The organism is Oerskovia sp. PE-21s (assembly GCF_056158145.1).
Window position 1 is genome coordinate 507,008 of record NZ_JBUXJM010000002.1, and the last position, 56,147, is coordinate 563,154.

Consider the following 56,147-nt stretch of genomic DNA (forward strand, 5'->3'; position numbering starts at 1 on the left):
CGGCGTCGTCATCGCGGGCAGGCGCTCGGTGAGGTAGCGCATCATCTCGAACGACGCCGAGCCCGAGCCGAGGATCACCGCGGCCTGGAGCACCGTCGTCGGGACGCCCGAGGCCAGCAGGATCTCGCCGACCTCCTTGCGCGAGGCCAGGTGCGGGGACAGGTCGGCGTCGTCGACGTCGGGGAACAGGCCGCCCAGGTAGACGATCCGCCCGACGCCCGCCTCGCGTGCCGCCCGGGCGAACGTCAGGGCCGTGCGGCGGTCGCGGGCCGCGAACGAGCGCCCCGTACCGAGCGAGTGGATCAGGTAGTACGCGACGTCCGCGCCCTGCAGCGCCTCGCGGATCTGGTCGAGGTCGGACGCGTCGGCCTGCACGAGGTCCACGTGCTGGGCCCAGTCGCGTCCGGCCAGGCGTTCAGGGCGGCGGGCGACCGCGCGGACGCGGTGCCCGGCGTCCAGGAGCTCGGGGACCAGGCGGCCGCCGACATAGCCCGTCACCCCCGTGACGGCGACGGTCAGCGGGGTGGGCCCGGAAGGGTCGGTGGGTCCGTCGGCAGGGGCGGTCGCGGTGGGCGGGGGAGCGGCGGCGTCGGCTGGAGTCATGATGCTCCCATGGTGACCCGGGGGGCGGCCGCTCGCGACCGGCCGTCCCCCGGACCTGCTCCGGAGGTCTCGCGTCAGGCCGGGAGAGCGAGGGCCAGGACGAAGAGCGCGAAGAGGGGGACGCCGATGATCGCCAGGCCCCACTTCCACCACCAGTGGATCGAGAGCTCGCCACGAGCGTCCGTCGCCTCGTCCGCGGTCAGCGGCCGCTGGGCCCAGCCCGACGGCGTGAGCGTCGCGAGGCTGTACTCCCGCGGCACCGTGATGCGGAAGAGCCAGAAGATGTGGACGTAGGTGTAGGCGAGGACCAGGGCCTGCTCTGGGGAGATGTGCTGTGACTTGGCCTTGCGGCCCCAGCCGAAGAAGATCATCGTCGATGCTCCTGCGTGAACGTGATGAGATGGCGGCAGAAGGTAGCACGTTCAGGAGACTCCCAGGAAGGGGCGTTCGTCCCGTGGGGCCGGGTGACCTCCGGGACGGCTCGTGCCGTGCCGACGTCTAGGCCAGCAGGTCCAGCACGGCGCGCTCGGACGCGGCCTGGCCGCGCCGCCTGCCCCGGAGCGGCGCGATGGTCTGCCCACGCTCCCAGAGGTCGATCAGTCGCGGGTCGATGTACGAGGACCGCGCGACGGCCGGGGTGTTGCCCAGCTCCTCGGCGACGTCCCGGACCACGCCCGCGACCACGGCCCGCCGGGCGCGGGCCGAGGCGGGCGGCGTGCCCGCGTCCGCGAGGGCACGGGCCGCGAGGACCGTGGCGTGCCAGGTGCGGAAGTCCTTCGCGGTCGCGTCCTCGCCCAGGCGCTCCTTGAGGTAGGCGGTCACGTCCGCGCTCGTCACGTCGTGCCAGACGACGCCGCCCGGCGTCTCCTCGCGCCACGCGAGCAGGTCGCCCGCGTCCCGACGCCGCACGAGCGTCGTGACGATCTCGCGGACCCTCTCGTCCTCGACGACGACGTCGCGCACCTGCCCCGACTTCGCGGGGTAGTGGAAGTGGACCGAGCCGTCGCGCCGCACGCGCACGTGCTCGGTGCGCAGCGTCGCGAGCCCGTAGCTGCCGTTCTGCCGCGCGTACGCCTCGCTGCCCGCCCGGAAGTACGCGAGGTCCAGGAGCCGGAACGCGAGCGCGAGGACCTTGTCCCGTGGCATGCCGTCCAGCGCGAGGTCCTTGGCGACCCGGCGGCGTGCGGCAGGGAGCCGGGCACCGACCTCGAGGACGTGGTCGAACTTGCGACGGTTCCGGCGCTCGCGCCACTGCTCGTGGTAGACGTACTGGCCGCGCCCCGCCGCGTCGTAGCCGAACGCCTGGATGTGACCGTCCGGGTACCGGCAGATCCACACCTGGGACCAGGCGGGCGGGACGACCAGGCGCGTGCACCGCGCGAGCTCGTCCGGGTCGGTCAGGCGGGAGCCGTCCACGTCGAGGTACGAGAACCCCTTGCCGTGGCGGCGTCGGCCGTACCCGGGAGAGGAGACCGAGACGCGGCGCAGGCGGACCATCCGGTCATCCTGCCCCGCGCCCCGGCGACTCGCTCGTCAGCGGTCCGATCAGACCGGCAGCCGCAGCATGCCCTCCTGCGCGATGCTCGCCACGAGGCGACCGTCGCGCGTGAAGACGCGTGCGGCGCCCAGGCCCCGCCCGCCCTGCGCGCTCGGGGAGGACTGGACGTAGAGGAGCCACTCGTCGACGCGAGCGTCGCGGTGCCACCACATGGCGTGGTCGAGGCTCGCGATCGAGGCACCGGGAGTGACCCAGCTGGACCCGGTCTTGCGCAGCACGGGCTCGAGCATGATCTGGTCGCACGCGTACGCCATGAGGGCGCGGTGCAGGAGCTGGTCGCCCTCGACGGGCCCGCGGGCCTTCATCCACACCATCTGCTGGTCGGTGCGCTCGGCACCCGGGCCCAGGTAGAGCGAGCCGCCCACGTGGCGCAGGTCGAACGCGGCCTCGTGCGAGCGCGAGCGCGCGGCGGGGTGCGGGATCTTGCCGAGCTCGTCGAACGCCGACGGCAGGGTCTCGGGGTCCGGGGCCTCGGGCATCGGTGAGGTGTGCTCGACGCCGTCCTGCTCCTCCTGGAACGACGCGATCATCGACAGGATCGGCTTGCCGTGCTGGACGGCGTGCGTGCGGCGCGCGCTGAACGAGCGGCCGTCGCGCAGCTTCTCGACCGCGAACTCGATGGGGGCGTCGAGGTCGCCCGCGCGCAGGAAGTACCCGTGCATCGAGTGGGGCCGGCGGTCGCCCTCGACCGTCAGGCCCGCGGCGATGAGCGCCTGGGCGAGCACCTGACCGCCGTAGATCCGGGCGTTGGGCTGGTCGACGCTCAGGCCGCCGAAGCGCACGTCGGCGCCGTCGGAACGCGAGTCGTCGGCGGGCTTCTCCTCGAGCCGGAGCGCGCGCAGCAGGTTGCCGAGCGGGTCGCGCGCGAGCTCGTCCGCCGTCACCTTGGTACGCAAGGGCTCGGGCTGGTCGCGGTGCTCGGACTGGTGGGCGCGGGGGGCCGTCACGTCGGTCACGTCACTCCTCGAAGGTGTTGATCAGCGAGTGGGCGGCACGTTCCAGGTAGTCCCAGAGCGTGGCCTCGTGCAGCGGGGCGAGGTCGAGCGAGTCGACGCCGGCACGCATGTGCGCGAGCCAGCGGTCCCTCGCGTCGGGGTTGACCTTGAAGGGGGCGTGGCGCATGCGCAGGCGGGGGTGGCCGCGCTGCTCCGAGTAGGTCGTGGGGCCGCCCCAGTACTGCTCGAGGAACATGGTGAGCCGGACCTTGGCGGGGCCGAGGTCCTCCTCGGGATACATGGGCTTGAGCACCGGGTCCGCGGCCACGCCCTCGTAGAACGCGTCGACGAGCCGCACCAAGGTCTCGTGCCCCCCGATCGCGTCGTAGAAGCTGTCCGAGGACGCGACGGACTCGCGCAGGCGCGGGGTCGCGGCGCTCACCGGGAGGGCAGCGGGAGAGCCGCCTGGCAGCGGTGCGGGCGTGCCGCCGGGGGCGGGGACGGGATCGCTGGTCACGCGGCCATCATCCCACCCGGTCGCGCACGCCCGGGCGTCCGGGCGACGTGACGCTCGCCGCTGTCGGGCTCCTCACAGCCCCAGCTCGTCGAGCTGCGGGAGGGCTGCCCGGACCGAGGCGCGTGCGTCGGCCGCGCTCTCGGCCGCCAGGGCGAGCTGAGCGACCTCGCGGCACTCGGCGATCGTCACCGCGCCCAGCAGCGCGGCGACGTCGGGGATCGCGCGCGCCGTCATCGACAACGAGGACACGCCCAGCCCGACGAGCACGGCCGCGAGCACGGGGTTCGACGCCGCCTCGCCGCACACGCCCACGGGCCGCCCCTGAGGGTCCCCGCCGCGGCAGGTCGCGGCGACGAGCTGGAGGACCGCGGGCTGCCACGGGTCGCTCAGCTCGGCGAGCGAGCCGAGGAGGCGGTCGGCCGCCATGGTGTACTGCGTGAGGTCGTTGGTGCCGATCGAGGCGAAGTGCGCGCGGGCGAGCACGGGACCGGCGAGCAGGGCTGCGCTGGGCACCTCGATCATGACGCCCGCGGTGTCGAGCCCGTGGGCCGCGCACCGGGACACGAACCACTCGGCCTCGGCGACGGTCGAGACCATGGGGGCCATGACCCACACCACGGCCTCCTCGGCCGCGGCCGCGAGCGAGACGGCCTCGAGCTGCTGCTCCAGGAGGTCGGGCCACTTCTCGGCCGTGCGCAGCCCGCGCACCCCCAGGGCCGGGTTCTCCTCGTCGTCGACCGACAGGAAGTGCAGGGGCTTGTCCGCGCCCGAGTCGAGGGTACGGATCACGACCTTGCGGCCGGGGAAGGCGTGGAAGACCGTCCGGTAGGCCGCGACCTGCTCGTCGACCGTCGGCGGTTCCTCGCGGTCGAGGAAGGCGAACTCGGAGCGGAAGAGCCCCACGCCCTCGGCCCCGGCGGCCGCGGCGGGCTCGGCCCCCGCGGGGTCGCCGATGTTGGCGAGGAGCTGGACCCGGTGGCCGTCCGCGGTGAGTCCTTCTCCCGAGAAGGTCCGCACGGTCGCGGCGAGCGCCCGTGCGGTCGCGACCTGCTCGTCGGTGGGGTGCACGAGCACGGTCCCGGCCGACCCGTCCACGAGGACCGTGTCTCCCGCGCTGAGCGCCTCGCTCGCGCCGACCGCGGCGACCACCGCGGGGATGCCCATGGCGTTCGCGACGATGGCGGTGTGCGACGTGGGGCCGGCGCCGTCGGTCACGATCGCGAGCACCCGTGCCGGGTCGAGGCCCGCGGTCACCGACGGGGCCAGGTCGAGCGCGACGAGCACGAACGGTTCGGGATGGTCCGGGACTCCCGGCGCGGGGCGGCCCGAGAGCGCGGCGACGATCCGGTCGCGCACGTCCGCGATGTCACGCGCACGCTCGGCGAAGTACCCGCCGAGGGCCTCGAACTGCTGCGCGACGGACTCGGCGGCCTCCCACACGGCGCGCTCGGCGATCAGGTGCTCGTCGACCACGCGCCGTGCGGCGTCGCCCGCGAGCGTCGGGTCGGCGGCCATCGCGGCCGTGGCCTCCAGCACGTCGCGCGTGTCCCCGGAGGCGGCAGCCGCGGCCCGTTCGAGGTCGGCCTGCACCTGGGCAGCCGCTACCGGGATGCGGTCGGCCTCGGCGCGCAGGTCGGCCGTGGGGCGCAGGCGGAGCCCGGGGGAGGGCTCGGCGAGCGGTTCGGGCAGGAAGACGACCGGTCCGACGACCTTCCCGGGGCACACCCCGATGCCGGTGATCGTCCGCTGTTCCTCGCTGGCCACGACGTCCTCCTGAGCTCGCCCGGTCCCGGCGGTCGGCCGGGTTCCCCTACCTGGCAGTGTTCCCCAGCCGTGAGCGGAGCGCCAAGCGGGCACCCGGTCGCCGCGGGCGTGCGCGCAGGTGGCGCGCGGCGTCGTCGGGCAGGGGAAATCGCCCGCCCTTGTCCCTCACCGCGCCGGGTCGTGAGACTAGGGTGGGAGGAAGAGGCCTGCTCGCAGGCCGTCGCCCCGGCAATGGCGCCCCGCAGCACAGGAGTCAGGAGTTCGTAGATGAGCAAGGCACAGCAGATCCTCGAGGCGCTCGGCGGACAGTCGAACGTGGTCGACCTCGAACCCTGCATCACCCGGCTGCGCGTCGAGGTGACCAACCCCGCGCTCGTCGACGAGGTCGGGCTCAAGGCCACGGGTGCGTTCGGCGTGGTCCGCTCGGGCAAGGTCATCCAGGTGATCGTGGGACCCGAGGCAGACAACCTCGCCGCCGAGCTCGACACCCTGCGCTGACCCGAGCAGATGCCACCGACCGTTCCTCCCGCGAGGGCCGGCTCGTCGACCGACGAGCCGGTCCTGCGCGTCGGAGCACCGCTGAGCGGCACGGTCGTGGCTCTGGCCGACGTCCCTGACCCCGTGTTCGCGCAGTCCTTCGCGGGGCCCGGCCTCGCGATCGAACCCGCGGTGGACCCAGACGGCATCGCGACCGTCGTGGCCCCCGCCGCGGGCACGGTCGGTTCCCTCTTCCCGCACGCCTTCGCGCTCGAGGCCTCGGGCGGACGCACGATCCTCGTCCACCTGGGCATCGAGACCGTGAGGCTCGGGGGAGAGGGCTTCCAGCTCCACGTCGAACCCGGAGACCGGGTGGAGGCCGGTACGACCCTGCTCTCCTGGGAGCCCCCGCGCGTGGCCGCGCTGGGGCTCTCGACCCTCTGCTCGGTCATCGCCCTCCAGGGCGACCCGTCGCTCCTGACGCTGCTGGTCGAACCCGGCCGGACGGTCGGCGCCGGAGAACCCGTCCTGTCCTGGACCTGACGACCGAGCAGGCTACCGGTCGGACTGCGAGGGGTCGTCCCGCAGCGTGTCGCGGGTCTGGACCGAGTCCTTGACCTGCACCTCGTCCTTCGGCTGCACCGCGTCACGAGCCTGCAGGGAGTCCTGGTTCTGTGCGGTGTCGCGGTTGTTCACCGCGTCCCGGGCGACGGACCCGGCGGGCACCGGGGGAGTGCCGTGGGCAGGCACCTGGGCCGGTCCGGGCGCCGCGGCCGCCACCGGGGCCGCCACCGGGGCCGCCACCGGGGCCGCCGCCGGGTCCGCCACCGGGGGAGCCTCGTCGGCGACAGCCGGACGCTCGGCCCCGGCCAGCGGCACGTCGGCTGCGGCGAGGCGCTCGCGGACGGTCGTGCGCAGCGCGCGGGAGATCTCGCCCTGCATCGACGCCTGGGTCTTGACCGAGACCTTGAGGACCATCTCCTCGGGCGTCATGGACTCGATGCCGGACACGGCCGGCTGCTCCAGGAGGTAGGTGCCCAGCACGGGGTCCGCGGCGACCACCTCGCCGGACTCGCGCAGCACCCGCTCGACCTGGGCGAGGTCCGCGAAGTACGCGACGTGCACCTCGGCCGAGGCGCGGCCCCACTCCTGCGACTTGTTGCCGGTGCGCAGGATCTCGCCGTTGCGGATGTACCAGAGGGTGCCGTCGCCGTCGCGGACCTTGGTGACGCGCAGCGCGACCTCCTCGACCGTCCCGGACACGACCCCGAAGTCGACCGAGTCGCCCACGCCGTACTGGTCCTCCAGCAGCATGAACGTGCCCGACAGGAAGTCCTTGACGAGGCTCTGCGCACCGAAGCCCAGGGCCACGCCCACGATCCCGGCCGACGCGAGGAACGGGGCGATGTTCATGCCCAGCTCGGTCAGGACCATGAGGACGATCGTGGTCCCCACGAGGATGTTCGCGGTCGAGCGCAGCACCGAGCCGATCGTGCGGGCCCGCTGGGCGCGACGGGCGTTCGCGAGCGGGTTGGCGCGCAGCAGGACGTTGCCCACCGCGGACTGGCTGAGGCCCTTGAGACCCTTCATGCCGCGCCGCTCGGTCAGGGGCGTGCCGTCGGCGATGTGCTCGGCGACGCGGTTGATCAGTCGGCGAAGGATCGCGAGCAGGATCGAACCGATCACGACGATGAGGATGATCCTCAGAGGGGTTCCGAGGAACCACTCGAGCCAGACGTTGGCCTGTCCGGCGATCTGGTCGCCGAGGTCTGTGGGGGACGGGGTCGGAGAAGCCATCTGGGCAGGCTACCCGGCCCGACGCGCCCCCCGACGGCGTCTCTCGCCGCACGTGACGAGCCTCACCGGGAGCCGGCGGGCGGGTCCTGCGGAGGGCCTGTGCGGAGGGTGGGCGGGCGGTGTGCGCACGTGCTCGAGGGGCTGAACCTGGCGACCACGCGCGCCACACCGCGCCCAAGGTCTGCCGTCGCCCCCGCGCTCTGGCAGGATCACCCTCGTGAGCGTTCCACAACATGTCACGGCCGACGTGCCCGAACCGCTGGTCCAGCTGGCCGCGGCCCATGGCGTCGCGCCCGACTTCTGGGGCTTCGACGGCACGCAGCGCCAGGTGAGCGCGCAGACGCTCGTCGCGGTGCTCGAGGCGCTGGGCGTGCCGGCGTCGTCCCCCGAGAAGGTCGCCGTGAGCCTCGAGCACTCGGTCGACGACGAGTGGCGGCAGATGCTGCCCCCGACGGTCGTGGTGCGACAGGGCGACGAGGTGCGGTTCCCCGTGCACGTCGCGGACGGCGCGTCGGTCGAGGTGTGGGCAGAGCTCGAGCCCGTCGAGGGTCCGGGCTACCGGTCGACGGCCCCCGCGGTGCGGGAGCGCCGCGCGCTGGCGCAGGTCGACGCGTACGTCGAGCCCCGCACGGTCGACGGGCGGGCGATCGGGCGGGCGACGTTCGCGGTCCCGGCAGACCTCCCGCTGGGCTGGCACGAGATCCACGCGGCGAGCGAGGGCACGCAGGCGCGGGCCACCCTCGTCGTGACACCGCAGCGGCTCGAACTGCCCGAGGTCGTGCGCGAGCGGCGGGCGTGGGGGCTCATGGCCCAGCTCTACTCGGTGCGGTCCAAGGCGTCGTGGGGCGTCGGGGACCTCGCGGACCTCGCGGACCTCGCCTGGCTCGGCGCGCACCGGGCGGGGGCCGACTTCGTCCTCGTCAACCCGTTGGCCGCGGCCGAACCCCGCACTCCCATGACCCCGTCCCCGTACCTGCCGACGAGCAGGCGCTTCGTGAACCCGCTGTACATCCGGGTCGAGGACGTGCGCGAGACGGGCTACCTGTCCGCGGCGGACCGTTCGCTCGTCGAGTGGGCGTTCGACCCGGTCCGTGACCTGAGCGCCGACGCCGGCCCGATCGACCGCGACGCCGCGTGGGAGGCCAAGAAGGCCGCCCTCGAGGTCGTGTTCGCGGCGCCCCGGTCGACCGCTCGCCAGGCGGCGTTCGACGCGTTCCGCGCCGAGCAGGGCAAGGGGCTCGAGGACTTCGCGACCTGGTGCACGCTCGCCGACCACTTCGGCGACCGCGACTGGCCCCCGCAGGCGCTCGACCCGTCGTCGCCCGCGGTCGCCGCGCTGCGCCAGCAGCTCGACGACCAGGTCGAGTTCTACTGCTGGCTCCAGTGGGTCGCCGACGAGCAGCTCGAGGTCGCGCAGCGCACGGCCCTCGACGCCGGCATGTCGATCGGGATCATGCACGACCTCGCGGTCGGCGTGCACCCGCACGGGGCCGACGCCTGGGCGCACCACGACGTCCTCGCGGGCGGCGTGACGGTCGGCGCACCGCCCGACATGTACAACCAGCAGGGCCAGAACTGGTCGCAGCCGCCGTGGGACCCCCGTGCTCTGGCTCGTGCCGGGTACGCCCCCTTCCGCGACCTGCTCCGTACCGTGCTGCGGCACGCGGGCGCGGTCCGGGTCGACCACGTCATCGGCCTGTTCCGGCTCTGGTGGATCCCGGGCGCGGCGCGCGCCGACGCCGGAGCCTACGTCCGCTACGACCACGAGGCGCTCGTGGGCATCCTGTGCCTCGAGGCCCAGCGCGCCGGTGCGCTGGTGATCGGCGAGGACCTCGGGGTGTACGAGCCCTGGGTCCGCGACTACCTGGCCGAGCGTGGCATCCTCGGCACCTCGGTGCTGTGGTTCGAGAAGGGCGAGGGCGGCCGCCCGCTCGCCCCTGAGGCGTACCGCCGACTCGCGCTGGCCACGGTCACGACGCACGACCTGCCGCCGACCGCGGGCTACCTCGCGGGCGAGCACGTCGACCTGCGCGAACGGCTGGGCCTGCTCACCGAGTCGGCGATGCAGGTCCGCCAGGCGGCGCGTGCGGAACGCGACGGCATGGTCGCGCTCCTCGCCGAGCGCGGGCTGATCGGTGAGGACCCGTCCGAGCGCGAGCTCGTCGAGGCGTTGCACGTCCTGATCGCCCAGACGCCCGCCGTGCTGGTCGGCGTATCGCTCGCCGACGCGGTGGGGGAGCGTCGCACGCAGAACCAGCCGGGGACGGACCAGGAGTACCCCAACTGGAAGGTGCCGCTGGGGGACTCGTCGGGAAACGTGGTGCTGCTCGAGGACCTCTTCGACAACGCCCGGCTGCTCTCGCTCGCGAAGGTCATGCGGGAGTCGATGTCTTCTCCGCCGAGGTAGACAGCGGAGACGGCGGACGCCGGGGTGGAGGGAACCGTCCCTCCACCCCGGCGTCCGCCGTTCGTCAGTGCGTCAGTGCGTCAGGAGTCCGCGCCCTGCGCGGTGAGCGCCCGCTCCACGCCCGCGAGGTTCTCGACCACCAGGCGTCGCAGCGCCGGGGCCGCGTCGGTGTGGGCGTCGAGCCAGGCCTGCGTCGCGTCGCGCAGATCGGCGTTCGCGAGCGGCGCGGGGTAGAGGCCCACGACGAGCGTCTCGGCGATGTGGTAGCTCCGCTCGGCCCACAGCGTGGTCAGCGAGGAGAAGTACTTCTCGACCAGGGGCGCCAGGACCGCAGGGTCGTTGACGTGCTGGAAGCCCTGCGTCGTGGCGCGCACGATCGCGTTGGGCGCCTCGTCCGAGTCCACGAGGGACGCGAACGCGGCGAGCTTGGCCTCGGTCGTGGGCGCGGTCGCGGTCGCGCGGGCCGCGGACTGCTGACCCGTGGCCGTGTGGTCCTGCGCGAGCGCGGCGTCGACCTCGGCCTGGTCCGCACGACCCAGGAGGACGAGGCCCTCGAGTATCTCCCAGCGCAGGTCGGTGTCGATCTCGAGGCCGTCCAGGGCGAGCGAGCCGTCGAGCAGCCCGCGCAGCGCGTCGGCGTGGGCCGGCGTCGAGGCGAGGTGCGCGAAGAACTTCACGAACTGGAACTGGGAGTCCGTGCCGGCCTGGGCCGACTGCGCGAGACGCCACAGCTCGTCGCCGACGACCGCGAGCGTCGCGGCCTGCTTGCCGGGCGTCACGTAGGACTTCGCGGCCAGCGCGAGCTGGTTGAGCGTCGTGCGGATCGTCGTGGACTCGGTCTCGCTGGCGATGTTGCCCAGGACCAGGCGCACGTACTCGCTCGCGGGCGTCTCGCCGTCGCGCGTCGCGTCCCACACCGAGCCCCACACGAGCGAGCGTGCGAGCGGGTCCGTGATGTCGGCGAGGTGCTCGACCGCGACCGCGAGCGACGCCTCGTCGAGACGGATCTTGGCGTACGCGAGGTCGTCGTCGTTGAGCAGGACCAGCTGCGGGCGGTCGAGGCCCGCGAGCCCGGGGACCTCGGTGCGCTCGCCGTCGACGTCGATCTCGACGCGGTGCTCGCGCACCAGGTTCCCGTCGACCACGTTGTAGAAGCCGATCGCGAGGCGGTGGGGGCGGATCGTCGGGTAGTCGGCCGGCGCCTCCTGGAGCACCGCGAACGACACGATGCGTCCGTGCGCGTCGAGCTCGATCTCGGGGCGCAGCGTGTTGACGCCCGCGGTCTCGAGCCACAGCCGCGCCCACGAGCCGAGCTCGCGACCGCTCGTGGCCTCGAGCTCGGTGAGCAGGTCCGTGAGCTCGGTGTTCTTGTACTCGTGCTTCTTGAAGTACTGCGCCACACCGGCCATGAACGCGTCGATGCCGACCCAGGCCACGAGCTGCTTGAGGACCGAGCCGCCCTTGGCGTAGGTGATGCCGTCGAAGTTGACCTGCACGTCCTCGAGGTCGTTGATGGTCGCGACGATCGGATGCGTGGAGGGGAGCTGGTCCTGGCGGTAGGCCCAGGACTTCTCCATGGCCGCGAACGTCGTCCAGGCCTCGTGCCACTCGGTGGCCTCGGCGGTCGCGAGCGTCGACGCCCACTCCGCGAAGGACTCGTTGAGCCACAGGTCGTTCCACCACTTCATGGTGACCAGGTCGCCGAACCACATGTGCGCCAGCTCGTGCAGGACCGTCACGACCCGACGTTCCTTGATCGCGTCCGTCACCTTGGAGCGGAAGACGTAGGTCTCGGTGAACGTCACGGCGCCCGCGTTCTCCATGGCCCCGGCGTTGAACTCGGGGACGAAGAGCTGGTCGTACTTCGCGAACGGGTACGGGTAGTCGAACTTCTCCTCGAAGAACGCGAAGCCCTGGCGGGTCTTCTCGAAGATGTAGTCGGCGTCGAGGTGGGGCGCGAGGGACTTGCGCGCGAACACGCCGAGCGGGATCACGCGGCCGTCCGACGAGGTCAGCTCGGAGCGCTCGACCACGTACGGGCCCGCGACGATCGCGGTGATGTAGGTCGAGATGACCTGCGTGGGCTCGAACGTCCACGTCGAGGCGTCGACCGCGGGGTCCGTGGCGTGCGTCGCGGGGACGGGCTCGGGCGTCGGGGAGTTCGACACGACCTGCCAGGCCGAGGGGGCCGTGACGGTGAACTGGAACGTTGCCTTGAGGTCGGGCTGCTCGAACGCGGCGAACACGCGGCGCGAGTCGGGGACCTCGAACTGGCTGTACAGGTAGACCTCGCCGTCGACCGGGTCGACGAAGCGGTGCAGGCCCTCGCCCGAGTTGGTGTACGCGGCGTCCGCGACGACGCGGAGCTCGTTCTCCGCGGCGAGACCGTCGAGCTGGATGCGGGAGTCGGCGAAGACGCGGGCGACGTCGAGCTCCTCGCCGTTGAGCACGACCTCGCGCACCGTCGGCGCGATCAGGTCGATGAAGGTGCTCGCCCCGGCGGTCGCGGCGAACCGCACCACCGTGGTCGAGCCGAACGTCGTGGGTCCGGTCGTGAGGTCGAGGGCGACCTCGTAGGAACGGACGGTGACGACACCGGCGCGCTCGGCGGCTTCGGCGCGGGTGAGGTTCTCTCCGGGCACAAACATCTCCTCAGTACGGATCGGGCTGGCCGGGTGGGCCGCGTCGATTCTCCCACGGGGCGCCCCGCCGGTCGCCGTGATTGACGCACCGTCCTGCCGGTCGGAATGTCGGGGTCGTCGGGCGTGTTGAGGCTCCGGGGGAGCGGGCCCGCACCCCCTCCGGACCTTCCCACCCGCTGAGGAGACCTGCCCCGTGACTGCTGTGACGACGTCGGACACCGCGCGAGACCTGCACGAGAACGACGCGCCCGTGCGCACCGCCGACTTCTGGTTCGACCCGCTGTGTCCCTGGGCCTGGATGACGAGCCGGTGGATGGACGAGGTCTCCGCGGTCCGCGACGTGAGCGTGCGCTGGCACGTCATGAGCCTGTCGGTCCTCAACGAGGGCCGCGAGCTGCCCGAGAAGTACCAGGACCTCATGGAGCGCGGCTGGGGCCCCGTCCGTGTCGTGGTCGCGGCGCAGCAGGAGCACGGTGACGAGGTCGTCAAGCCCCTCTACGACGCGATCGGCACGCGCCTGCACCCGGGCGGGCGCAGCGACTTCGACGCCGTGATCGCCGAGGCGCTCGCCGAGGTCGGCCTGCCCGCGTCGCTCGCCGAGCACGCGACGAGCGACCGCTACGACGCCGAGCTGCGCGCCTCGCACGCCGAGGGCATCTCGCGCGTGGGCGAGGACGTCGGCACGCCCGTCGTGGCGTTCGGCGACGTCGCGTTCTTCGGCCCGGTCGTGACGCCCGCGCCCAAGGGCGAGGACGCCGGACGGTTGTGGGACGGGTGCGTCCTGGTCGCCTCGACGCCCGGCTTCTTCGAGCTCAAGCGCACGCGCACGCAGGGCCCGGTCTTCGACTGACGGGCGACACCCGGCCGTAGCGGCCGCGCTGGGCTTCCCGCCCGACGGCGCATCCTCGCGCGTGCGCGAGGGTGCGCCGTCCGTGCACCTGGGCGACCGCGTCGGGGGAGGCTGCCGGGGCGACCGGACGAGCCGGGGCACGTGCACCGGACCCGACGGGCCGTGGAAGGATCGACGCCATGGCCTCCTGGAAGCAGCTCGTCGACGACGCCCCCGACCTCGCCGCGCGTGTGCGCTCCCGCTTCGAGGCCGCTGGTCGGCACGTCCTGGCGACACGGACGCTCACCGGTTCCCCGCGGGTCAGCGGTACCGAGGTCGGGTTCTGGCAGGACGACGTGTGGGTCGGCTCCACGTCGCGCTCGGGCAGGTCGATGGACCTGCTCGTCGACCCGCGGTTCGTGCTCCACTCGAACCCCGGCGACGGCTCGCGGACCGACGGGGACGTCAAGGTCGACGGGACGGTCCGCAGCGCTCCGAAGGACGACCCGGGCCGGTCCGCGGTCCTGGCCGCGACGGGCGGAACCGAGCCGTTCCAGCTCTTCTGGCTCGACCTGTCCCGGGTCGTGCTCACGACGGTCGAGGGCGACGCGACGCGGGTCGAGACGTGGCGTCCGGGTGCAGGGGTGCAGGTCGTGGAGCAGCGGGACTGACCCAGGGCCGGCGGGCGGTGACGCCCCTTCGGGAACCGACCTCGCGTCGGGGGCATACGGGACCGATCGGACACGTTCGCAGTTCGACCGCGGCGGGACGGCCGTGCAATGCTGCGTACTTCTGCCCCGAAAATGCGGGGTCCGAGTCCCCTGAGGAGCTGTGATGTCCGGCAACGCCCCCGTGCCTCCGCCGCCCCCGCACTCCGAGCCTGCCCAGCAGCCTCCGGTCTTCCAGCCCAGGTCGCAGCAGCCCGTGACGCCGTCGGCGAGCCCGTTGCCCCCGGTGCCGACAGCCCCCGACCAGCAGGCCACGGCGTACCAGCCGGTGCAGCCCGCCTATCAGCCGCCCGCCTACCAGCAGCCGCCGGCCCAGCCCGCGTACCAGGCGCCGCCGCCCGCGTATCAACCGCCGCCCGCGTTCGCGCCCGGCGGCGGCCAGCAGGGCGCCTACCAGGCGCAGCCGGCCGCCCCCGAGCCGGCGTACGCCCCGCAGCAGCCCGCGCAGTACGCGGCCCAGCAGCCCGCGCAGTACGCGGCCCAGCCGCAGTACGCCGCGCAGCAGCCGCCGCAGCAGGCCTACCAGCCCGCCTACGCCGAGCAGCCGTCGGCCCCGGCCCCGGGCGGCGGCTCGGGCGGACGCCCGGGCAGCGGCAGGCGTCGCCTCAGTCCCGGGTGGATCGCCTTCATCGCGGTCGACGTGATCCTCGTCGGCATCGTGATCGCGTTCGCGATCAACCTCGCGGGGGGCGCGTCGGGCCAGGACGCGGCCGACGCGCCGGGTACGTCCGCCGAGGCGCCCGCGCAGGCACCCGACGCCCCGGTCGAGAACCCTGGCCCCGTCGCGGTCACGGGCGAGTCCGTGACGAGCCCCAGCCGGAACATCACGTGCACGATCGGCGAGCAGGGCGTCTCGTGCGGTATCGCCGAGCTCGCGACCCAGCCCGCACCGGTGGACGGGTGCACCGGCACCACGGGATACCTGGTGACGCTCACCTCGGGCGGCGTCGAGATCCCCTGCGTCCCGACCGCGGACCAGCCGAAGAAGGCCGGGGACGACGTCGCGGTGCTCGACTACGACCAGAGCAAGACCGTCGGCTCGTTCACCTGCACGAGCTCGAAGACGGGCATGCGCTGCTCCGACAGCGAGACCGGCAAGGGGTTCAACGTGGCGAAGGCCGGGCTCTCCTCGTTCTGACCACGGGCCGAGCCGCGCACGAGCGCCGCCACGACGCCGCCCCGGGCCTGTGCGCCCGGGGCGGCGCGTGTCACCAGATGCGCACGCGCTCGGCGGGGGCGAGGTACAGCGCGTCGGACTCCGACACGTCGTACGCCTCGTAGAACTCGTCGAGGTTGCGCACCACGCCGTTGCAGCGGAACTCGTTGGGCGAGTGCGGGTCCGTCGCGAGTCGCCGTACGACCTCCTCGTCACGGCCCTTCGACTGCCACACCTGTGCCCAGCCGAGGAAGACGCGCTCGATGCCCGTCAGGCCGTCGATCACCGGCGCCTCGGACAAGGGGCGGCCCAGCGCGATCCGGTACGCCTTGAGCGCGATCGACAGACCGCCCAGGTCGCCGATGTTCTCCCCGATCGTCAGCGCTCCGTTGACGTGCGGGCCGTCGTCGGGCAGCTGGACCGGGCGGAACGCGTCGTACTGCGCGATGAGGGCCTTGGTGCGGACCTCGAACTCGGCCCGGTCCTGCGGCGTCCACCAGTCCTCGAGGCGGCCGTCGCCGTCGTACTTGGAGCCCTGGTCGTCGAACCCGTGCCCGATCTCGTGGCCGATCACGGCCCCGATCCCGCCGTAGTTGACCGCGTCCTCGGCGTCCGGGTCGAAGAAGGGCGGCTGGAGGATGGCGGCCGGGAACACGATCTCGTTCATGCCCGGGTTGTAGTAGGCGTTGACCGTCTGCGGGGTCATGAACCACTCGTCGCGGTCGAGCGGCTTGCCGATCTTGCCGAGCTCGCGGTCCTGGTCGAACGCGTTCGAGCGGCGCACGTTGCCCAGCAGGTCGTCGGCCTCGATCACGAGGGCCGAGTAGTCGCGCCACTTGACCGGGTACCCGATCTTGGGCGTGAACGCCTCGAGCTTGGCGAGCGCCTTGACCTTGGTCTCCTCGGTCATCCAGTCGAGGCCCTCGATGGACTCGCGGTACGCCGCGACGAGGTACGCGACGAGCTCCTCCATGCGCGCCTTGTGCGCGGGCGGGAAGTGCCGCTCGACGTACACCGCGCCGACGGCCTCGCCCAGTGCGCCCTCGACGAGCGAGACACCGCGCTTCCAGCGCTCACGGACCTCCTGCGCCCCGGAGAGCGTGCGGCCGTAGAAGTCGAAGTTCGCCTCGACCAGCTCGTCCGTGAGGTACGGCGCGCGCGCCGAGACCAGGTGGTAGACGGCCCACAGCTTCCAGTCCTCGACTGGGACCGTCTGCCACAGCTCCCCGAAGCCCGTCGCGAAGCCGGGCTCGCGGACCACGAGCTCGTCGAGCGACCCGGGCGGGGCGGCCAGGGCAAGGACCCACGCGTGCCAGTCGAAGCCCGGGGCCGAGTCGGCCAGCGCGCGCAGCGTCATGGGGTTGTACGTGAGGTCGGCGTCGCGGTCGCGCACGACGTCCCAGTGGTGTGCCGCGAGCTGCGTCTCGAGGGCGAGCACACGCTCGGCCGCGTCCTGCGGGGACGCGCCCCACGTGTCTGCCGTGACGCCCGCGAGCGTGAGCATGCGCGCGACGTGCGGCACGTACTTCGCACGGATCTCGGCGTACTGGTCCTCGCGGTAGTACGCCTCGTCAGGCAGTCCGAGCCCACCCTGGTACAGGTAGGCGACGTACTTCTCGGGGTCCTTGGCGTCGTTGTCGACCCAGAACCCGAACGCGCCCGCCCCGCCCGTGCGCTGCAGCGCGCCCAGTGCGCCCGTGAGCTCGGCCTGGTTCGTGGCGGCGGCGATCAGGGCGAGGTCCGGCGCGAGCGGGCTCACACCGCGTGCCTCGATCGCGTCGGTGTCCATGAAGCTCGCGAAGAGCGCGCCGATCTGCGCCTGCACGCCCGTGGCGTCCCCGGACTGCGCCGCGGCGGCGCTGTCGTTGATGATCTCGCGCACGTGCTCCTCGGCCTGGTCGTGCAGCGCGCGGAACGCGCCGTCCATCGATCGGTCGGCGGGGATCTCGTGCGTCTCGAGCCAGCGGCCGTTGACGTGCCGGTACAGGTCGTCCTGCGGGCGGACGGCCGGGTCGAGGGCGGACAGGTCGATACCGGAGGCCGTCGTGCGCGCGGCGTCCGCGGCGCTCGCTGCCTGGCCAGCGGCAGAGGGTGAGGTCTGTGTCATGCGTCTCAGGTTATGCGAGCAGTGGCGCGGGCGGGGAGCGCATCGGGGATGATGGGGGCATGCGCGTTCACATTGCAGCGGACCACGCGGGGTACGAGCTCAAGGCTCACCTCGTCACGCACCTCAAGAGCTCGGGTCACGACGTCGTGGACCACGGTGCCCACGAGTACGACGCCCTCGACGACTACCCGTCGTTCTGCATCGCGGCCGGCGAGGCCGTCGTCGCGGAGCCGGGCAGCCTCGGCGTCGTGATCGGCGGCTCGGGCAACGGCGAGCAGATCGCCGCCAACAAGGTCGACGGCGTGCGCGCCGCCCTGGCCTGGAACCTCGACACCGCGAGGCTGGCCCGCCAGCACAACGACGCCAACGTCATCTCGGTCGGCGGGCGCCAGCACACGGTCGAGGAGGCCACGTCGTTCGTCGATGCGTTCCTCGCCGAGCCGTTCAGCGGTGACGAGCGCCACCAGCGCCGCATCGACCAGCTCGCGGCCTACGAGGCCTCGCGCCACCAGGCGTGACGTCCGACCGCACCGTGCTCGTGGTGGGCGGCGCGCGTCGTGCCTGAGGGCCACACCGTCCACCGCCTCGCGCGCACCTTCGCCGAGCTCTTCGCGGGCCAGGTCCTGGCGGTCTCGAGCCCGCAGGGCCGGTTCGCGGCCGGGGCGGCGCTGCTCGACGGCGCGCGCCTCGTCGCGTCCCGCGCGTGGGGCAAGCAGCTCTTCCTGGGCTTCGCGGACCCTTCCGCGGGACCCGGCGGGCCGCCGTCCGACGACGACCTGCGCTGGCTGCGCGTCCACCTGGGCCTCTACGGGGCCTGGACGTTCGCGGGCGACGGGAGCGCCGCCGTCGTGCACGCGATCGGTGCGCCGCGCAAGCGCATCGGCGAGCGGGACTCGGTCCCTGCCGGTCCGCTCGCGTCGCTTCCTGCCCCGGGCGACGACTGGGCCCCTCCCGCGCCCCGCGGCGCGGTGCGGGTGCGCCTGGTCGGCGAGCACGCGGTCGCCGACCTCACCGGGCCCACGGCCTGCGAGGTCGTCTCGGCGGAGGAGGTGCGCGCGGTCGAGGCGCGCCTGGGCCCCGACCCGATCCGGGACGACCCCGCCCCCGCCGGCGGGCCCGACCGCTTCGTGGCGGCCGTGCGGCGCTCGCGCACGACCGTCGGCCAGCTCCTCATGAACCAGGACGTCGTCGCCGGGGTGGGCAACATCTACCGCGCCGAGGTGCTGTTCCGCGCGGGGCTGGACCCGCTGACCCCGGGCAGGGACGTGCCCGCCGAGACGCTGCGGGCGATCTGGGACGACCTGGTCGTCCTCATGCGCGACGGAGCGAGCACGGGCGCGATCGTCACGACCCGCCCCCAGGACCGCGAGCCCGACGGCGCCACTTCCCTGGGAGCGCCGCCTCGCCCGGGAGCCGGGCGCCAGGAGGTGCGCCAGAACACCGACGGCACGGCCGGGGCCGTCGCCGCCGACCAGGCGTTCTACGTCTACCACCGCGACGGGCTGCCGTGCCGGGTGTGCGGGACGCCGGTCCTCATGAAGGACCTTGCGGGGCGCAAGCTCTACTGGTGCCCGACGTGCCAGCGGTGACCCGGGACCTCACCGGCCGCTGAGTGCGTGGTTCGGCTGCGACTCGCCCGGCGTGTCGCAGCCGAAGCACGCACTGGCCCCGGACCCGTCAGAACACCCAGCTCGAGACGGGCGCCACGGGCCACCCGAACGCGGCGCTCGTCGCGGCGAGCGCACCCGGACGGTGCTCCGACACGAGCCCGGCCGTCGCGAGCGAGGCCAGCGAGACGCCGCCCAGGAACGCCGAGCCCAGCTCGCGCACGTCGAGAGACAGGTCGGCCGGGTCCTCGGTGCGCTCGCACGCCGCGTCCCCGAACGCCGTGGCGCGCAGGCGCCAGTGGCCGGCGTTCTCCGGGACGCGCGCGTCGGTCAGGTGCAGCACCACGTCGACGTCGCCCGCGTACCGCCTCCCCGCGAGCGCCACGGGGACGTCGAGCACGCGGACCCACAGGTTGTCCGCGACCCGCCCCGCCGCGGCGCGCGGGTTCACGAGGAGGTGCGTGACGACGTCGTCCACGGGGATCATGAACGGCTCGACCTCGCTCGTCAGGTCGAGGTCCGTCAGGACGCCCCACAGGGCGCGAGCGGCCGCGGCGTCGAGCGCGACGACCTCGCCCGTGCTCACGGTCCCGCGCGGACCGGTGGTCTCCCACGACACCTTGCGGCGGAACGTCGCGTAGCCGCGCGGCTCGCCGTCGCGCTCGACGACCACGATGCGCTGCGACTCGCGGCCACGACGGAACGCCGCCGGGTCGGACCACCAGGCCTCCTGGAGCTCGGGCGACTCGCGCGTGACCCAGCCGGGCCGGTTGACGCCCGTGCCGTGCCCGCCCGGGTCCGCGCCCGCCGCCCGGTGCAGCGAGTCGACGAGCTCGCCGTGGCGTGACCGGTCGGCCTTCTCGATACGGACCGTGTGCTCGTCGGCTCCCGCGACGTCGCGCAGGGCCGCGCCCCGGGGGATCGTCAGGCGCAGGTCCTGCGCGGCCTGGCCGTAGCCGAACCGGCCGTAGATGGCGGCCTCGGCCGCGAAGAGCGCCGAGACGGGCTCGCCCGCGGCCCGGGCCTGCTCGAAGTGCACGTCGATCATGGCGCTCAGGATGCCGCGACGCCGGTGCTGCGGGTGCACGCCCACCCACGTCAGACCGCTCACGGGCAGCGTCGCGCCCGGCACGGGGAACTCGGCGAACGGGTACGAGGCGTGCATGGCCGCGAGCTCGCTCACGGTCGGGACGGCGCCGTCGAACGGTACGGCGTCGGCGTCCTCGTGCTCGCTGACGACCCCGAACGTCCGGGACCACGTGAGCGGGAGCGGGTGCTGGACCTGCTCGTCGAGGTCGACCTCGGACGGGAACGCCCAGGTGTCGACCTCGAGGACGGCGCGCTTGTCCGCCTCCGTCAGCGGCGTGAGGCGGTAGCCGGCGGGCAGGGGACGGCGGGTGGGTTCGGTCATGGACCCATCATCACGGCGGGGCGGGGGAACGGGCCAGAGGAATAGCGCGCGTGCGTGCCTCCACGGCGCCCTGCCGTCGAGAAGTGAGTTGGCACCCTTGATCTGCCCGGAACAGGGGCGTCAACTCACTTCTCGACGGGGGAGGGGAGCCGGTTCGCAGGTACGGCCGCCCGGTGGGCCGGAGTCCCGCGGGTACGCTCGCCCGGTGAACCAGGAGACGGACCCGGGTGCCGCACGCCGGGAGTACGCGGACGCCGTGCTCGCGCTCGTCGAGACCATCCCCGCCGGGCGGGCCATGACGTACGGGCTCGTCGCGGAGATCGTCGCGGAGACCCTCGGGCGGGGCGGCCCGCGGCAGGTCGGGCAGGTGCTCGCGCGCGCCGACGGCGACGGCCCGGGCGGCCCGGGGCTGCCCTGGTGGCGCGTCGTCAACGCGGCCGGCTCGCCCCCCGTGCACCACCTGTCGACCGCGCTCACGAACCTGCGGGCCGAGGGGTGTCCGCTGCGCCCGGGCGGCGAGCGCGTCGACCTGCGGCGGGCGGTCTGGTTCCCGGAGCAGGACCCGGACCGCTGAGTGCGGAGCAGCGCTCGCTCCGGTCGGCGTGTCACGACAAGAGCTCCGCACCCAGCGGTTCGCCCCGCCGGGCGACCGGCTCAGCGGTCCGCGCGGCTCAGCGGCCCTGGACCGTCGCGAGCAGGCCCGCGACGGTACGCACCGCCGTCGGTTCGCCCTGGAGCAGGAGGGTCGTGACCGCGGTCGAGCGCCACGCCTCGAGCTCGCGGGCGATCTTGGCCTCGGGCCCCACGAGCGCGACGTCCTCGACCAGGGCCGTCGGGACCGCCGCGACGGCCTCGGCCTTGCGACCGGCCAGGTAGTGCGCCTGGATCTCGTCGCACGCGTCCGAGTACCCGAGCCGGTCGAGCGCGTCGCGGTGGAAGTTCGCGCCCTTGGCCCCCATGCCGCCCACGTACAGCGCGATGAAGGGTCGCACCTTGTCGGCCGCCTGCTCGACGTCGTCGGCCACCACGACCGGGACGGTCGCCGAGACCTCGAAGTCGGACGCGGGGGAGCGCTCGGACGAGCGCTTCGCGAAGCCGTCGTCGAGCAGGGCGCGGAACATCTCGTCCATGCGGGGGCTGTAGAACAGGGGGAGCCAGCCGTCGGCGACCTCGGCCGCGAGCGCGACGTTCTTGGGACCTTCGGCCGCGAGGTGGATCGGGATCTCGGGGCGCAGCGGGTGGACCGTCGAGCGCAGCGCCTTGCCGAGCCCGGTGGTGCCCTCGCCCGTGAGGGGCAGCTGGTAGAACTGGCCGTCGTAGGTCACGGGGCCTCGGCGTGCGATCACGTCGCGCACGATCTCGACGTACTCGCGCGTGCGGGCCAGCGGCCGGGGGTAGGGCTGGCCGTACCAGCCCTCGACGACCTGCGGGCCCGAGACGCCCAGCCCGAGGATCGCCCGGCCGCCCGAGAGGTGGTCGAGCGTGAGCGCGGCCATCGCGGTCGCGGTGGGGGTCCGTGCGGACATCTGCGCGACCGCGGTGCCGAGCCGGATGCGCGAGGTGTGCGAGCCCCACCAGGCGAGCGGCGTGAAGGCGTCGGACCCGTAGGCCTCCGCGGTCCAGACCGAGTCGATCCCGAGACGGTCCGCGGCGACGACCGCCTCCTGGATCCCGGGCGGGGGGCCGGCCGACCAGTAGCCGGTGTGGATGCCGATGCGCATGCGTTCTCCTCGTTGTTCCTCGGCGCTGAGGTGCGGACGGGTCCGCCGGCTCGACGTGCGTCGAGCGACGATTCCCAGGACCGGGAGTCCTAGGAACCGCCGCTCAATCTACCGTGCCGCCGGACCCGCCGGTCGACCTACCGCGCCCGGTCCGCGAGCGAGGTGAGGAGCGCCGCCCCGGCAGCGGCGTCGTCGACCGTCTCGACGAGCACGCGCCCGCCCGTGCGCCGGACCTCCAGGCCCGGCCCCTTGCGGACCACGATGCCCACGCGGCCCCCGCGACCGGCGCGCCAGCCCCAGCCGCCGAACTCCCGGAACGGGTCGACCGTGACCTCGCGCGCGCCCTCGACCTCGTCGAGCGGCACGAACGTGCGCGGCACCCCGAGAGCCGAGCGCACCTCGAGCCCCGACGCGTCGACCGTCACGGTCCACGACATCATCGAGGCCATGACCAGCCCCAGGACCACGGGGAGCAGGATCATCCACCACAGGCCGGTGACGACCACGAGCGCGAGCGTCCCGACCACGGCGGCCCCGGCGACGGCCATGCCCGGACCGCCACGTGCCGTGCGGATCCAGGCGGCGCGCTCGTCGGCGCCCAGCGGCGCGCGCGGGTCCGTCGGCGAGACCGGGCCCTCGGCGGGCTGTCGGGCGTCACGCGGCGCGACGAGCCCGACCAGGACGCCCACCACGAGGCCCGCACCGAGGGCCACCGCGATGACCGCGCCCACGTCGGAGGCCTGCGCGGCGTCGTCGAGCCCGCGCTGCACGGCGAGCGTCCCGAGCATCGTCGCGCCCAGGAACGTCGCCGTGCCCGCACTGACTCCTCCGGCCATCCGACGGTTCGACGCGGACTGGCCGAGGAACCAGCCGACGAGCCAGAAGCCCACCGCGAGGACCGCGCCGATCGCGAGCGGGACCGTGACGCTCGCGGCGAGGGACCCGAACCCGTCGACGTTCCCCGCGGCGTCCCAGTGCGTCGCGACCGGGTCCGGCAGCTGCTCGCGCCACGAGAACGCGACCGTGGCGCTCGAGGCCAGGACCGCGAGGGGCAGCACCAGGCCCAGGAGAGTGGTGGACAGGCGGTGCGGGGCGGGGGGCCGCGGGCGGGTGGCGGTCGGGGTGGTGGTCATCGCAGTGCCTCCTTGAGCAGGGCGAGGGTGGTCTCGGGGGGCAGGGAGAGCGCGCGGCTCTCCTGCACGACGGCGTCGATCGCCGCTCGCAGGTCCGTGTAGTCGTGCGCGGCCTGGGCCGTGACGACCGCGCCGCGGCCACGGCGCAGGTCGACGAGGCCCTCGTCGCGCAGGTCCTGGTAGGCACGCAGCACGGTGTGGACGTTGAGCTCGAGCGAGGCCGCGAGGTCGCGGGCCGCCGGGAGCCGCTCGCCGGGGTGCACCGTGCCTGCGGCGACCGCGAGGCGCACCTGGGCCGCGAGCTGCGCGAAGAGCGGCTCGCCCGCGGTGGGGTCGATGCGGAAGATCATGGCCGCCATACTACTAGTTGTTACTGTGCAACTATAACAATGGGGGTCGACGAGAGGGGCGACGCGCACGGCGTCGCCCCTCTCGTCGAACGGCCCTCAGCGGCTCAGATCACGTACTCGATGAGCAACGACGGGTCCTCGACCGGGTCGACCGCCGGCGGCACGGCCGGCTGCGGGACGCGGTTGCGCGCCGGTACCCCCACGGCGACCGATCCGGCCGGCACGTCCTTGACCACCACGGCGTTGGCCCCGACCTGGACGTCGTCACCGACCCAGACCGGTCCGAGGATCTTGGCCCCGGCGCCCACGACGACCCGGTCGCCCAACGTCGGGTGCCGCTTGCCGCGCTTCATGGACCGGCCGCCCAGGGTGGACCCGTGGAAGAGCAGCACGTCGTCGCCCACGACGGCCGTCTCCCCGATGACCACGCCCATGCCGTGGTCGATGAACAGGCGCCGCCCGATCTTCGCGCCCGGGTGGATCTCCACGCCCGTGGCCGCCCGGGCGATCTGCGCGATCACCCGCGCGGGCAGGCGAAGGGCCGGCTCGCGCCACATGCGGTGCGTGAGCCGGTAGGTCCACACCGCGTGCAGACCGGGGTAGACGAGCGCGACCTCGAGGCCGCTCCGCGCCGCGGGATCGCGGTGGCGTGCGGCCTCGAGGTCCTCCCTGAGAACTCTCAGGAAGCGTCGCAGGGGACTGGGAGGTCTCATCAGTCCAGCAGGTCGGCGTACAGCACGGAGGTCAGGTAGCGCTCGCCGAAGGACGGGATGATGACGACGATGAGCTTGCCCGCGTTCTCGGGACGCTCCGCGAGGCGCAGCGCCGCGGCGATCGCCGCGCCGGACGAGATGCCCACGAGCAGGCCCTCCTCCTTGGCGGCGCGACGCGCGTACTCGACGGCGGTCTCGGCGTTGATGTCGATGACCTCGTCGTACACGCTCGTGTCGAGGATCTCGGGCACGAAGTTCGCGCCGATGCCCTGGATCTTGTGCGGGCCGGGGGCGCCGCCGTTGAGGATCGCGGACTCCTCGGGCTCGACCGCGACGATCTGCACGTCCGGCTTGCGCTCCTTGAGGACCTGGCCGACGCCCGTGATGGTGCCGCCCGTGCCGATGCCGGCGACGACGATGTCGACCTCGCCGTCGGTGTCGGCCCAGATCTCCTCGGCCGTCGTGGCGCGGTGGATCGCCGGGTTGGCCTCGTTGGCGAACTGACGGGCCAGGATGGCCCCCTCGCGCTCGGCCACGATCTCGTCGGCCTTGTTGACGGCCCCCTTCATGCCCTCGGAGCCCGGCGTGAGGATGAGCTCGGCGCCGAACGCGCGCAGGAGGGCGCGGCGCTCCTTCGACATGGTCTCGGGCATCGTGAGGACGATGTCGTAGCCGCGGGCCGCGCCGACCATGGCCAGGGCGATGCCGGTGTTGCCGGACGTCGCCTCGACGACCGTGCCGCCCGGCTTGAGCTCGCCCGAGGCCTCGGCGGCGTCGATGATCGCGACACCGATGCGGTCCTTGACCGAGTTGGCCGGGTTGTAGAACTCGAGCTTGCCCACGACCGTGGCGCCGAGGCCCTCGGTGAGCTTGTTCAGGCGGACGAGGGGCGTGTTGCCGACGAGCTTCGTGACGTCGTCGTAGATGCGTGCCATGACTTCCTCTTCATCGTTGGTGGCCTGCGGCGGGGAGCCGGGACCGAGGGGGGATCAGCTGGAGCTGTGCGGGGGTGGCACGGTGCTGCGCCGGGCAGGGGACGCGCCACGGAGGGCCTGTCGTCGGGTGGAGCGCCGCCGTGGGGGAGGGCGCTCTAGCGACAGGGGCGACACGGACAACAGGACAGGGCCCGCGCGGGGGTGCTCACCGCGCGGGAGGAGTCGGCGTGACGCGTGGTCATGGTCGCCCTCCTCGTCCTGTGCCGTCGCTCGCAGCTGCTGCCCTCGGCCGTACCGGCGCGGTGCCCTGCGAAGTCCTGGTGTCTGGCCCGAGGCTATCGGCCCCCGGACTGCGCTGCAACGCCGTCTCATCCCGGTCGCCCTGGCCCGGTTCCGGTTCCACGCCAGGGCGTCGACCTGTGCGAGGAGGGGTGCGACGGGCGCCGACGGGGAGGTGTCGGCCGGTGATCCCTGGAAGGGGGCATGTCGACCCAACGCCGCGAGGCCGACATTCCTTCCCGGACCGCCTGGGCGCCGTCTGCCGCTCGAGCGGCGCAGGCTCGCGAGGTAGGGCGCAGCTTCTCGGCCGAGGGTGGGACGACGACGGCGGCTCCGAGAATCCCGGAGCCGCCGTCGCGTCGTGCTGGAGCGGATGACGGGAATCGAACCCGCGTGATCAGTTTGGAAGACTGAGGCTCTACCATTGAGCTACATCCGCGCAGAGAGCACCCGCCGTTGTGGCGAGGTCCGCGGCGCTACCTTAGCAAAGGTCGGGCCGGTCGCGGGACTCGGCGCTCGTGGGTGCGCCCGCGCTGGTCGGCGCGGTGGCCCGTCGGCCGGGGTGGCGCCAGGCGGCCCTCCGGACCCCGTACACTTGGCCGTTGCCGATGCTGCGCGGCGGGACGTCCCGCTGGCGTGGTCGGTCGTCGCCGTCGTCGGACGACGGTGCGTTCGGGGTGTGGCGCAGGTTGGTAGCGCGTCCGCTTTGGGAGCGGAAGGTCGCAGGTTCAAATCCTGTCACCCCGACAAGAGACGAAGGCCCTGGACCGCGATGGTTCCGGGCCTTCGTCGTCGGTGCGACGGCGGCGTCCCGTAGGCCTGGGCTGCTCAGGACACCTGGATCGCGGCGTCGACGGCCCTCTCGAACCCGTAGCCGTCGACCTCCCCGCCCGTCCACGCACCTCACGTCCCGGCTGTCCCTCGACGGGGCGACGCGAACTGCGACGTCGCGGGCAGAGTCTCTCAAACCCGACCAGGTGGCTCTGATCGCGTGTGAAACAGGGGCTGTCCCGTGCAGCAATCTGACAAACCATCCCCAACCGTCTTATGGCATGAGACGGTCAGACCCTTTTGGTCGTTTTGTCACGCTCGGCCACCTCTAGATCGTTAGCGTTCCTCCCATATCGGTCGCCAGGCCGGTTGCCGCCGAGTCAGCGTCGCCGCGGCGAGCCATCCCACGCCCTCGGGCGTCACTTGGTATCGAAGCGGAGAACACCTGTGACACTGCTGCACGGCACGAGACCCACCCCGCCCCGGGCCGGTCGGCCACCGTCTCCCCACGACCGGTCGGGCCGACTGCTCCACCCGGACGCGGCTCCCGGACCGGAGCCCGAGCGCCTCCCCGCACCCCCGACGCGTCCGCCGACGGGGGCGCACCACCTGCTGCCGTCGCCCCCCGCCGACGAGGACGTCTACCAGGACCTTGCGCGCGTCCAGCGCTGGGTCCAGCCCGTCGGCGTCGCGGCGACGCTCCCGATCCTCGTCGCGGTGTGCGTCTTCGCCGCACGCTCGCCGTGGCTGTGGTGGCTCTACCTCACGGTCGGGCTCACGCTCGTGAGCATCACGCTGTGGCTCCTGACGGGGACCGCGCGAGGACGCGTCACGCGCGACTCGCACGAGCGGAAGATCGCCGCCTGGACGTCCGAGGCTCCTCCGAGCATCGACGTCTACCTGCCCGTGTGCGGCGAGGACGTCGAGGTGCTCGACAACACCTTCGCTCACGTCGCACGGCTCGAGTGGCCCGGCGTGGTCGAGGTGTGGGTGCTCGACGACGGCGCCGACCCGCTCGTCGCGGACCTGGCCGACCGGCACGGGTTCCGCTACCGGGTGCGCCCCGACCGGGGGCACCTCAAGAAGGCCGGCAACCTGCGGTCGGCCTACGCGGTCACCGAGGGGGACGTGATCGCGATCTTCGACGCGGACTTCTGCCCCCGGCCGGACTTCCTGCGCCACCTCGTCCCGTACCTGGACGACCCGACCGTCGGCATCGTCCAGAGCCCGCAGGACTTCGACACCGACGAGCGCATGGGATGGCTCCAGCGCACGGCCGGCGCGACCCAGGAGATCTTCTACCGCTGGGTCCAGCCGTCCCGCGACCGCTACGGGGCCACGGTCTGCTGCGGTACCAACGCCCTGTACCGCCGGTCGGCGCTCGACACGATCGGCGGGTTCCCCGAGATCGACCACAGCGAGGACATGTACACCGGGATCGGGCTGCTGCGCACGGGCTTCGTGACCCGCTTCGTCCCGGTCCGTCTGGCGCGCGGGCTGTGCCCCGACGAGCTCGGTCCGTTCCTGACCCAGCAGTATCGCTGGGCCAACGGTTCGGTGGCCCTCGTCGCGGACGGGGCGAAGGCGAGGGCGGGGCTCGACCGACGCCAACGTCTCGCGGTGTGGGCAGGCTTCGTCTACTACTCCGAGACGGCGTTGTTCGCGCTCAACCTCTACGTGCCCTCGGTCGTCATGTGCTTCTGGTACCCCGAGCAGGTCAGCCCGACCAGCTTCCTGGTCTTCCTCCCGAGCCTGTGGGTGCTGCTCGTCCTGTACCCGGTCGTCCACCGCACCCGGTGGCGCCCCGAGGTCCTGCGGGTCCAGCTGGCCCAGAGCTTCAGCCACCTCGTGGTGCTGGGGCACGCCGTGACCGGCCACCACGCGGGCTGGGTCCCGACAGGTGGCAAGGGGTCGTCGAGCGCCCTCGCGCGGACCATCTCGCGCGTCATGGTGGCGACGCTCGTCGTCGGGAACCTCGCGTGGACCGTGGGGATCGCCCGAGGAGTCGCCGCCCACGGCCTCGACAGCTACTGGGCCATGATCGTGCTCGCCGCCTTCTACGCCTACGTCGCGGTGCCGCTCGTCGTGGCGGGGGTCCAGGTCCTCGTGCAGCGTCCGGCCGCGAGGGCTGCCGTGCGCGCGGCGGCCCGTGCGACGGAGGTCCGGGCATGAGCGCGGCCGGAAGCGGGACGCGGGGCCCCGCGGCCCCGGAGGCTCCCGAGGCTCCCCGGGGCGACCCCGAGGGCGACCCCGAGGGCGTGCCCGTCGGCGCGGCCAGGGCGCCCCGACCCCACGGCTCCTTGCGGTGGCCCGCGGTCGTCGCCCTCACGGCGGCTCTCGGATTCGCGGGGCTCGTCGCGGCCGGGGTCTTCGACCCCATGATCGAGGCGCTGTGAGCGCCCCGACCGGGCGAGGACGGCCTGGCTTCCGGGGGGACGTCGAAGGGCTGCGCGCGCTCGCCGTCGTCCTGGTCCTGCTCTTCCACGCCGAGGTCCCGGGCGTGCTCGGCGGGTACGTCGGGGTCGACGTGTTCTTCGTGATCTCGGGGTTCCTCATCACGGGGATCCTGCTGCGGCAGCTGGCGGAGAGCGGGCGGATCGCGCTGCCCGCGTTCTTCGCGGGTCGAGCGCGCCGCATCCTGCCTGCCGCGTCGGTGGTCCTGGCGGGGACGGCGCTCGCGGCCTGGCTCGTGCTGCCGCCGCTGCGAGCGCGGGACACCATGGTCGACGTCGTCGCGAGCGCGCTCCAGGTCGCGAACCTGCGCTTCATCGCGCAGGAGACCGACTACATGGCGGCCGCGGCGGCGCCGAGCCCCGTGCTGCACTACTGGTCGCTCGCGGTCGAGGAGCAGTTCTACCTCGTGGTGCCGCTGCTGCTCGCGCTCGTCGGAGCGGTCGCGGCGCGCAAGCGGCGCAGCCCGCTGCCCGGGGCGGTCGCGCTCCTGGGGGCCGGTACGGTCGCGTCCTTCGTCGTCTCGTCCGTGCTCACGTCGAGCGACCCGGCGCTCGCGTACATGTCCCCGCTCACGCGGGCGTGGCAGTTCGGGCTGGGTGGTCTCCTGGCGGCCGCCGTGCTCCGCCGGCCCGACGAGGTCGCACCCCTCGGGTCCGGCGTCGTCGTCCGTCGTGGTCGCCTCGCCGCGCGGCGCGTCGTGTGGACCCTGGCCGGGTGGGCCGGGCTCGGCGTCGTCGTGTGGTCGGCCGTGGCCTACGACGAGTCCACGCCCTTCCCGGGGACCGCGGCGCTCTGGCCGACGCTCGGGACCGTCGCGCTCCTGGCGGCGCCCGCGACCGTCCGGACGGCACGGGGGAGCGTCGGACAGCTGCTGGCGCTGCGACCGGTCAGGGCGGTCGGGCGGTTGTCCTTCGCCTGGTACCTCGTCCACTGGCCCGTGCTCGTCCTGGCCGACGCGGCCTGGGGCCCGCTCACGTGGCCGCAGCGCGTGGTGCTGACCCTCGGCGCCGGCGGTGTGGCCTGGCTCGTCCTGCAAGGGGTCGAGTCGCCCCTGCGGCGCTCGCAGGTCGTGGCCCTGCGGCCGTCGGCGAGCTACTCGGTGGGGTTCACGGGGGTCGTGCTCGCCCTCACCGCGAGCCTCGGTGCGGGCTCGGCCGTGTACGCCGGCCTGGAGGGCGAGGGGGACGCGTCGGCGCACGTGCGGCTCGACACGATCTTCGACCCGGCCGCGCTCGCGCGGACGGGGGGACCGGTGACCCCCGGGCTGACGACGGCCGCGCTCGACGCCCCGCCGTCGGAGACCCCGTGCCTCGGGGCGCTCGGTCTGGAGTCGACAGACTGGCCCGCCGAGTGCGTCGTCGGACCGGCCGGTGGGCGGGAGGTCGTGCTGTTCGGCGACTCGAAGGCGTTCCAGTGGAGCGGGGCCCTGCGCGACATCGCGATCGCGCAGGGATGGCACCTGTCGATCGTGACCAAGGGTGGGTGCACGCCGGCCGACCTGCCGCAGGCGATGCTCGAGGAGTCGCAGCACTGCGAGTCGTGGCGTGACGTGCAGATCGACCGGGTCGCCGCGCGCGCCGACGTCGTGATCGTCGGCTCCAGCGCTGCGTACTTCGAGAGCGCGGCAGCCGCCGACCGCAGGGAGCAGGCGTGGGGGAGCACCCTCGGGCGGTTTGCCGCGGCGGGGGTCCCCGTGGTCTACCTGCGGGACACCCCGACGCCCGGTGTCGACGTCCCGAGCTGCGTGTCGGGGGCGCTCGACGACTGGGCGGAGTGCTCGTTCCCGCGGGCGCAGGCGCTGCCGGCCGACCCCCTTCTCGTCGACGTGGCGCTCGGCGACGTGCCGGGGGTCGAGGTCGTCGACGTCTCCGGGGTCGTGTGCGCGCAGGCGGACCGGTGCCCGGCCGTCCTCGGCGGCCTTCTGCTGTACCGGGACGGCAGCCACCTGACGGCCACGGCCGTCGAGGCGCTGCGTCCAGAGCTCGAACGCCGGCTCGTCGAGACGAGCGCGCTCGGCGGCTGACGGGCCGATCTGCTGCCCGGCCCGGCCCCGACGCTCGCCCGGGCTCCGAGGCCGGCCCGGGCGAGCGTCGCGCAGCGGGCGCGCCTGCGCCCACGAGGTGTGGCGTACCATGGACGGGTTGTCCGTGCGCCCTTTCCGGCGGAGGCCCTCCGAGGCTCCCGCCGCACCGCTCGAGGCGACGCGATCGGCCAGGCGCCAGCGTCTGCCACCGATCGATGAACGTTCGAACAGGTCCCGCTGCAACCGGCGGGACATGCACGCACCCCGTTGCCGCACGTCGGCTCCCCGATCAGTTGGAGATCATCGAAGTGAAGAGCGCCGTCGAGACCCTGGACCCCACCAAGGTCAAGTTGACCGTCGAGGTGGAGTACGACGAGCTCAAGCCGAGCATCGACCACGCCTACAAGCACATCGCGGAGCAGGTGAACGTCCCCGGCTTCCGCAAGGGCAAGATCCCCGCGCGCATCATCGACCAGCGCGTCGGTCGTGCTGCCGTGCTCGAGCACGCCATCAACGACGGCCTCTCCGGGTTCTACCGCCAGGCCGTCAACGAGACGGGCATCCGCCCGCTCGGCCAGCCCGACGTCGAGGTGACCGAGGTCCCGCTCGACGCCGAGGGTGCGCTGCACTTCACGGCCACGGTCGAGGTCCGCCCGGAGATCGAGATCCCCGCGCTCGACTCCGTGAAGCTCACGGTCGAGGCCGCCGAGGTCTCCGCCGACGACATCGCCGAGCGCCTCGACGCGCTGCGCGAGCGCTTCGGCACGCTGGTCGGCGTCGACCGTCCGGCCGCCGAGGGCGACTTCGTCGTCATCGACCTCAAGGCCGTCATCGGCGACGAGGAGATCGACTCGGTCTCCGGCATCAGCTACCAGATCGGCTCGGGCAACATGCTCGAGGGCCTCGACGAGGCGCTGACCGGCCTGTCGGCCGGCGAGACCACGACCTTCAAGGCGCCGCTCGCGGGTGGCGACCACGAGGGCAAGGAGTCCGAGGTCACCGTCACGGCCACCTCGGTCAAGCAGCGCGACCTGCCCGAGGCCGACGACGAGTTCGCCGAGCTCGCGTCCGAGTTCGACACGATCGAGGAGCTCAAGGCGGACCTGCGCGAGCAGGTCGCGAGCATCAAGACCTCGAACCAGGCCGTCGAGGCGCGCGACGCCCTCGTCAAGTACCTCGTCGAGAACACCGAGATCCCCGTGCCCCAGGGTGCCGTCGAGGCCGAGGTGCACCGTCACCTCGAGTCCGAGGGGCGTCTCGAGGACGACGCGCACCGTGCCGAGGTCGAGGTCGACGCGACCAACGCGCTCAAGAACCAGATCCTCCTCGACACGCTCGCGGAGCAGCTGAAGATCAAGGTCGCCCAGAACGAGCTCCTGGACTACCTCGTCAACGCCTCGCGCCAGTACGGGATGGACCCGAACCAGTTCATCCAGTCGCTCGACCAGGGCGGTCAGATCCCCGCCATGGTCGGCGAGGTCGCCCGCTCGAAGTCGCTCGCCGTGGCCCTGCGCCAGGTCGAGGTCAAGGACTCCGAGGGCAACGTCGTGGACCTGAGCGAGTTCATCGGCTCGGACGAGGAGGACGCGGCCGCCGACGCCGCGGCCGCCGCTGCCGGTGAGGACGTCACCGACATCACGGACGAAGAGGGCATCGAGGTCGTCTCCGAGGACGAGGCAGCCGCCGACAAGGCCTGACCTCCCGCGCCGTGACACGGTCACGGCATCGCGAGCCCGACGACGGCCCCCACCTCCCCGCGGAGGTGGGGGCCGTCGCACGTGGCCGGGGGACGTCGTCGGGCACCTGGGCCGCCTTCCTGCGCCCACAGCGAAAACCCCGGAAATCGGGACGGTTTCCGCTCCCCACCCGCGTTAGGGTCACAGCAACGGTGAGTCCGTCCACGACGGAGGAACCGACCAGCCGCGACGTTCGAGCGTCGCGAGCGACAGAGGGATCGACGAAGGAGATGGACGTGAGCGATCAGTTTCCGGTGGCACGAGCCGAGGGGCCGGGACTCGGCCTGAACGACTCCATCTACAACCGGCTGCTCAAGGAGCGCATCATCTGGTTGGGCTCGGAGGTGCGCGACGAGAACGCGAACGCCATCTGCGCCCAGATGATGCTGCTCGCCGCGGAGGACCCCGACAAGGACATCTGGCTCTACATCAACTCGCCGGGCGGGTCGATCACGGCCGGCATGGCGATCTACGACACCATGCAGTACATCCAGCCGGACGTCGCGACCATCGCGATGGGCATGGCGGCCTCGATGGGGCAGTTCCTGCTCTCCTCGGGCACCAAGGGCAAGCGCTACGCGACGCCCCACGCCCGCGTCATGATGCACCAGCCCTCGGGCGGCATCGGCGGCACGGCGACCGACGTGCGCATCAACGCGCAGCTCATCATGCACATGAAGAAGGTGCTCTCCGAGCTCACGGCCGAGCAGACCGGTCAGCCGCTCGAGAAGATCCTCAAGGACAACGACCGTGACAGCTGGTTCACGGCGCCCGAAGCCCTCGAGTACGGCTTCATCGACCACGTCGTGACGAACGCTTCGTCGGTGACGGGTGGCGGCGGCACGGCGAGCAGCTGAGCTCACCGACGCCCCGGCCCCCCACCCACGATCCCATCCGAGGAGACACCTTGAGCTACGCAAGCCAGGAATCCCAGTACATCTCGACCGCTCAGCGCCTCGCGGGCGCGGGCGCCGGCGGCGGCATCGCCCTCCCGCACGGTGCGCCGTCCTCGCGCTACGTGCTCCCGCAGTTCGAGGAGCGCACGGCCTACGGCTTCAAGCGCCAGGACCCGTACACCAAGCTGTTCGAGGACCGCATCATCTTCCTGGGCGTCCAGGTCGACGACGCGTCCGCGGACGACGTCATGGCGCAGCTCCTCGTCCTGGAGAGCCAGGACCCGGACCGCGACATCATCCTCTACATCAACTCGCCCGGCGGCTCGTTCACGGCCATGACGGCGCTGTACGACACCATGCAGTACATCAAGCCGCAGATCCAGACCGTGTGCCTCGGCCAGGCGGCCTCCGCCGCTGCCGTGCTGCTCGCGGCCGGGCAGCCCGGCAAGCGCCTCGCGCTCCCCAACGCCCGCGTGCTGATCCACCAGCCCGCGATGGAGGGCGGCGGCTACGCCCAGGCCTCGGACATCGAGATCCACGCGAACGAGCTCATCCGCATGCGCGAGTGGCTCGAGGACACCCTGGCCATGCACTCGGGGCGTGACGTCGAGCAGGTCCGTGAGGACATCGAGCGCGACAAGATCCTCACGGCCAAGCAGGCCCTCGAGTACGGACTGGTCGACCAGGTCCTGGAGAGCCGCAAGCCGGTCATCCAGAACAAGCCCTGATCTCGACATTTCCCCCCGACCCACCGGGGTGCCCGGCTGACAACGGGCCCCCGGTGGTGTGCAATGGTGGTAGGTCGGCGCGTGTCGTCCCAGATCGCGGGGGCCTCAGTCCCGGCGCAGCAGCAAGACCGAGGCTAGGAGGCTCGTAGTGGCTCGGATCGGAGATGGTGCAGACCTGCTGAAGTGTTCCTTCTGCGGTAAGTCCCAGAAGCAGGTCAAGAAGCTCATCGCGGGCCCCGGCGTGTACATTTGCGACGAGTGCATCGAGCTCTGCAACGAGATCATCGAGGAAGAGCTGTCGGAAGCGGCCGAGCTCGGGCTCGTGGAGCTCCCCAAGCCGCGGGAGATCTTCGACTTCCTCGAGCAGTACATCATCGGGCAGGACGCCGCGAAGCGGGCGCTGGCAGTGGCGGTCTACAACCACTACAAGCGGATCCAGGCGGGGGAGCACGCGCGCCCCTCGGACGACTCGCAGGTGGAGATCGCCAAGTCGAACATCCTGCTGATCGGCCCCACGGGCACCGGCAAGACGTACCTGGCGCAGACGCTCGCGAAGATGCTCAACGTGCCGTTCGCGATCGCGGACGCCACGGCGCTCACGGAGGCGGGGTACGTCGGCGAGGACGTCGAGAACATCCTCCTCAAGCTCATCCAGGCCGCTGACTACGACGTCAAGAAGGCCGAGACGGGCATCATCTACATCGACGAGGTCGACAAGGTCGCCCGCAAGTCGGAGAACCCGTCGATCACCCGTGACGTGTCGGGCGAGGGCGTGCAGCAGGCCCTGCTCAAGATCATCGAGGGCACCACGGCTTCGGTGCCCCCGCAGGGCGGGCGCAAGCACCCGCACCAGGAGTTCATCCAGATCGACACGACCAACGTCCTGTTCATCGTGGCAGGGGCGTTCGCCGGGCTCGACGAGATCGTGGCCACCCGCTCGCGCAAGCGCGGGGTCGGCTTCGGGGCTCCCATGGACTCGCACGAGGAGGCCGACCTCTTCGCCGAGGTTCGCCCCGAGGACCTGCAGAAGTACGGTCTCATCCCCGAGTTCATCGGGCGGCTGCCCATCATCACGTCGGTCGCCAAGCTCGACCAGGAGGCGCTCGTGCGCATCCTGACCGAGCCCCGGAACGCGCTGGTCAAGCAGTACCAGCGGATGTTCCAGATCGACGGTGTCGAGCTCGAGTTCGAGGACGACGCGATCAGCGCGATCGCCGACCAGGCGCTGCTGCGGGGCACGGGGGCCCGAGGGCTCCGCGCCATCATGGAGGAGGTCCTCCAGCAGGCCATGTTCGACGTCCCCAGCCGGGACGACGTCGAGCGCGTGGTCATCACCCGGGAGGCCGTGCTCGACAACGTCAACCCGACGCTCGTCCCGCGCACCGCGATCAAGCGTGCACCGCGCGAGAAGAGCGCGTAGGTCGCAGGGAGCACGAAGGGCCCCGGAACCTCGGTTCCGGGGCCCTTCGTCGTTTCGCGGGACGGCGCCGTCGGCGGGACCCGGGCCGTGCCGACCGCGCCCGTCAGGCGTCCGCGTTCGCGGGTGCGCCGTAGAGGTCGTCGATCGTCGACGTGAAGTCGCGCAGCACCAGGTTGCGCTTGACCTTGAGCGACGGCGTCAGATAGCCGTTCTGCTCGGTGAAGTCGGTCGTGAGCACCTGGATCTTGCGGATGGACTCCGCGCGGGAGACAGCCTCGTTGGCGCGGGTCACGGCACGGTCGATGGCCGCGAGGACGGTCGGGTCGGTGGCGGCGGTCGCGACGTCCATGGGCGGTAGCCCGTGGGTCGTGAGCCACCCGGGGAGCATCTCGGGGTCGATCGTGACGAGGGCGCCGATGAAGGGGCGCTGGTCGCCGACCACGACGACCTGGCTCACGAGCGGGTGGGCGCGCAGGCGGTCCTCGAGCTGAGCGGGAGCGACGTTCTTCCCGCCCGCCGTCACGATGATCTCCTTCTTGCGCCCCGTGATCCGCAGGTAGCCGTCCTCGTCGAGCGAGGCGAGGTCGCCCGTGCGGAACCAGCCGTCCTGGAGGACCTCCGCGGTCAGCTCGGGCTGGTTGTGGTAGCCGCGGAAGACGTGGTCCCCCTTGACGAAGAGCTCGCCCTCGGCGTCGACCTTGAGCGCCGTACCGGGGAACGCGGGGCCGACCGTGCCGATCTTGAGGCGGCTGGGCAGGTTCACGGCCGAGGGAGCCGTGGTCTCGGTGAGGCCGTAGCCCTCGAGGATCGTCAGCCCGACGCCGCGGAAGAAGTGGCCGAGACGTTCGCCCAGCGGGGCCCCGCCCGAGATCGAGTGGGTCAGGTCGCCACCGAGGGCCGAGCGCATCGAACCGAACACGAGCCGGTCCGCGAGCGCGTGCTGCGCCTTGAGGACGACCGAGGGTCCGCCGGCCGAGTCGAGCGCGCGCGAGTACGTGATGGCGACCTTGGCCGACCAGTGGAAGATGCGACGCTTGGCGCCCGCGCCCGCCTTCTGCTCGGCGGCGTTGTAGACCTTCTCGAACACGCGGGGGACGGCGAGCAGGAACGTCGGCTTGAACGAGCCGAGGTCCGGGACGAGCTTCTTGATGTCGGAGCTGTGCGCGAGGACCGCGGTGGGGGAGGCGATGCACACGACCTGGACGAACCGTGCGAAGACGTGCGCGAGCGGGAGGAAGAGCAGCGTGCGGGCGTCGGGCGTCGCGACGATCTCGGCGAGGCCGGCGACGCCGTTGCGGGTCAGGTGCACGAAGTTCAGGTGCGTGAGCTCGACGCCCTTGGGGCGCCCGGTGGCCCCCGACGTGTAGATGATGGTGGCGAGGTCGTCGCGTCCGGTCGCCGCGCGCCGCGCGTCGATCTCGTCGCGGGCCACGTCGGAGCCGCCGGCACGCAGGTCGTCGACCGCGCCGTCGTCGATCACCAGGACCTCCCGCAGGAGCGGGAGCCGCTCGCGGACGCTCTCGACGATCGCCGCGTGCGCGGCCGTCTCGACGAGGGCCACGCTCACGCCCGAGTCCGACAGGATCCACTCGACCTGGTCGGCCGAGGACGTCTCGTAGACGGGGATGGGCACGCCGCCCGCGGCCCAGACCGCGAAGTCGAGCAGCGTCCACTCGTACCGGGTGCGGGACATGATCGCGACGCGGTCGCCGGCCTGCACCCCGCGCGCGACGAGCCCGCGGGCCACCTCGACCACGTCGTCGTCGAAGGCACGGGCGCTCACGGGCTGCCAGGGGCCGCCCGGCGTGAGGCGTCGCTCGATCACCGCGTCGTCCCCGGAGCGCTCGACGCGGTCGGTGAGAAGCGTGCTGATGCTGCTGGTGGCCGGTACCTCGACGAGGCTCGGCGACGCGAATTCGGTCATGTCTACTCTCCGCTGAGTGGTGGGACAAGGACCGATTTTACTGCGTACCGGGCGTCCCACGTTCCGTCGGCCGGTTCGCCCGTCCCCGGCGCGAGCCTAGGATCGACGGATGAGCGAGCACCCCGCCCCCGCCACGGCTCCGCAGCCCGTCCCCGACGAGATCCTCCGGCTCCGCGAGAGCATCGACAACATCGACGCCGCCCTCATGCACCTGCTCGCCGAGCGCTTCAAGTTCACGCGCAGGGTCGGCGAGCTCAAGGCCCAGGGTGGGCTGCCGCCCGCGGACCCGGCCCGGGACCAGCAGCAGATCGCCCGCCTCACCAGCATCGCGGAGTCCTCCGGTCTGGACCCGGCGTTCGCCGAGCAGTTCCGCGAGTTCATCGTGAGCGAGGTCATCCGGCACCACCAGCGGATCGCCCGCGAGCACCAGGACGAGGTCCCGGTCCTGGACACCTACTCCTGAAGGTCGCGGCACGGCGTCCCCGGTGGCGTTCGTCGGCCACGTGCAGCAGGCTGGTGAGGACATCGGGGCGGTCGGCCTCCGACCGTCCCTCCGACGATGGATGTCTAGAGGTGCCTGCATGAAGATCGACTGGCTCAAGCCCCTGCTCGGCCACCCCGGCCCGTTCGCGACGGTCTATCTCGACGCGACACGAGGCGACGAGGCCACCGCACACGAGGTCGAGAACCGGTGGAAGGGAGTGCGCCGGGCGCTCGCCGCAGCGGGAGCCCCGGCGAGCATCATCGACGAGCTCGAGGAGTCCGTCACGCTCCCCACGAGGATGCCCGGCCCGCACGGCCGCGTCCTCATCGCCGACGAGGAGGGTGTCCTCGTCGACCGGGTCCTGAAGGACCCGCCCGCTGTCACGAAGGGGCTCTGGGGCCCCGTCCCCGCTCTGCTCCAGGCGGCGCGCGCGGCCGACGAGTCGGTCGACTACGTGCGCGTCGTCGTCGACCGCCAGGGGGCGGACCTCACGTGGTCCGTCGCGGGCGGTCACCTGCCCTACGGGGACGCGGAGTCCGTCGAGGGCGGGCACGACGTCATCAACAAGGTCCGTACGGGCGGCCTGTCCCACAAGCGGATCGAGGCGCGCGCCGAGGACTCCTGGGAGCGCAACGCCGAGGCCGTCGCGGCCGAGCTCGACCGGCAGGTCCTCGAGCACCGGCCCGAGCTCGTCCTCCTCACGGGCGACGTGCGGGCGGTGCCTCTCGTGCGGGCCGCGCTCACCAAGGCCACCGAGGAGCTCGTGGTCGAGGTCGCGGGCGGCGGTCGCGGCCCGGGCATCAACGAGGCGGCGTTCGAGTCCAACGTCGAGGACGCGCTCGAGAGCTTCCGCGAGCGACGCCGGGAGGCGGTGCTCGCCGAGTTCCGGCAGGAGCAGGGCCGTGAGGCGGCTGCCGTGACCTCCCTCGAGGACGTCGTCGCGGTGCTCTCCCGTGGCCAGGTCAAGGAGCTGATCCTCGCCGACGAGTACGGCCAGGACGCCGAGCTCGACGGTCGGACCCTGTGGATCGGGCCCAGCCCGCTGCACATCGGGTCCTCGCGCTCGGCCATCACCGACCTGGGCGTCAGCGAGGGGATCGAGGAGCTGCCCGCGACCGTTGCGCTGGTCCGCGCCGCGATCGGCCAGGACGCGGGCCTCACGTTCTCGCCCGACGGCAGCGTCGAGCTCATCGAGGGCGTCGGGGCGACCCTGCGCTGGAACGACGACAGCACGCCCAACGAGGTCGCGGCGACCATGTCGGGCGACGACGCGCGGTTGCGGGGCGAGATGGTCTGATCGCCTCGGACGCCGCGCTGGATCGTCAGCACGACGCAGGGCCCCGACCGCACGTGCGGTCGGGGCCCTGCGTCGTGCTGCGGGGGAGCGTCAGCCGCGGTTGCGGACCTCGGGCTCACCGAGCTCGGAGTGCACGACGACGATGCCGCCCTGGACGGCCGGGTCGCCCTGGCCCTCGGCCGCCTCGACGACGTCGAACGATCCGGTCACGCGTCCGGCGCCGCGGATGTCCGCCTCGGCTGCCCGGACCGACGCGACGAGCTCGGCGGGGACGGCCAGCGTCACGGCGAGGATCGGGGTGCGCATCGAGACCTTGGCCTCCGACTTGACCTTGCGCAGCGCGGCCAGTGCGTGTCCGGCACCCACGAGGACGACGGGGACGCCGCCCCTGGTCGCGGGAAGGAGCTCGGCCGTCGTGGGCCACGGTGCGCGGTGCACGGAGCCCTTGCGCCACCACGACCACACCTCTTCGGTCGCGAACGGCAGGTACGGCGCGAACAGGCGCAGCAGGGTGTCGAGAGCCAGGGCGAGCGCGACGCGTGCCGACTGCGTCTCGGGCGTGACGTCGTCGGGCCCGGCTCCTGCGCCGTAGGCGCGGTCCTTGACGAGCTCGAGGTAGTCGTCGCAGAACGTCCAGAAGAACGTCTCCGAGAGCTCCAGGGCGCGCGTGTGGTCGTACTCCTCGAGAGCGTCGGTCGCGCGGGCCACCACCTCGACGAGGCTTGCGATCATCGAGCGGTCGATCGGCTCGGTCACGAGGGCCGGGTCGAGCGTGATCTCGTCGCCTCCGAACGACAGCGCGAACTTGGACGCGTTGAGGACCTTGATCGCGAGGCGGCGACCGATCTTCATCTGACCGACCTCGAACGCCGCGTCGGTACCGAGGCGGGCAGAGGCGGCCCAGTAGCGGACCGCGTCCGAGCCGTGCTCCTCGAGCAGGCCCATGGGCGTCACGACGTTGCCCTTGGACTTGGACATCTTCTTGCGGTCAGGGTCCAGGATCCAGCCCGAGATCGCGGCGTTGGTCCAGGGCAGCGAGCCGTGCTCGAGGTGCGAGCGGACGACCGTCGAGAAGAGCCACGTGCGGATGATGTCCTGGCCCTGGGGGCGCAGGTCCATGGGGAAGACGCGCTCGAACAGGTCCGGGTCGGACTCCCAGCCGCCCGCGATCTGCGGCGTCAGGGACGAGGTCGCCCAGGTGTCCATGACGTCGGGCTCGCCCACGAAGCCGCCCGGGACTCCGCGCTGGTCGGCCGTGTAGCCCGCCGGGACGTCGGAGGACGGGTCGACCGGCAGGAGCGCCTCGTCGGGGACGATCGGGTGCTCGTAGTCGGTCTCGCCCGACTCCAGGACGGGGTACCACAGCGGGATGGCGACACCGAAGAAGCGCTGACGCGAGACGAGCCAGTCACCGTTGAGGCCACCGACCCAGTTCTCGTAGCGCACCTGCATGAACTCGGGGTGGAAGTTCAGCTCCTTGCCGCGCGCGAGCAGCTCCTCGCGCAGCGCCACGTCCCGACCGCCGTTGCGGATGTACCACTGGCGCGAGGTGACGATCTCGAGGGGCTTGTCGCCCTTCTCGAAGAAGTTCGCCTTGCGCTGGGTTGCGACGGGCTCGCCGTCCAGGTCGCCGGCCTCGCGCAGCGCGTCGACGACGGCCGTGCGCGCCGAGAACGTCGTCTTGCCCGCGATCTCCTCGAACAGCGCGACCGCGCGCTCGGACGTGAGCCACGCCGGCGTCTCGCGCGTGATGCGCCCGTCGCGGTTGATGATCGAGCGGGTCGGGAGCTGCAGCTCGCGCCACCACTGGACGTCGGTCAGGTCGCCGAACGTGCAGCACATCGCGATCCCCGCGCCCTTGTCCATCTGCGCGGCGGGGTGCGCCAGGACGGGCACCTCGACGTCGAACAGGGGGGAGGTGACCGTGGTGCCGAACAGGCCCTGGTAGCGCTCGTCGTCGGGGTGCGCGATGAGGGCCACGCAGGCCGCGAGCAGCTCGGGGCGCGTGGTCTCGATGTAGACCTTCTCGCCGCCGGGCGCGTGGAAGGCGACCTTGTGGAAGTGGCCGGGGTAGTCGCGCGCCTCGAGCTCGGCCTGGGCGACGGCCGTCTGGAAGGTCACGTCCCACAGGCCCGGGGCCTCGGACTGGTACGCCTCGCCGCGCGAGAGGTTTCGCAGGAACGCCTTCTGCGCGACGATGCGGGCCGGGACGCCGATCGTCTGGTAGTGGTGCGACCAGTCGACCGACAGGCCCAGGCGGCGCCACAGCTCCTCGAACTGGACCTCGTCCTCGGCCGTCAGGCGCTCGCACAGCTCGACGAAGTTGCGGCGCGAGACGGGCTGCTGGTCGGCGGCCTTGACGCTCTTGCCCTCGGCTCCTTGGAGCGGCGGCTCGTAGCCCTCGACGTAGGGCAGCGACGGGTCGCAGCGCACGCCGTAGTAGTTCTGCACGCGGCGCTCGGTCGGCAGGCCGTTGTCGTCCCAGCCCATGGGGTAGAAGACCTCGCGCCCCCGCATGCGCCAGAAGCGCGCGACGACGTCGGTGTGCGTGTAGGAGAACACGTGACCCACGTGCAGCGAGCCGGAGACGGTGGGCGGCGGGGTGTCGATCGAGTAGACCTGCTCGCGCGTCTTCGTCCGGTCGAACGAGTAGGTGCCCTGCTCGGTCCAGGCGGCGTCGAACTTGGTCTCGAGGCCGTCGAGGCTCACCTTGTCCGGTACCTCGCCGACCACGGCGCGGACTACCTGGGTGCCCTCGGCGGGGGCGGGTGCGGCGGTGGTCTGGGTGGCGGGTGCGGGCGTGGTGCCCTCGGCGGGTGAGCTCATGGACGACATTCTCCCAGAATCTCGGGGGCTCCTGTGAAACGGCCGGTCCCCGGACGGGACCCGGGCGCCCGAGTTTTCCCGAATGAAACAAAGGTCAAAGGTCCCTGGTTGACATGGTCATCGGCTCGTAACCTTCAAGCAAAGGCAGGGGCGTACGTGGACGCGCCCCATCGTCTCGACGCCTTTCGTTCGAGGTCCGACCCAGGAGTTGCAATGACATTGATCGACAGCGTGGCCGTGCATGGAACCGGAAGCATCCCCGCCGGCACGGTCCTTCCCCCCGCTGTCCAGGCCGCCCTGGATGCGTGCGCGAACGTCATCGTCCCCGGCTCCCGCGAGGAGCTCTACCGGCTCGCGCTCGGCCCCGAGGGCGGTCCGCGGTTCACCGTCGAGTACGACGTGCGCGGCACGCCGGTGCCCGAGGCCGAGGTGGTGCGGTGCAAGAACGGCATCGCCGTGAACTACCCCGAGGACTACATGCGTCGGCGCGACCCCGACTGCATGCGCATCGCCGACGACCTGCCGACCGACAAGCCGCGCTACCGGGACGTGTTCGGCGCCGAGTTCGACGCGGTCAAGGCCGAGACGCTCGACTGGCTCGCGGGGCAGGACCTCGTCGTCGTGCCCTTCAAGGCAGGCGGCCTCACGCACGGCTACCCCTCGCTCGCGATCTGCCCCGTCAACTCCGCGTTCTTCGCGCTCACCCTCGTGGACCTGCAGGGCTGGGTCACGTTCGACGAGATCGGCCCCTTCGAGCCGCGCTCGATCCTCTACGTCGCGCCGCCCTTCCGCCACACGCACTTCGACGGCCGTCAGGTCGTGGTCCACGACCGCTCCGAGACGCTGCACGAGGTCTTCGCGTACAACCTCTACCCGGGCCCGAGCGCCAAGAAGGGCGTCTTCTCCGTCCTGCTCGACGTCGGCGAGCAGGAGGGCTGGGTCACCGCGCACGCGTCCTCGGTCCGCGTCACGACGCCCTACGAGAACGAGACCGTGATCATGCACGAGGGAGCCTCGGGGGGCGGCAAGTCCGAGATGTGCCAGGAGATCCGACGTCAGGAGGACGGCCGCATCCTGCTCGGCACCAACGTCGTGACCGACGAGCCCTACGTCATCAACCTCGGCGAGACCAGCGCCCTGGACCCCGTGACCGACGACATGACGCTGTGCCACGTCGACCTGCAGACCGGCGACGGGCGCCTCGTGGTCGCCGACGCAGAGGACGGGTGGTTCGTGCGCGTCGACAACCTCACGGGCTACGGCCAGGACACGCACCTCGAGCGCGCCTGCATCCACCCCGACCAGCCCCTCGTCTTCTTCAACATCGACGGCGTCCCCGACGCGACCGTGCTGCCATGGGAGCACACGCTCGACTCGACGGGCAAGCGCTGCCCCAACCCGCGCGTGGTCGTGCCCCGTCACCTCCTGACCGACGTCACGGGCGCCGAAGAGGTCGACGTGCGCACCTTCGGCGCCCGGATGCCGGCCTGCACCCGCGACAACCCCACCTACGGGATCATGGGCATGATGCACATCGTGCCGCCGTCGCTCGCGTGGATCTGGCGGCTCATCGCCCCGCGCGGGGACAAGAACCCCTCGATCGGCGAGTCCAAGACCGCGACCGACAAGCTCGCCCACGGTGGCATGGTCGCCGAGGGGGTCGGGTCGTACTGGCCCTTCTCGACCGGCACCAAGGTCGCGGCCGCGAACCTCCTGCTGCGCCAGCTCGTCGACAACGACCGCACGCGCTACGTGCTCACGCCCAACCAGCACATCGGCGCGTACAAGGTCGACTTCGCGGCCGAGTGGCTCACCCGCGAGTACCTCGCGCGGCGCGGCGGCGGCAAGCTGCGGGCAGAGGAGCTGACCCCCTCGCGCTGCCCCCTGTTCGGCTACACGCTCCAGGAGATGAAGATCGACGGGCAGCTCGTCCGGCCGACCTTCCTCAAGCCCGAGATGCAGTCGCAGGTGGGCGTCGAGGCCTACGACACGGGCGCGAAGATCATCACGGACTTCTTCAAGAGCGAGCTCGAGCAGTTCCTCACCGACGACCTGGACCCGTTGGGTCGACAGATCATCGAGGTCTGCCTGCGCGACGGCTCGGTCGAGGAGTACGCCGCGCTGACCCCGCTGTTCACGTGACGGAGGCCCGCTGAGGCAGGACGGCCGCCCGGTCCGCACGACCGGGCGGCCGTCCTGCGGCAAGTATCAGATACCGGCGCTCGGGCGCGGGGCGCCCGTACTAAGGTCGATCCATGGACTTGACGATCGGCTACGCCGCCATGCTCGAGCAGTTCCACCCGACCGAGGTCATCGCCCTCTCCGAGTACGCCGAGAGCAAGGGCTTCTCGGGTGTCATGGCCGCGGACCACTTCCAGCCCTGGGTCCCCGCGCAGGGGCACTCGGCGTTCGTGTGGAACGTCCTGTCGGCCCTCGGCGAGCGCACGCGCGGCGACCTGGGACCGGGCGTCACGGCACCCACGTTCCGCTGGCACCCCGCGATGGTCGCGCAGGCCTCGGCGACGCTCGCCGCGATGTACCCGGGACGCCACTGGCTGGGCCTGGGCTCGGGCGAAGCCCTCAACGAGCACGTCACGGCCCAGTACTGGCCCGAGGCCCCCGAGCGCATCAACCGCATGTTCGAGGCCATCGACATCATCAAGAAGCTCTTCGCCGCGTCGCTCGCGGGCAAGGACACCAAGCACTCGGGGCAGTTCTACAAGCACGAGTCCACGCGCCTGTGGACCATGCCCGAGGTCGCCCCCGAGATCCTCGTCGCCACGGCAGGCCCGGTCACCGCGAAGCGTGCGGGAAAGCACGCCGACGGCCTCATCACGGTGGGCGCGCCGCTCGAGAAGATCTCGATGCTCTTCGGCAAGTTCGACGACGGCGTCCGCGAGTCCGGCCGCGACCCGCAGACCATGCCCAAGGTCCTCCAGCTCCACATGTCGTGGGCCGAGACCGACGAGGAGGCCCTCACGAACGCCATGACGGAGTGGCCCAACGGCGGCATGAAGTTCCCCAAGGCCGACATCCGTTCGCCCTTCGACTTCGAGCAGATGGCCAAGCTCGTGCGCCCCGAGGACTTCGAGGGCCGCCTGGTCATCTCGTCCGACCCCGACGTGCACCGCGCCTACATCCAGAAGTTCGTCGACCTCGGCTTCGACCGCATCTACCTGCACAACGTGGGCCGCAACCAGCGCGAGTGGATCGACACGTTCTCGCGCGACGTCCTGCCGAAGCTCGTCCGGTGACGTCCTCTCCCGTCCCCCCGCCCGACGGCGCCGCTCACCCCGGTCCGGCCGCGTCGCCCGGGGCGCGGGGCGCCGAGGGTGACGAGACCCGCTTCACGGTCGTGGCGCCGTCGGGCATCGGGGAGATCTCGCCCGGGGACGACCTCGCGCGCATCGTGGGGGACGGCCTCGATCGCGAGGGCGGGCTGCGCGACGGGGACGTCGTGGTCGTGACGAGCAAGGTCGTGTCCAAGGCCGAAGGACGCGTCGTCGCGGCCGCCGACCGCGAGCAGGCCATCACCGACGAGACCGTGCGCGTCGTCGCGACGCGGCCCTACCCCGGGGGCGTGCTGCGCATCGTCGAGAACCGGCTCGGACTCGTCATGGCCGCTGCGGGCGTCGACGCGTCCAACACGCCCGAGGGCACGGTGCTGCTGCTGCCCGTCGACCCCGACGCCTCGGCCCGCGCGCTGCGGGCGGCGCTCACGGAACGTTTCGGGGTGCGTGTCGGGGTCGTCGTGTCCGACACGGCCGGACGCGCGTGGCGCGAAGGCCTCACTGACCTCGCGATCGGCGTCGCCGGGGTGGTCGCGCTCGACGACCTGCGTGGCGGGGTCGACTCGCACGGACGCGAGCTGTCCGTGACGGTGACGGCCGTCGCCGACCAGATCGCGGCGGCGTCCGAGCTCGTGCGCGGCAAGGCTGCAGGGCGACCCGTGGCCGTGGTGCGGGGGCTCGGACGATTCGTGACCGACGAGGACGGGCCTGGGGCGCGAGTGCTCGTGCGGGCCTCGGAGACCGACATGTTCCGGGAAGGATCCGCGGAGGCGTACGCGCGGGGCGTGGCGGCTGAGCGGGCCGGCCGTGAGGCGATCGAGCCGGTCGCCCGCGAGGCGGGGTACGCCGACGGGTACCGCGACGGGTTCGCCGAGGGGTTCCGCGAGGGCACGGGCACCCCTGCGCAGGGCTGACGTCGGGTGCGCCGGCGGGTGCCGAGAACGGGGTTGAGGTCGTTCTGGGGCGGTTGACGACCGGAAGGACGTGTTCGAGCGCGGGAAGGTTGGGCCCGTGCCGGGTTCCACCGACGTCAATTCGCTGGGCGCCGAGAGGCGGCCGTCGCTATCGTTCCTGGATGCTCCCCAGCGACTGGATCCCGCACCGCCGACCCGACGACCGTGAGCACGTCGGCTGGATCCGGCCCGAGGGTGACGCCTGGGTCGCCGTCTCGCTCCTGGGTCACGACCTCACCGACCCGGTCGACTGGCTCGACGCCGAGGAGGCGCTCGACAGCACGGGACTGTCCTGGCTCGCGGACGTGTGGATGCTCGAGGACGAGGCGCGCGAACCACTGCGTGTCCGCCTCGTCGAGGTCACCCCGGAGCGCGTGGTCGTCCAGACCGACGACTTCGGGGCGATCGACGCGCACGTCGTGCGGTACGAGCTGCCGTGGCCGGCGCCCGCACGTCTGCGACCGCGACGCGCCGAGGACCGCGACGGTCGAGTGGTCTTCGGTCCCGCTTGACGAGGCGCGTCGGGCGACCGGGCGCAGGCCGTCGCACAGGCGTCAGTCCGTGGTCGTGACGCCTTCGTAGAGGCCGAGCTGGTTCCCGTCGAGGTCCTCGAAGACGGCCCACCAGCTCGTCGGGCTGATCTGCGTCCTGGCCATGAGCACCTTGCCGCCGAGAGCGCCGACCTGGGCGAGCGTGTCGTCGATCGAGTCGACCTCGACGTAGCTGCGCGGGGTGGTGAACCCCTCCTCGCGCGGCGCGAGCCCGCCACCGCTGATCTGGTTGGGGGCCCGCCACATGGGGTACCCCTCGAATCCGGGGACCTCGGCGATGTCCCAGCCGAACAGTCCGCTGTAGAACGTGCGGGCCGCCTCGGTGTCGCCGACAGGGATGTCGATGTGCGTGATGTCGCCGTGAGCCATGAGAACTCCTCGGGAGGGAGAGCGGGCGCACGGACGCACGCCCGACGTCTCCACGTTACGTCCGTGGAGCGCGGCAGGCACCCGCCGGAGCGGGGGAGCGACGCCGTCGGGCGGGGGCGGAGACCTCAGCGACGGGAGGGCTCAGCCCTTGGCGGCCCGCTCCGCCTTCGCCGCAGCCTTGGCCGCCTTCTTCGTCTCGCGCACCTGGTCGAGCGAGTGCTGGTCGACGACGTCGGCGATCGAGCGTCGCGCGCCGTCCTCGCCGTACACGCCTGCCGCCTCGCGCCACCCCGCGGGCTGGACGCCGTACTGCTTGCCGAGGAGCGCGAGGAAGATCTTCGCCTTCTGCTCGCCGAATCCCGGCAGCGCTTTGAGCCGCTTGAGGACGAGGGGGCCGTCGGGGGCGCCGCCGTCGGGAGCCGGGTCGGTCCAGATCCGCGTGACGTCGCCGTCGTACTGCTCGTCGACGACCTGCGCCACGGCCTGCACACGGCCCGCCATGGAACCCGGGTAGCGGTGGATCGCCGGGGGAGTGGCCGCCATCGCGGCGAACCCCTCGGGCTCGGCCGTCGCGATGCGGTGCACGTCGAACCCGCCCATGCGCTGGGAGATCTTGAGCGGCCCGGCGAACGCCGACTCCATGGTGACCTGCTGGTCCAGGAGCATGCCGACGAGCAGCGCGAACGGGTCGGTGGACAGCAGCGTGTCGGCTTCCGGGTCGCCGGTGAACCACAGGTCGTGTGCCATGTCCCCATCATGGCAGCCGTGCGGAGCGGGTGCCGGGGAGGTCTGGGGTGCCCGGGGCGACCCGGGAGAGCCCTCAGCGCGGCGGCCCCACCCGCCCGTCGAGGAACTCGTCGACCCGCAGCCCCCGCAGCGCGAGGCGGATCACGGCGGGCACGAGCCGCAGCCCGTCGTCCCCGTGCAACCGTCGTAGGTCGTCGACGACGTAGCCGCGCCCACCTCGCGTGAGCCCGAACAGCCCGACGGCCTCGACGTTCTTGAGCCAGTCGACGTCCGTTCCGTAGGTGAGCGCGATGATCACGCGGACCTCGCGCGGGGCGTCGGTCGAGGGCGGTTCGCGGAACGCCATGACGGGCGTCGCGAAGGTGCGCCCGCTGCGCCGTCCGTGGTGGTGGACGGTCGCGAACGGTGGCACGCGCGACGAGACGCGCAGCACGAACGGGTTGAGGAACCGCCGGTTGCTCCGGGCGATCACGTGCGGGATGGGCATGTCAGCCATGGTGCGCGCGCCTGCGCGTCGCGGCCACCGCATGCGTCGGCGGGCGCGTTGCCGTGCCGACCATGCGGCTGTCGTCCCACGAGCATGCGGATGTCGTCGGCCTGGACCCGTATCACGACGCCAACCGCTTGCTCGGCGCCGAGGAGTCGTCCGGCGTCCAGGTCAGGCCGCACCCGCTCGGTCCCGGTGCGCCGTCGGGCTCAGGCCGCGTACCCGCGTGAACGCGGCGCTCAGTGCGAACGGCGTCCCGTAGCCCACCTGCCGGGCCACCGAACCGACGGTCGCGCCAGGTTCCAGCAGCAGGTCGGCCGCGAGGGTCAGCCGCCACCCGGTCAGATAACCCATGGGCGGCTCGCCCACGAGCTCGGTGAAGCGGCGCGAGAACGCGGCCCGCGACAGCCCGACGGTCCGTGCGAGCGCCTCGACGGTCCACGGCCGGGCCGGGTCGTGGTGCATGAGCCGTAGCGCGTGCCCCACCACGGGGTCGGCGTCCGCGCGGTACCAACCGGGCGCCTCGCCGCGGTCGAGCCAGGCGCGCAGTGCTCCGATGAGCAAGACGTCGAGCAGCCGGTCGAGCACGGCTTCTTGACCGGGCCGGTCGTGTGCCATCTCTCGGGCGAGCAGCGCGACGAGGTCGGCGTCGAGTTCCCCGCTGCGCAGCACGACCAGCGCGGGCAGCACGCTCAGGAGCCGGCCCCCCACCTCGCCCTCGAGAGGGTAGGTGCCGGTCAGCAGGATGGTCGGCCCGTCGGGGTGGTTGCCCCACGTCCGGACGCCGAGCCCGGTCAGGGGGGAGGCCCCGCCGTCGACCGGCCGGCAGATGCCGACGGCGTCGCTCACGATCTGCGGGGGCGTCCCGGGGGAGTCGGCGACCGTGTAGTGGCGTGGTCCGCGCACGAGCGCGACGTCGCCCGCGCCGAGATGGGCCTCGAGCCGAGGCTCGTTGGTTCCGGGGCCGGCGTCCACCCCGATCCACGCATGGCCGCGCACCACGGGGACGAGCGTGAGCGGGGCCTCGTCCTCGATCCGCATCGACCACGGCGGAGCCAGGAGCGAGCGCAGCAGGAAGGCACCGCGCACGCGGGGGCCGTCGAGAAGTCCGGCGACAGCGTCCATGCGTCGACCGTACGCGCCCTGGCCGCGCGAGGGAAGACGAACGGACATGGCGTCGATCCTTTCAACCATGGAACGTCTCGCGCGGAGCCGGTTGACTCGAACCACAGCACGGACCATCGATCACAGGAGACCGCCATGACCGCGCACGAGCACCCCACAGCCTCCCTCGCCGGACCGACCGCCGACGGCGTCCAGCCCCTCGTCGCCGTCGTCGGGGCGACGGGAAAGACGGGCCGCCGTGTCGCAGCCCGCCTGGCCGCCGCGGGGATCCCCGTCCGTCCCCTCTCGCGCAGCACAGAGATCCGCCACGACTGGGACGACCCCACGACCTGGGCGCCGGCAGTCGCCGGAGCCGACGCCGTCTACGTGGCCGTCGCCCCCGACCTCGCCGCCCCCGGCATCCCCGAGACCGTCGCGGAGTTCGCCCGCGTCGCGCGCAGCCAGGGCGTGCGCCGACTCGTGCTCCTCTCGGGGCGCGGCGAACCTGAGGCGGAGCGTGCCGAACAGCTCGTCGCCGACGCCTTCCCGTCCGGCACCGTCCTGCGCTGCGCCTGGTTCGACCAGAACTTCAACGAAGGCTTCCTGCTGGACCCCGTGCTCGACGGCGTCGCCCTGCTGCCCGTCTCCGACGCCGTCGAGCCGTTCGTCGACCTGGAGGACGTCGCCGAGGTCGCCGTCGCCGCGCTCACCCAGGAAGGGCACGAGGGGCGAACCTACGAGCTCACCGGGCCACGCCTGCTGACCTTCGGTGCGGCGCTCGCAGAGATCGGGGCGGTGAGCGGGCGTGACGTCCGGCTGCAGACCGTCACCGGTGACGAGTTCGCGGGTGGTCTGACCGCTGCGGGCCTCCCGGCCGACATCGTCGACCTCATGGGCTACCTCTTCACCGAGATCCTGGACGGGCGCAACGCCTCTCTGGCCCACGGGGTCCACGAGGTCCTGGGGCGCGAGCCGCGGGACTTCACCGAGTTCGCGCGGCGCGAGGCCGCGGCGTGGGTGCAGACCGACGCCTCGGCCCCGCTGCCCGGGGTGCACTGATGGACGCGCTCGGCGCCCTCGGGTGGGCCGTGGTCGTCGCGGCCGTCGGCTGCGCGCTGGTCGGGGGAGTGCTCTTCGCGTTCTCGACCTTCGTCATGGCGGGCCTGCGGTCGGTCGCTCCGGAAGTGGGAGCGGCCGCGATGGCCTCGATCAACCGGCACGCGACCAAGGTGCCCTTCGGTGCGCTCCTCCTCGCCACGACCGGGCTCGTGGCTGTGCTGGGCGTCGTCGCCGCGACCCGACTGGGGGACGCAGGCATGCCCCTCGTCCTCGCGGGTGCCGTGGTCTACCTCGTGGGCGGGATCGGCGTGACCGCTGCCGTGAACGTCCCGCTCAACGACCGCCTCGAGGCCGCCGACGCAGCGGCCTCGACCTCGGGTCCACGGCCGGGCGAAGCCTCACCCTCCGGTGGAGGGTCAGGTCGGGTGGCGGTGCGTCCCGCGAGCCCGACGGCGGAGCGCGACCAGGTCTGGCAGGTGTTCCTCGGGCGCTGGGTCGCCTGGAACCACGTGCGGACGGGTGCGTGCGCGGCGGCCGCGCTGCTCCTGACCCTGGGACTGGTGACGCACCTCGTGGGGTGAGCGGCGCCGTCGGGCCGGTCCCGTTCCAGGCGCGCCGGGGGACGAGCAGGAATAGCCGTTCCCGTGCCGAGGTTTGCCCCGGTATGAGCGAACAGAGCTGGGGCGACGACGCCACGATCCGCAAGGTCCTCGCGGACACCGAGACCTGGGCCGTGGTGGGCCTGTCGAACAACTCGGCCCGCGCCGCGTACGGGGTGGCGCAGCTGCTCCAGCGTCAGGGCAAGCGGGTCGTGCCCGTCCACCCGGCGGCCGAGACGGTGCACGGTGAGCAGGGGTACGCCTCGCTCGCCGACATCCCGTTCCCGGTCGACGTCGTGGACGTGTTCGTGCGCTCCGACCTCGCGGGCGACGTGGCGGACCAGGCCGTGCAGGTCGGCGCCCAGGCCGTCTGGTTCCAGCTCGGGGTGGTCGACGAGGACGCTCTCGACCGCGTGCGCGAGGCCGGCCTGGACATGGTCATGGACCGCTGCCCCGCGATCGAGTGGCCACGCCTGGGCCCCGCCGGGCGCTAGCAGGGTGCCGAGAACGGGGTTGAGGTCGTTCTGAGTACGAGAACGACCTCAACCCCGTTCTCGGCCCCCCGGGGCCCCCGGGGGGCACCGCCGGTGGAACGGGCAGGGTCAGTCGCCGAAGACCAGGACCGGGCGGCCCGTGCGCGGGTGGGTCAGGACGTCGCAGCGGACGCCGTACACCGGCTCGATCACCGCAGGTACCAGCACGTCCCGCACGCCGCCCGCCGCGACGACACGCCCCTCCGCGAGCACCACCACGTGGTCGCACGTGGCGGCCGCGAGGTTGAGGTCGTGCAGCGCCGCCAGGACCGTGACGCCGTCCGCCGCGAGCTTGCGCAGCACCGTCATGGCCGCGAGCTGCGCCGCGATGTCGAGATGGTTGGTGGGTTCGTCGAGCAGCAGAAGCGCCGGGTCCTGGGCGAGCGCGCGGGCCATGTGCACGCGCTGACGCTCGCCTCCGGACAGCGTCGCGAGCGACCGGTCGGCGAGGTCGCCGACGCCCGCGCGGACCAGTGCCTCGCGCGCCACCGCCCGGTCGGCCTCGGTGTCGCCCGCGAGGAGCGAGCGGTGGGGGATGCGGCCGAGCAGCACGGCGTCGAGCACCGAGATCGGCAGGTCGGTCGACGCGTCCTGCTCGACGAGTGCGAGCCGGCGAGCCCGGCGTCGGCGCGGCATGCCCAGGAGGTCCTCGCCGTCGAAACGGACCTCGCCCGCGTCGGGGACCTGCGTGGCCGCGATCGCGCGCAGCAGCGTCGACTTCCCGGACCCGTTCGGCCCCAGCAGCCCGCTCACGGCCCCCGGCGGGGCGGTCACGTCGACCCCGTCGAGGATGAGCCGCGACCCGGCCGACCAGGAGACGCGCGAGGCGTCCAGCCCACGAGCGCCGTCCGCGCCCGGAACCCCAGGGGTCACAGCGCCCGCCTCCCTCGCCACAGGATGACCGCGAAGACGGGCGCGCCGATCGCGGCCGTCAGGATGCCCACGGGCAGCTCGCGCGGGGCGAAGATCGTGCGGGCGAGCGTGTCCGCCCACACGAGGAACGAGCCGCCGAGCAACGCCGCGAGGGGCAGCAGGACGCGGTGGCGAGCCCCGGTGAGCAGCCGGACGGCGTGCGGCAGGATCAGCCCGACGAACCCGATCGCCCCGGACACCGACACGAGGGCTCCCGTGAGCAGCGCGACCCCCACGAGCAGCAGCCAGCGCGTCCGGTTCACCGCGATGCCGAGGCCCGCGGCCGCGGTGTCGCCGAACGTGAACGCGTCGAGCACCGACCCGGTCGAGGCGAGCAGCGTCCCGAGGACCAGCACGGCCCCGCCCGCGATCGCCACGGACGTCCACGTGGCGCCCGCGACCGAGCCCATGAGCCACGACAGGATCTCGCGGTAGGAGTCGCCGGTCGCGGACCAGAAGATGACGAACGACGTCGCCGCGGCCGCGAGCTGGCTCACTGCGAGGCCGGCGAGGACGGTGCGGGTCGGGGTGATGGCCCCGAGCGAGCCCGCGAGCGCGAGGGCAGCGACCAGGGCCAGGACCGCACCGCCGAACGCCGCGACGGGCAGCAGGATGCTCACGCCGAGGACCAGGACGAGGACCGCGCCGAGCGACGCGCCCGACGAGAGTCCCAGCAGGTACGGGTCGGCGAGCGGGTTGCGCGTGAGCGACTGCATGACGCCGCCGCAGATCGCGAGACCGGCTCCCACGGCCGCTGCGGTCAGGACGCGCGGCAGGCGCAGCTGCCACACCATGCCGTCCTGGAGCAGCGGGAGCGGTTCGAGACCGAGCAGCCCGCCGAGCCCGACGTGCGTCGCGACCGAGCGCCACACGTCGCCCCACGTGAGGTAGGCGGGGCCGATCGTCACGGCGACCACGATGCTCACGACGAGCGCGACCGACGCCCCGGCGAGCCACCACGGGATGGCTCGCCGGAGCCTTGGAGTGCGGCGCGCAGAGCGGTGCACAATGGCGCGCGCTCCCGACGGGTCGGCGCTTGTCGTGGGCACGAGGCTTCTCACTGGTTCGGGACTCCTCAGGGGACCGTGATCGCCGCGAGCTGTGCGCCGAGGTCCTTGACGGCGTCGACGTTGCGCACGCCCGCCTCGGTCGCGGGGAACGGCACGGTCAGGAAGCGGTCGCCCTGCACGGCCGTGAGGTTGGCGGTCGCGGGGTTGGTCTTGAGCGCGTCGATCTTCGACTGCGCCGTGTTCCAGGCCGAGTCGACGAGCACGATCACGTCGGGGTCGGCCGCGATGATCTCCTCGAACGAGAACGGCGTCCAGGTGTCCTGGACCGAGGCGGCGATGTTCTCGAGCCCGACGGCGTCCATGATCATCTGCGGGGCGCCGATCCCGGCCCCGACGTAGGGGATGTCCGAGCCCGAGGAGTACCACAGGGCCGTGAGCCCGCGGTCGTCCGCCTGCACGGCGTCGAGCTCGGCGCGCTGGGCCGCGACGAGGTCCTGCGCCGTCCCGGCGACGTCGAAGATCTCTCCCGCCTCGGTGATCTCGGCGAACACGTCGTCGAACGTCAGGGGGTCGGGCTTGTACGCCTCGGCCTTGCAGGCCGAGGGGGAGACGTAGGTCTGGACGCCGAGCTGCTGGAGGGTCGTGCGGTCGCCCGCGCCCTCGGCGGTGAGGTTCGACTCCCATCCTGCGTACACGAGGTCCGGCGCGAGCGTCAGCACGGCCTCTGCGCCCGGGACCTTGTCGGTGAGCGGCGTCGCGACGACCGGGAGGTCCGCCGCGGCGTCGGCCCACTGCTCGGCGACGGGCCCGTCGGGGAACGCGGTCCCCACGAGCCGGTCGCCCAGCCCGAGCGCGAGCATCATCTCGGTCGTGCTCGACTTGATCGTCACGACCTTGCGCGGGGCGGCGTCGAACGTGACGTCGAACCCGCAGTTGTCGAGCGTCAGCGGATAGGTCGTGGCCGAGGCCTCCGCGGTCCCGGAGGGCGCCGCGCTCGGCTCGCCGGACGCGAGGGTCTGGCCGCCCGCGCACCCTGCGAGGGCGAGCGAGGAGGCGAGGACGAGCGCCGCCGTCGGGCCGGCGCTCGGCGCGCGGCGGGCGGGACGGACGGACGGTCGGACAGGGCGCAGCGTGGGCACGGCACTCCAGGTCGGGAGGTCGCCTGCCGGTGCGGGGCACGGCGGCGCGGCGAGATGCGAGAGGGTAGGGCGCCACAATCCGCGACGAGGATCCGCGGTCCAAGCACGGGCCGCTGCGGCGAGCCAAGCGCGGCTCGCGATCCGTGTCCCAGCCTAGTAGGTCGGCGGGCGCGTGGTGCGACGGTTCAGCGGTCGGCGAAGCGCTCGGTGCTCCACGCGCAGGCGCCGTGCGGTCCTACAGTGGGCACATGAGCCCGACGGCGGAGCCCGCCTCTCCCGGCACGTCCGGACGCGCGTCCCGGGGGCGCACCGACCCGACGCGCCTGTGGGCGCCGCTGCTGGGGATCGTCTCGGCGCTCGGGGCTTTCGCCGTGGCCGAGCTCGTCGCGCTCGTCGTGGGTTCGGGGTCGAGCCCCGTGCTCGTCGTGGGGGCCGGGGTCGTCGACCGGGTACCGCCGTGGCTCAAGGACTTCGCGGTCGAGACGTTCGGGACCGCGGACAAGACCGTGCTGCTCCTCGGGATCGTGCTCGTGCTCGCGGTCGCGGCGCTCGCGGCGGGGATCCTCGAGACGCGGCGGCCGCCGTGGGGGACGGCCCTGCTCGTGGTGGTCGGCGCCGTGGGCGTCCTGGCCGCCGTCACGCGACCCGACGCGACACCCCTGTGGGCGCTGCCGACCGTGGTGGGGGTCGGGGTCGGCATCATGCTCCTGCGGACGGGAGCGTCGCGGCTGCGGGCGTGGCGAGGCTCGGCCCTCAGCCCGGTCGTGGCTCCGACGGGTCCGGCCGCGCCCGAGACCCCGCTGAGCGCGGCGCGCCGGCGCGAGGCGCTCGACCGCCGGTCCTTCCTGGTCTTCGCGGGCCTGACCACGGTGACCGCGCTCGTGGTCGGTGGCGCCTCGCGCGTGCTGTCCGCGGGGTCGCGCGCCCTGACCGCGGTGCGGGACGCGATCCGCCTCCCGGCGCCGGTCGGCCCGGCCGTCGTCGTCCCCGCGGGTGCGAGCCTCGACGTGCCCGGCCTCACGCCCTACCTGACGCCCAACGACGAGTTCTACCGCATCGACACGGCCCTGCGCGTGCCCGAGGTGAACCCCGACGACTGGCGGCTGCGCGTCGTCGGGCTCGTCGAGGAGGAGGTCGAGATCTCGTTCGACGAGCTGCTCGCGCTA

50 protein-coding genes and 2 tRNA genes (2 of these 52 running past the window's edge) are annotated in these 56,147 nt (G+C 72.7%); 27 read left to right on the plus strand and 25 right to left on the minus strand.

What is annotated here, in order from left to right; all coding sequences use genetic code 11:
• The 6 genes from ACZDYF_RS05315 to ptsP all read right to left on the minus strand — a co-directional run.
• Positions 1-603, minus strand: partial view of an SDR family oxidoreductase gene (locus tag ACZDYF_RS05315; protein WP_475054355.1) — the start only. The gene continues 1,053 nt to the left of window position 1, outside the view; the window shows 603 of its 1,656 coding nt (coding positions 1-603); its start codon is at positions 601-603; its stop codon lies beyond the left edge, outside the window.
• A gap of 74 nt (positions 604-677) precedes the next feature.
• Entirely contained in the window at positions 678-974 is a 297-nt protein-coding gene (locus tag ACZDYF_RS05320; RefSeq protein ID WP_204808403.1) for a hypothetical protein, read from the minus strand.
• A 127-nt stretch (positions 975-1,101) separates the two neighbouring features.
• The gene (locus tag ACZDYF_RS05325; protein ID WP_475054358.1) at positions 1,102-2,100 is read right to left on the minus strand and encodes a DNA topoisomerase IB; all 999 of its coding nucleotides are present in this window, start codon (positions 2,098-2,100) and stop codon (positions 1,102-1,104) included.
• Positions 2,101-2,148: 48 nt separating this feature from the next.
• Positions 2,149-3,045, minus strand: coding sequence for an acyl-CoA thioesterase (locus tag ACZDYF_RS05330; RefSeq protein ID WP_475054616.1), 897 nt, complete (start codon positions 3,043-3,045; stop codon positions 2,149-2,151).
• 73 nt (positions 3,046-3,118) lie between these two features.
• Positions 3,119-3,517: a globin gene (locus ACZDYF_RS05335; RefSeq protein WP_475054618.1), complete on the minus strand. Its 399-nt coding sequence runs from the start codon at positions 3,515-3,517 to the stop codon at positions 3,119-3,121.
• A gap of 168 nt (positions 3,518-3,685) precedes the next feature.
• Positions 3,686-5,377 carry a phosphoenolpyruvate--protein phosphotransferase gene (gene ptsP / locus ACZDYF_RS05340; protein WP_475054363.1) on the minus strand — a complete coding sequence of 564 codons (1,692 nt, stop codon included), beginning with the start codon at positions 5,375-5,377 and terminating at the stop codon, positions 3,686-3,688.
• 267 nt (positions 5,378-5,644) lie between these two features.
• On the opposite strand from ptsP, the gene ACZDYF_RS05345 reads away from it, so the two are divergent.
• Positions 5,645-5,875: a PTS sugar transporter subunit IIB gene (locus tag ACZDYF_RS05345; protein ID WP_191789190.1), complete on the plus strand. Its 231-nt coding sequence runs from the start codon at positions 5,645-5,647 to the stop codon at positions 5,873-5,875.
• Between the two features lie 9 nt (positions 5,876-5,884).
• Positions 5,885-6,397, plus strand: coding sequence for a PTS sugar transporter subunit IIA (locus tag ACZDYF_RS05350; protein ID WP_475054369.1), 513 nt, complete (start codon positions 5,885-5,887; stop codon positions 6,395-6,397).
• Between the two features lie 12 nt (positions 6,398-6,409).
• Here the strand turns inward: ACZDYF_RS05350 and ACZDYF_RS05355 are convergent, their stop codons facing one another.
• Positions 6,410-7,651: a mechanosensitive ion channel family protein gene (locus ACZDYF_RS05355; protein WP_475054373.1), complete on the minus strand. Its 1,242-nt coding sequence runs from the start codon at positions 7,649-7,651 to the stop codon at positions 6,410-6,412.
• A 217-nt stretch (positions 7,652-7,868) separates the two neighbouring features.
• On the opposite strand from ACZDYF_RS05355, the gene malQ reads away from it, so the two are divergent.
• Positions 7,869-10,058, plus strand: coding sequence for a 4-alpha-glucanotransferase (gene malQ, locus ACZDYF_RS05360; protein WP_475054377.1), 2,190 nt, complete (start codon positions 7,869-7,871; stop codon positions 10,056-10,058).
• Between the two features lie 80 nt (positions 10,059-10,138).
• Here malQ and pepN read toward each other — a convergent pair whose 3' ends face one another.
• Entirely contained in the window at positions 10,139-12,700 is a 2,562-nt protein-coding gene (gene pepN / locus ACZDYF_RS05365; RefSeq protein WP_191789186.1) for an aminopeptidase N, read from the minus strand.
• A gap of 202 nt (positions 12,701-12,902) precedes the next feature.
• Between pepN and ACZDYF_RS05370 the strand changes: the two genes are divergently transcribed.
• From ACZDYF_RS05370 to ACZDYF_RS05380, 3 genes are all read left to right on the plus strand, one after another.
• Complete coding sequence (locus tag ACZDYF_RS05370; protein WP_400274867.1) at positions 12,903-13,550, plus strand: mycothiol-dependent nitroreductase Rv2466c family protein; 648 nt, start codon at positions 12,903-12,905, stop codon at positions 13,548-13,550.
• Between the two features lie 179 nt (positions 13,551-13,729).
• Positions 13,730-14,200 carry a pyridoxamine 5'-phosphate oxidase family protein gene (locus ACZDYF_RS05375; RefSeq protein WP_191789185.1) on the plus strand — a complete coding sequence of 157 codons (471 nt, stop codon included), beginning with the start codon at positions 13,730-13,732 and terminating at the stop codon, positions 14,198-14,200.
• A gap of 163 nt (positions 14,201-14,363) precedes the next feature.
• Positions 14,364-15,395 carry a hypothetical protein gene (locus ACZDYF_RS05380; RefSeq protein WP_475054391.1) on the plus strand — a complete coding sequence of 344 codons (1,032 nt, stop codon included), beginning with the start codon at positions 14,364-14,366 and terminating at the stop codon, positions 15,393-15,395.
• A gap of 70 nt (positions 15,396-15,465) precedes the next feature.
• Here ACZDYF_RS05380 and ACZDYF_RS05385 read toward each other — a convergent pair whose 3' ends face one another.
• The gene (locus ACZDYF_RS05385) at positions 15,466-17,520 is read right to left on the minus strand and encodes a M13 family metallopeptidase (RefSeq protein WP_475054396.1); all 2,055 of its coding nucleotides are present in this window, start codon (positions 17,518-17,520) and stop codon (positions 15,466-15,468) included.
• A gap of 59 nt (positions 17,521-17,579) precedes the next feature.
• On the opposite strand from ACZDYF_RS05385, the gene ACZDYF_RS05390 reads away from it, so the two are divergent.
• Together ACZDYF_RS05390 and ACZDYF_RS05395 are read left to right on the plus strand one after the other, a co-directional pair.
• Complete coding sequence (locus tag ACZDYF_RS05390; RefSeq protein ID WP_191789172.1) at positions 17,580-18,038, plus strand: ribose-5-phosphate isomerase; 459 nt, start codon at positions 17,580-17,582, stop codon at positions 18,036-18,038.
• A 39-nt stretch (positions 18,039-18,077) separates the two neighbouring features.
• Positions 18,078-19,109 carry an Fpg/Nei family DNA glycosylase gene (locus ACZDYF_RS05395; RefSeq protein ID WP_475054399.1) on the plus strand — a complete coding sequence of 344 codons (1,032 nt, stop codon included), beginning with the start codon at positions 18,078-18,080 and terminating at the stop codon, positions 19,107-19,109.
• Positions 19,110-19,197: 88 nt separating this feature from the next.
• Here ACZDYF_RS05395 and ACZDYF_RS05400 read toward each other — a convergent pair whose 3' ends face one another.
• Positions 19,198-20,538, minus strand: coding sequence for a GNAT family N-acetyltransferase (locus tag ACZDYF_RS05400; RefSeq protein WP_475054401.1), 1,341 nt, complete (start codon positions 20,536-20,538; stop codon positions 19,198-19,200).
• 205 nt (positions 20,539-20,743) lie between these two features.
• Here ACZDYF_RS05400 and ACZDYF_RS05405 point away from each other — a divergent pair, with 205 nt between their 5' ends.
• The gene (locus ACZDYF_RS05405) at positions 20,744-21,112 is read left to right on the plus strand and encodes an MGMT family protein (protein WP_475054403.1); all 369 of its coding nucleotides are present in this window, start codon (positions 20,744-20,746) and stop codon (positions 21,110-21,112) included.
• A gap of 97 nt (positions 21,113-21,209) precedes the next feature.
• Here ACZDYF_RS05405 and ACZDYF_RS05410 read toward each other — a convergent pair whose 3' ends face one another.
• The 6 genes from ACZDYF_RS05410 to ACZDYF_RS05435 form a co-directional block, all read right to left on the minus strand.
• Positions 21,210-22,259, minus strand: a complete 1,050-nt coding sequence (locus ACZDYF_RS05410) for an LLM class F420-dependent oxidoreductase (RefSeq protein WP_475054405.1) — start codon at positions 22,257-22,259, stop codon at positions 21,210-21,212.
• Between the two features lie 137 nt (positions 22,260-22,396).
• Positions 22,397-23,392 (minus strand): DUF1648 domain-containing protein, encoded by a 996-nt coding sequence (locus ACZDYF_RS05415; protein ID WP_475054408.1) that lies wholly within the window; start codon positions 23,390-23,392, stop codon positions 22,397-22,399.
• Positions 23,389-23,811: a GntR family transcriptional regulator gene (locus tag ACZDYF_RS05420; RefSeq protein ID WP_475054414.1), complete on the minus strand. Its 423-nt coding sequence runs from the start codon at positions 23,809-23,811 to the stop codon at positions 23,389-23,391. The genes ACZDYF_RS05415 and ACZDYF_RS05420 overlap by 4 nt, the downstream gene beginning before the upstream one ends.
• A gap of 35 nt (positions 23,812-23,846) precedes the next feature.
• Entirely contained in the window at positions 23,847-24,455 is a 609-nt protein-coding gene (gene epsC, locus ACZDYF_RS05425; protein WP_138824890.1) for a serine O-acetyltransferase EpsC, read from the minus strand.
• Entirely contained in the window at positions 24,455-25,390 is a 936-nt protein-coding gene (gene cysK / locus ACZDYF_RS05430; protein ID WP_364073807.1) for a cysteine synthase A, read from the minus strand. The genes epsC and cysK overlap by 1 nt, the downstream gene beginning before the upstream one ends.
• 644 nt (positions 25,391-26,034) lie before the next feature.
• Positions 26,035-26,108 (minus strand) — tRNA-Gly (locus tag ACZDYF_RS05435).
• 234 nt (positions 26,109-26,342) lie between these two features.
• Here ACZDYF_RS05435 and ACZDYF_RS05440 point away from each other — a divergent pair.
• The 8 genes from ACZDYF_RS05440 (at position 26,343) to clpX (ending at position 35,697) form a co-directional block, all read left to right on the plus strand.
• Positions 26,343-26,416 (plus strand) — tRNA-Pro (locus ACZDYF_RS05440).
• Between the two features lie 471 nt (positions 26,417-26,887).
• Positions 26,888-28,612 (plus strand): glycosyltransferase, encoded by a 1,725-nt coding sequence (locus ACZDYF_RS05445; RefSeq protein WP_475054423.1) that lies wholly within the window; start codon positions 26,888-26,890, stop codon positions 28,610-28,612.
• The gene (locus ACZDYF_RS05450) at positions 28,609-28,836 is read left to right on the plus strand and encodes a hypothetical protein (protein WP_475054425.1); all 228 of its coding nucleotides are present in this window, start codon (positions 28,609-28,611) and stop codon (positions 28,834-28,836) included. Before ACZDYF_RS05445 ends, ACZDYF_RS05450 begins: the two co-directional genes overlap by 4 nt.
• Positions 28,833-30,917, plus strand: a complete 2,085-nt coding sequence (locus ACZDYF_RS05455) for an acyltransferase family protein (RefSeq protein ID WP_475054428.1) — start codon at positions 28,833-28,835, stop codon at positions 30,915-30,917. Before ACZDYF_RS05450 ends, ACZDYF_RS05455 begins: the two co-directional genes overlap by 4 nt.
• A gap of 308 nt (positions 30,918-31,225) precedes the next feature.
• The gene (gene tig / locus ACZDYF_RS05460) at positions 31,226-32,614 is read left to right on the plus strand and encodes a trigger factor (RefSeq protein WP_191790542.1); all 1,389 of its coding nucleotides are present in this window, start codon (positions 31,226-31,228) and stop codon (positions 32,612-32,614) included.
• 269 nt (positions 32,615-32,883) lie between these two features.
• Complete coding sequence (locus ACZDYF_RS05465; RefSeq protein WP_030150966.1) at positions 32,884-33,510, plus strand: ATP-dependent Clp protease proteolytic subunit; 627 nt, start codon at positions 32,884-32,886, stop codon at positions 33,508-33,510.
• A gap of 50 nt (positions 33,511-33,560) precedes the next feature.
• Positions 33,561-34,277: an ATP-dependent Clp protease proteolytic subunit gene (locus ACZDYF_RS05470; protein WP_225226994.1), complete on the plus strand. Its 717-nt coding sequence runs from the start codon at positions 33,561-33,563 to the stop codon at positions 34,275-34,277.
• A 148-nt stretch (positions 34,278-34,425) separates the two neighbouring features.
• Entirely contained in the window at positions 34,426-35,697 is a 1,272-nt protein-coding gene (clpX, locus tag ACZDYF_RS05475; RefSeq protein WP_191790543.1) for an ATP-dependent Clp protease ATP-binding subunit ClpX, read from the plus strand.
• Positions 35,698-35,800: 103 nt separating this feature from the next.
• Here clpX and ACZDYF_RS05480 read toward each other — a convergent pair whose 3' ends face one another.
• Complete coding sequence (locus tag ACZDYF_RS05480; protein ID WP_475054435.1) at positions 35,801-37,621, minus strand: AMP-dependent synthetase/ligase; 1,821 nt, start codon at positions 37,619-37,621, stop codon at positions 35,801-35,803.
• 109 nt (positions 37,622-37,730) lie between these two features.
• Here ACZDYF_RS05480 and ACZDYF_RS05485 point away from each other — a divergent pair, with 109 nt between their 5' ends.
• A complete protein-coding gene (locus tag ACZDYF_RS05485) occupies positions 37,731-38,084 on the plus strand; it encodes a chorismate mutase (RefSeq protein ID WP_204808433.1) in 354 nt (117 codons plus the stop codon).
• Positions 38,085-38,202: 118 nt separating this feature from the next.
• Positions 38,203-39,402 (plus strand): baeRF2 domain-containing protein, encoded by a 1,200-nt coding sequence (locus ACZDYF_RS05490; RefSeq protein ID WP_475054437.1) that lies wholly within the window; start codon positions 38,203-38,205, stop codon positions 39,400-39,402.
• A gap of 90 nt (positions 39,403-39,492) precedes the next feature.
• On the opposite strand, the gene valS is transcribed toward ACZDYF_RS05490, so the two are convergent.
• Entirely contained in the window at positions 39,493-42,228 is a 2,736-nt protein-coding gene (valS, locus tag ACZDYF_RS05495) for a valine--tRNA ligase (RefSeq protein ID WP_475054441.1), read from the minus strand.
• 213 nt (positions 42,229-42,441) lie between these two features.
• Between valS and ACZDYF_RS05500 the strand changes: the two genes are divergently transcribed.
• The 4 genes from ACZDYF_RS05500 (at position 42,442) to ACZDYF_RS05515 (ending at position 46,983) form a co-directional block, all read left to right on the plus strand.
• The gene (locus ACZDYF_RS05500; RefSeq protein ID WP_475054443.1) at positions 42,442-44,370 is read left to right on the plus strand and encodes a DUF4914 family protein; all 1,929 of its coding nucleotides are present in this window, start codon (positions 42,442-42,444) and stop codon (positions 44,368-44,370) included.
• Positions 44,371-44,483: 113 nt separating this feature from the next.
• The gene (locus ACZDYF_RS05505; protein ID WP_138824860.1) at positions 44,484-45,482 is read left to right on the plus strand and encodes a TIGR03557 family F420-dependent LLM class oxidoreductase; all 999 of its coding nucleotides are present in this window, start codon (positions 44,484-44,486) and stop codon (positions 45,480-45,482) included.
• Between the two features lie 101 nt (positions 45,483-45,583).
• A complete protein-coding gene (cofE, locus tag ACZDYF_RS05510; RefSeq protein WP_475054621.1) occupies positions 45,584-46,432 on the plus strand; it encodes a coenzyme F420-0:L-glutamate ligase in 849 nt (282 codons plus the stop codon).
• 161 nt (positions 46,433-46,593) lie between these two features.
• Entirely contained in the window at positions 46,594-46,983 is a 390-nt protein-coding gene (locus ACZDYF_RS05515; protein WP_475054446.1) for a hypothetical protein, read from the plus strand.
• A 42-nt stretch (positions 46,984-47,025) separates the two neighbouring features.
• On the opposite strand, the gene ACZDYF_RS05520 is transcribed toward ACZDYF_RS05515, so the two are convergent.
• The 4 genes from ACZDYF_RS05520 to ACZDYF_RS05535 form a co-directional block, all read right to left on the minus strand.
• Positions 47,026-47,391 (minus strand): VOC family protein, encoded by a 366-nt coding sequence (locus ACZDYF_RS05520; protein WP_475054448.1) that lies wholly within the window; start codon positions 47,389-47,391, stop codon positions 47,026-47,028.
• 141 nt (positions 47,392-47,532) lie between these two features.
• Positions 47,533-48,138: an HhH-GPD-type base excision DNA repair protein gene (locus tag ACZDYF_RS05525; RefSeq protein WP_475054452.1), complete on the minus strand. Its 606-nt coding sequence runs from the start codon at positions 48,136-48,138 to the stop codon at positions 47,533-47,535.
• A 73-nt stretch (positions 48,139-48,211) separates the two neighbouring features.
• On the minus strand, positions 48,212-48,625 hold the full coding sequence (locus ACZDYF_RS05530) for a PNPOx family protein (RefSeq protein WP_475054455.1): 414 nt from the start codon (positions 48,623-48,625) through the stop codon (positions 48,212-48,214).
• Positions 48,626-48,796: 171 nt separating this feature from the next.
• A complete protein-coding gene (locus ACZDYF_RS05535) occupies positions 48,797-49,750 on the minus strand; it encodes an AraC family transcriptional regulator (protein ID WP_475054457.1) in 954 nt (317 codons plus the stop codon).
• A 135-nt stretch (positions 49,751-49,885) separates the two neighbouring features.
• Here ACZDYF_RS05535 and ACZDYF_RS05540 point away from each other — a divergent pair, with 135 nt between their 5' ends.
• The 3 genes from ACZDYF_RS05540 (at position 49,886) to ACZDYF_RS05550 (ending at position 51,881) form a co-directional block, all read left to right on the plus strand.
• On the plus strand, positions 49,886-50,788 hold the full coding sequence (locus ACZDYF_RS05540; RefSeq protein WP_475054459.1) for an NAD(P)H-binding protein: 903 nt from the start codon (positions 49,886-49,888) through the stop codon (positions 50,786-50,788).
• Positions 50,788-51,369 (plus strand): anthrone oxygenase family protein, encoded by a 582-nt coding sequence (locus ACZDYF_RS05545; RefSeq protein ID WP_475054462.1) that lies wholly within the window; start codon positions 50,788-50,790, stop codon positions 51,367-51,369. Before ACZDYF_RS05540 ends, ACZDYF_RS05545 begins: the two co-directional genes overlap by 1 nt.
• A gap of 83 nt (positions 51,370-51,452) precedes the next feature.
• The gene (locus ACZDYF_RS05550; RefSeq protein ID WP_475054466.1) at positions 51,453-51,881 is read left to right on the plus strand and encodes a CoA-binding protein; all 429 of its coding nucleotides are present in this window, start codon (positions 51,453-51,455) and stop codon (positions 51,879-51,881) included.
• Positions 51,882-51,989: 108 nt separating this feature from the next.
• On the opposite strand, the gene ACZDYF_RS05555 is transcribed toward ACZDYF_RS05550, so the two are convergent.
• The 3 genes from ACZDYF_RS05555 to ACZDYF_RS05565 are packed head-to-tail and all read right to left on the minus strand — an operon-like array spanning position 51,990 to position 54,981.
• Positions 51,990-52,793, minus strand: coding sequence for a putative F420-0 ABC transporter ATP-binding protein (locus tag ACZDYF_RS05555; protein WP_475054469.1), 804 nt, complete (start codon positions 52,791-52,793; stop codon positions 51,990-51,992).
• Positions 52,790-53,881 carry a putative F420-0 ABC transporter permease subunit gene (locus ACZDYF_RS05560; RefSeq protein WP_475054471.1) on the minus strand — a complete coding sequence of 364 codons (1,092 nt, stop codon included), beginning with the start codon at positions 53,879-53,881 and terminating at the stop codon, positions 52,790-52,792. Before ACZDYF_RS05560 ends, ACZDYF_RS05555 begins: the two co-directional genes overlap by 4 nt.
• A 26-nt stretch (positions 53,882-53,907) precedes the next feature.
• Entirely contained in the window at positions 53,908-54,981 is a 1,074-nt protein-coding gene (locus ACZDYF_RS05565) for a putative F420-0 ABC transporter substrate-binding protein (protein ID WP_475054476.1), read from the minus strand.
• 248 nt (positions 54,982-55,229) lie between these two features.
• On the opposite strand from ACZDYF_RS05565, the gene ACZDYF_RS05570 reads away from it, so the two are divergent.
• Positions 55,230-56,147: the 5' portion of a molybdopterin-dependent oxidoreductase gene (locus ACZDYF_RS05570; protein ID WP_475054481.1), read on the plus strand. The gene runs 744 nt beyond the window's last position; 918 of the gene's 1,662 nt are visible here — the first part of the coding sequence; the start codon lies at positions 55,230-55,232; its stop codon lies off the right edge, out of view.

What these genes read in the sequence shown, in the direction of transcription:
- ACZDYF_RS05385 (WP_475054396.1), bottom strand. Translation starts at nt 17,520, where the DNA reads ATGACACAGACCTCACCCTCTGCCGCTGGCCAGGCAGCGAGCGCCGCG.
- ACZDYF_RS05505 (WP_138824860.1), top strand. Translation starts at nt 44,484, where the DNA reads ATGGACTTGACGATCGGCTACGCCGCCATGCTCGAGCAGTTCCACCCG.
- ACZDYF_RS05320 (WP_204808403.1), bottom strand. Translation starts at nt 974, where the DNA reads ATGATCTTCTTCGGCTGGGGCCGCAAGGCCAAGTCACAGCACATCTCC.
- ACZDYF_RS05375 (WP_191789185.1), top strand. Translation starts at nt 13,730, where the DNA reads ATGGCCTCCTGGAAGCAGCTCGTCGACGACGCCCCCGACCTCGCCGCG.
- ACZDYF_RS05520 (WP_475054448.1), bottom strand. Translation starts at nt 47,391, where the DNA reads ATGGCTCACGGCGACATCACGCACATCGACATCCCTGTCGGCGACACC.
- ACZDYF_RS05390 (WP_191789172.1), top strand. Translation starts at nt 17,580, where the DNA reads ATGCGCGTTCACATTGCAGCGGACCACGCGGGGTACGAGCTCAAGGCT.
- ACZDYF_RS05345 (WP_191789190.1), top strand. Translation starts at nt 5,645, where the DNA reads ATGAGCAAGGCACAGCAGATCCTCGAGGCGCTCGGCGGACAGTCGAAC.
- ACZDYF_RS05325 (WP_475054358.1), bottom strand. Translation starts at nt 2,100, where the DNA reads ATGGTCCGCCTGCGCCGCGTCTCGGTCTCCTCTCCCGGGTACGGCCGA.
- ACZDYF_RS05400 (WP_475054401.1), bottom strand. Translation starts at nt 20,538, where the DNA reads ATGACCGAACCCACCCGCCGTCCCCTGCCCGCCGGCTACCGCCTCACG.
- ACZDYF_RS05490 (WP_475054437.1), top strand. Translation starts at nt 38,203, where the DNA reads ATGAAGATCGACTGGCTCAAGCCCCTGCTCGGCCACCCCGGCCCGTTC.
- ACZDYF_RS05480 (WP_475054435.1), bottom strand. Translation starts at nt 37,621, where the DNA reads ATGACCGAATTCGCGTCGCCGAGCCTCGTCGAGGTACCGGCCACCAGC.
- epsC (WP_138824890.1), bottom strand. Translation starts at nt 24,455, where the DNA reads ATGAGACCTCCCAGTCCCCTGCGACGCTTCCTGAGAGTTCTCAGGGAG.
- ACZDYF_RS05355 (WP_475054373.1), bottom strand. Translation starts at nt 7,651, where the DNA reads ATGGCTTCTCCGACCCCGTCCCCCACAGACCTCGGCGACCAGATCGCC.
- ACZDYF_RS05450 (WP_475054425.1), top strand. Translation starts at nt 28,609, where the DNA reads ATGAGCGCGGCCGGAAGCGGGACGCGGGGCCCCGCGGCCCCGGAGGCT.
- ACZDYF_RS05540 (WP_475054459.1), top strand. Translation starts at nt 49,886, where the DNA reads ATGACCGCGCACGAGCACCCCACAGCCTCCCTCGCCGGACCGACCGCC.
- ACZDYF_RS05525 (WP_475054452.1), bottom strand. Translation starts at nt 48,138, where the DNA reads ATGGCACACGACCTGTGGTTCACCGGCGACCCGGAAGCCGACACGCTG.
- ACZDYF_RS05545 (WP_475054462.1), top strand. Translation starts at nt 50,788, where the DNA reads ATGGACGCGCTCGGCGCCCTCGGGTGGGCCGTGGTCGTCGCGGCCGTC.
- ACZDYF_RS05485 (WP_204808433.1), top strand. Translation starts at nt 37,731, where the DNA reads ATGAGCGAGCACCCCGCCCCCGCCACGGCTCCGCAGCCCGTCCCCGAC.
- ACZDYF_RS05515 (WP_475054446.1), top strand. Translation starts at nt 46,594, where the DNA reads ATGCTCCCCAGCGACTGGATCCCGCACCGCCGACCCGACGACCGTGAG.
- ACZDYF_RS05535 (WP_475054457.1), bottom strand. Translation starts at nt 49,750, where the DNA reads ATGGACGCTGTCGCCGGACTTCTCGACGGCCCCCGCGTGCGCGGTGCC.
- ACZDYF_RS05500 (WP_475054443.1), top strand. Translation starts at nt 42,442, where the DNA reads ATGACATTGATCGACAGCGTGGCCGTGCATGGAACCGGAAGCATCCCC.
- ACZDYF_RS05350 (WP_475054369.1), top strand. Translation starts at nt 5,885, where the DNA reads ATGCCACCGACCGTTCCTCCCGCGAGGGCCGGCTCGTCGACCGACGAG.
- ACZDYF_RS05415 (WP_475054408.1), bottom strand. Translation starts at nt 23,392, where the DNA reads ATGACCACCACCCCGACCGCCACCCGCCCGCGGCCCCCCGCCCCGCAC.
- cysK (WP_364073807.1), bottom strand. Translation starts at nt 25,390, where the DNA reads ATGGCACGCATCTACGACGACGTCACGAAGCTCGTCGGCAACACGCCC.
- ACZDYF_RS05410 (WP_475054405.1), bottom strand. Translation starts at nt 22,259, where the DNA reads ATGCGCATCGGCATCCACACCGGCTACTGGTCGGCCGGCCCCCCGCCC.
- ACZDYF_RS05380 (WP_475054391.1), top strand. Translation starts at nt 14,364, where the DNA reads ATGTCCGGCAACGCCCCCGTGCCTCCGCCGCCCCCGCACTCCGAGCCT.
- ACZDYF_RS05530 (WP_475054455.1), bottom strand. Translation starts at nt 48,625, where the DNA reads ATGCCCATCCCGCACGTGATCGCCCGGAGCAACCGGCGGTTCCTCAAC.
- ACZDYF_RS05550 (WP_475054466.1), top strand. Translation starts at nt 51,453, where the DNA reads ATGAGCGAACAGAGCTGGGGCGACGACGCCACGATCCGCAAGGTCCTC.
- valS (WP_475054441.1), bottom strand. Translation starts at nt 42,228, where the DNA reads ATGAGCTCACCCGCCGAGGGCACCACGCCCGCACCCGCCACCCAGACC.
- ACZDYF_RS05465 (WP_030150966.1), top strand. Translation starts at nt 32,884, where the DNA reads ATGGACGTGAGCGATCAGTTTCCGGTGGCACGAGCCGAGGGGCCGGGA.